This is a genomic window from Filimonas effusa (genome assembly GCF_004118675.1).
GTDB lineage: Bacteria > Bacteroidota > Bacteroidia > Chitinophagales > Chitinophagaceae > Filimonas > Filimonas effusa.
Map to the genome: position 1 here is coordinate 1,959,724 of NZ_SDHZ01000001.1, position 57,671 is coordinate 2,017,394.

General features: G+C 45.2%; 40 protein-coding genes and 1 tRNA gene (2 of these 41 only partly in view). 17 read left to right on the forward strand and 24 right to left on the reverse strand.

Going from position 1 to position 57,671, the window contains the following annotated elements:
- Positions 1-838 carry the start of a glycoside hydrolase family 31 protein gene (locus ESB13_RS07330; protein ID WP_164974123.1) on the reverse strand. The gene continues 1,508 nt to the left of window position 1, outside the view, so 838 of the gene's 2,346 nt are visible here — the first part of the coding sequence; the start codon lies at positions 836-838; its stop codon lies beyond the left edge, outside the window.
- 139 nt (positions 839-977) lie between these two features.
- Positions 978-2,885 (reverse strand): right-handed parallel beta-helix repeat-containing protein, encoded by a 1,908-nt coding sequence (locus ESB13_RS07335; protein WP_164974124.1) that lies wholly within the window; start codon positions 2,883-2,885, stop codon positions 978-980.
- Positions 2,886-3,123: 238 nt separating this feature from the next.
- Here ESB13_RS07335 and ESB13_RS07340 point away from each other — a divergent pair, with 238 nt between their 5' ends.
- The 3 genes from ESB13_RS07340 to ESB13_RS07350 are packed head-to-tail and all read left to right on the forward strand — an operon-like array spanning position 3,124 to position 6,642.
- Positions 3,124-4,044, forward strand: a complete 921-nt coding sequence (locus ESB13_RS07340) for an alpha/beta hydrolase (RefSeq protein ID WP_164974125.1) — start codon at positions 3,124-3,126, stop codon at positions 4,042-4,044.
- 9 nt (positions 4,045-4,053) lie between these two features.
- Entirely contained in the window at positions 4,054-5,544 is a 1,491-nt protein-coding gene (locus ESB13_RS07345) for an alpha-L-fucosidase (RefSeq protein WP_129002359.1), read from the forward strand.
- The gene (locus ESB13_RS07350; protein WP_220399564.1) at positions 5,545-6,642 is read left to right on the forward strand and encodes an alginate lyase family protein; all 1,098 of its coding nucleotides are present in this window, start codon (positions 5,545-5,547) and stop codon (positions 6,640-6,642) included.
- Positions 6,643-6,923: 281 nt separating this feature from the next.
- Here the strand turns inward: ESB13_RS07350 and ESB13_RS07355 are convergent.
- Together ESB13_RS07355 and ESB13_RS07360 are read right to left on the reverse strand one after the other, a co-directional pair.
- Positions 6,924-6,996 (reverse strand) — tRNA-Lys (locus tag ESB13_RS07355).
- Positions 6,997-7,221: 225 nt separating this feature from the next.
- Positions 7,222-8,865: a PepSY-associated TM helix domain-containing protein gene (locus ESB13_RS07360; RefSeq protein WP_129002360.1), complete on the reverse strand. Its 1,644-nt coding sequence runs from the start codon at positions 8,863-8,865 to the stop codon at positions 7,222-7,224.
- A gap of 347 nt (positions 8,866-9,212) precedes the next feature.
- Here ESB13_RS07360 and ESB13_RS07365 point away from each other — a divergent pair, with 347 nt between their 5' ends.
- The 6 genes from ESB13_RS07365 (at position 9,213) to ESB13_RS07390 (ending at position 16,674) form a co-directional block, all read left to right on the forward strand.
- On the forward strand, positions 9,213-10,019 hold the full coding sequence (locus ESB13_RS07365; protein ID WP_129002361.1) for an SDR family oxidoreductase: 807 nt from the start codon (positions 9,213-9,215) through the stop codon (positions 10,017-10,019).
- Between the two features lie 22 nt (positions 10,020-10,041).
- Positions 10,042-10,866 carry an SAM hydrolase/SAM-dependent halogenase family protein gene (locus ESB13_RS07370; protein WP_129002362.1) on the forward strand — a complete coding sequence of 275 codons (825 nt, stop codon included), beginning with the start codon at positions 10,042-10,044 and terminating at the stop codon, positions 10,864-10,866.
- Positions 10,867-10,878: 12 nt separating this feature from the next.
- Positions 10,879-11,652 (forward strand): lysophospholipid acyltransferase family protein, encoded by a 774-nt coding sequence (locus tag ESB13_RS07375; RefSeq protein WP_129002363.1) that lies wholly within the window; start codon positions 10,879-10,881, stop codon positions 11,650-11,652.
- Positions 11,653-11,664: 12 nt separating this feature from the next.
- On the forward strand, positions 11,665-14,184 hold the full coding sequence (gene priA, locus ESB13_RS07380) for a replication restart helicase PriA (RefSeq protein WP_129002364.1): 2,520 nt from the start codon (positions 11,665-11,667) through the stop codon (positions 14,182-14,184).
- Positions 14,185-14,242: 58 nt separating this feature from the next.
- Positions 14,243-15,277 carry a UDP-N-acetylmuramate dehydrogenase gene (murB, locus tag ESB13_RS07385; protein ID WP_129002365.1) on the forward strand — a complete coding sequence of 345 codons (1,035 nt, stop codon included), beginning with the start codon at positions 14,243-14,245 and terminating at the stop codon, positions 15,275-15,277.
- 101 nt (positions 15,278-15,378) lie between these two features.
- On the forward strand, positions 15,379-16,674 hold the full coding sequence (locus ESB13_RS07390; RefSeq protein WP_129002366.1) for an L-cysteine desulfidase family protein: 1,296 nt from the start codon (positions 15,379-15,381) through the stop codon (positions 16,672-16,674).
- 57 nt (positions 16,675-16,731) lie between these two features.
- On the opposite strand, the gene ESB13_RS07395 is transcribed toward ESB13_RS07390, so the two are convergent.
- The 3 genes from ESB13_RS07395 to ESB13_RS07405 form a co-directional block, all read right to left on the reverse strand.
- Complete coding sequence (locus tag ESB13_RS07395; protein ID WP_129002367.1) at positions 16,732-18,276, reverse strand: magnesium chelatase; 1,545 nt, start codon at positions 18,274-18,276, stop codon at positions 16,732-16,734.
- Between the two features lie 45 nt (positions 18,277-18,321).
- Complete coding sequence (locus ESB13_RS07400; protein WP_246022465.1) at positions 18,322-19,341, reverse strand: vWA domain-containing protein; 1,020 nt, start codon at positions 19,339-19,341, stop codon at positions 18,322-18,324.
- Between the two features lie 901 nt (positions 19,342-20,242).
- Positions 20,243-23,530 (reverse strand): glycosyltransferase family 117 protein, encoded by a 3,288-nt coding sequence (locus ESB13_RS07405; RefSeq protein ID WP_129002369.1) that lies wholly within the window; start codon positions 23,528-23,530, stop codon positions 20,243-20,245.
- 48 nt (positions 23,531-23,578) lie between these two features.
- On the opposite strand from ESB13_RS07405, the gene ESB13_RS07410 reads away from it, so the two are divergent.
- The 5 genes from ESB13_RS07410 to ESB13_RS07430 all read left to right on the forward strand — a co-directional run bounded on the left by ESB13_RS07410 (position 23,579) and on the right by ESB13_RS07430 (position 27,470).
- Complete coding sequence (locus ESB13_RS07410) at positions 23,579-23,764, forward strand: hypothetical protein (protein WP_129002370.1); 186 nt, start codon at positions 23,579-23,581, stop codon at positions 23,762-23,764.
- Positions 23,721-24,995: a tRNA (N(6)-L-threonylcarbamoyladenosine(37)-C(2))-methylthiotransferase MtaB gene (gene mtaB, locus ESB13_RS07415; RefSeq protein WP_129002371.1), complete on the forward strand. Its 1,275-nt coding sequence runs from the start codon at positions 23,721-23,723 to the stop codon at positions 24,993-24,995. Before ESB13_RS07410 ends, mtaB begins: the two co-directional genes overlap by 44 nt.
- Positions 24,996-25,271: 276 nt before the next feature.
- Positions 25,272-25,541, forward strand: a complete 270-nt coding sequence (locus ESB13_RS07420) for a hypothetical protein (RefSeq protein ID WP_129002372.1) — start codon at positions 25,272-25,274, stop codon at positions 25,539-25,541.
- A 120-nt stretch (positions 25,542-25,661) separates the two neighbouring features.
- Positions 25,662-26,168 (forward strand): hypothetical protein, encoded by a 507-nt coding sequence (locus tag ESB13_RS07425; RefSeq protein ID WP_129002373.1) that lies wholly within the window; start codon positions 25,662-25,664, stop codon positions 26,166-26,168.
- 555 nt (positions 26,169-26,723) lie between these two features.
- Entirely contained in the window at positions 26,724-27,470 is a 747-nt protein-coding gene (locus ESB13_RS07430; protein ID WP_129002374.1) for a DUF2625 family protein, read from the forward strand.
- Here ESB13_RS07430 and ESB13_RS07435 read toward each other — a convergent pair whose 3' ends face one another.
- The 14 genes from ESB13_RS07435 to ESB13_RS07500 all read right to left on the reverse strand — a co-directional run bounded on the left by ESB13_RS07435 (position 27,471) and on the right by ESB13_RS07500 (position 53,215).
- Positions 27,471-28,067, reverse strand: coding sequence for a hypothetical protein (locus tag ESB13_RS07435; RefSeq protein ID WP_129002375.1), 597 nt, complete (start codon positions 28,065-28,067; stop codon positions 27,471-27,473).
- Positions 28,068-28,092: 25 nt separating this feature from the next.
- Positions 28,093-29,556, reverse strand: coding sequence for a NucA/NucB deoxyribonuclease domain-containing protein (locus ESB13_RS07440; RefSeq protein WP_129002376.1), 1,464 nt, complete (start codon positions 29,554-29,556; stop codon positions 28,093-28,095).
- Positions 29,557-29,761: 205 nt separating this feature from the next.
- On the reverse strand, positions 29,762-30,031 hold the full coding sequence (locus ESB13_RS07445) for a hypothetical protein (protein WP_129002377.1): 270 nt from the start codon (positions 30,029-30,031) through the stop codon (positions 29,762-29,764).
- A gap of 396 nt (positions 30,032-30,427) precedes the next feature.
- Complete coding sequence (locus tag ESB13_RS07450; protein WP_129002378.1) at positions 30,428-30,868, reverse strand: hypothetical protein; 441 nt, start codon at positions 30,866-30,868, stop codon at positions 30,428-30,430.
- A 91-nt stretch (positions 30,869-30,959) separates the two neighbouring features.
- Positions 30,960-31,883, reverse strand: coding sequence for an RHS repeat-associated core domain-containing protein (locus tag ESB13_RS07455; protein ID WP_129002379.1), 924 nt, complete (start codon positions 31,881-31,883; stop codon positions 30,960-30,962).
- On the reverse strand, positions 31,864-32,391 hold the full coding sequence (locus ESB13_RS07460) for a hypothetical protein (RefSeq protein WP_129002380.1): 528 nt from the start codon (positions 32,389-32,391) through the stop codon (positions 31,864-31,866). The genes ESB13_RS07455 and ESB13_RS07460 overlap by 20 nt, the downstream gene beginning before the upstream one ends.
- A complete protein-coding gene (locus ESB13_RS07465; protein ID WP_129002381.1) occupies positions 32,388-34,481 on the reverse strand; it encodes an RHS repeat-associated core domain-containing protein in 2,094 nt (697 codons plus the stop codon). Before ESB13_RS07465 ends, ESB13_RS07460 begins: the two co-directional genes overlap by 4 nt.
- A 163-nt stretch (positions 34,482-34,644) precedes the next feature.
- Positions 34,645-35,028: an Imm44 family immunity protein gene (locus tag ESB13_RS07470; protein ID WP_129002382.1), complete on the reverse strand. Its 384-nt coding sequence runs from the start codon at positions 35,026-35,028 to the stop codon at positions 34,645-34,647.
- A 5-nt stretch (positions 35,029-35,033) separates the two neighbouring features.
- Positions 35,034-39,647: a DUF6443 domain-containing protein gene (locus ESB13_RS07475; protein WP_129002383.1), complete on the reverse strand. Its 4,614-nt coding sequence runs from the start codon at positions 39,645-39,647 to the stop codon at positions 35,034-35,036.
- 23 nt (positions 39,648-39,670) lie between these two features.
- Entirely contained in the window at positions 39,671-42,835 is a 3,165-nt protein-coding gene (locus ESB13_RS07480; protein ID WP_129002384.1) for a hypothetical protein, read from the reverse strand.
- Positions 42,836-43,097: 262 nt separating this feature from the next.
- Positions 43,098-45,992, reverse strand: coding sequence for a sugar-binding domain-containing protein (locus ESB13_RS07485; protein WP_129002385.1), 2,895 nt, complete (start codon positions 45,990-45,992; stop codon positions 43,098-43,100).
- Between the two features lie 19 nt (positions 45,993-46,011).
- Complete coding sequence (locus ESB13_RS07490) at positions 46,012-47,379, reverse strand: sugar porter family MFS transporter (protein WP_129002386.1); 1,368 nt, start codon at positions 47,377-47,379, stop codon at positions 46,012-46,014.
- A 2-nt stretch (positions 47,380-47,381) separates the two neighbouring features.
- The gene (locus ESB13_RS07495; protein ID WP_129002387.1) at positions 47,382-49,820 is read right to left on the reverse strand and encodes a beta-galactosidase; all 2,439 of its coding nucleotides are present in this window, start codon (positions 49,818-49,820) and stop codon (positions 47,382-47,384) included.
- A gap of 41 nt (positions 49,821-49,861) precedes the next feature.
- Entirely contained in the window at positions 49,862-53,215 is a 3,354-nt protein-coding gene (locus tag ESB13_RS07500; protein ID WP_129002388.1) for a DUF5107 domain-containing protein, read from the reverse strand.
- Between the two features lie 111 nt (positions 53,216-53,326).
- On the opposite strand from ESB13_RS07500, the gene ESB13_RS07505 reads away from it, so the two are divergent.
- From ESB13_RS07505 to ESB13_RS07515, 3 genes are all read left to right on the forward strand, one after another.
- A complete protein-coding gene (locus ESB13_RS07505) occupies positions 53,327-54,229 on the forward strand; it encodes a helix-turn-helix domain-containing protein (RefSeq protein WP_129002389.1) in 903 nt (300 codons plus the stop codon).
- Between the two features lie 110 nt (positions 54,230-54,339).
- Positions 54,340-54,762 carry an SRPBCC family protein gene (locus ESB13_RS07510; protein ID WP_129002390.1) on the forward strand — a complete coding sequence of 141 codons (423 nt, stop codon included), beginning with the start codon at positions 54,340-54,342 and terminating at the stop codon, positions 54,760-54,762.
- Positions 54,763-54,770: 8 nt separating this feature from the next.
- Positions 54,771-55,340 (forward strand): dihydrofolate reductase family protein, encoded by a 570-nt coding sequence (locus ESB13_RS07515; RefSeq protein ID WP_129002391.1) that lies wholly within the window; start codon positions 54,771-54,773, stop codon positions 55,338-55,340.
- Positions 55,341-55,459: 119 nt separating this feature from the next.
- Here the strand turns inward: ESB13_RS07515 and ESB13_RS07520 are convergent, their stop codons facing one another.
- The 3 genes from ESB13_RS07520 to rplQ form a co-directional block, all read right to left on the reverse strand.
- Positions 55,460-55,987, reverse strand: a complete 528-nt coding sequence (locus ESB13_RS07520) for a hypothetical protein (protein ID WP_129002392.1) — start codon at positions 55,985-55,987, stop codon at positions 55,460-55,462.
- A 182-nt stretch (positions 55,988-56,169) separates the two neighbouring features.
- On the reverse strand, positions 56,170-57,264 hold the full coding sequence (carA, locus tag ESB13_RS07525) for a glutamine-hydrolyzing carbamoyl-phosphate synthase small subunit (RefSeq protein WP_129002393.1): 1,095 nt from the start codon (positions 57,262-57,264) through the stop codon (positions 56,170-56,172).
- Between the two features lie 153 nt (positions 57,265-57,417).
- A protein-coding gene (gene rplQ, locus ESB13_RS07530; protein WP_129002394.1) for a 50S ribosomal protein L17 crosses the window boundary here: on the reverse strand, positions 57,418-57,671 show its end. 274 nt of this gene lie beyond the right edge of the window; 254 of the gene's 528 nt are visible here — the last part of the coding sequence; its start codon lies off the right edge, out of view; the stop codon is at positions 57,418-57,420.

Below are 57,671 nucleotides of genomic sequence, written 5' to 3' on the forward strand. Positions count from 1 at the left end.
CGTAGGCCCAGCGTGGCAATACGTAGCTTTTGCCGGTGAAGTTGGTGTACTGATTCAGCAAATCCTGCATATTATTACCTGCAAATAAAAAATAGTCGGCCTGTTGCTGATTGGGCTCATAAACATACATTTTATCATTGTTAAACCGGCCTACATCAAAAAAGTGCAGGCGGGTGGTATTGTAAAACAACCCCCAGCCTTTGGTAGACATAATATAAGGTATCGGCGATTCAGAATGCTGATACTGCACCCACATACGGATGGCGTGCCCCCGGTGCTGTATTCCCTCCCTGCTGGCATTACCTAAGCCGTAAAACCGTTCGCCTTTTTTAAGGCTAATACTCAATACTATATTATCATCGTTTTTTACAATGGAGGTAACGGCTTGCTTTGAAGCGCTGTCGCCTATAATACCTGTGCTCATTAGCGTATGGCCAAAGTGTTTTGTCAACGATTCGTCCAGGCCCCGTGAAAGCTCATTCTTTTGCACCGTTGTCCGGATGGTATCGACCAGATTATCGGTTTCGTTTTTACGTTTTAAAAGAACAGAACCATCAGCAAGGACCATTCTAACAATCACACTTGCCGTTTCAATAATCAATTGACCATTATCCGTGTATTTTTGATAAGCAACCGGCGGCCATTGGGTTTTGATCACGCCATACCGCTCCATGAGCGATTCATTGTCTTTTTCGGTTTTACTGACTCTTATCCGGATTAACGACGGGGTATAAACATCAATAGTGACGTAGTTACCATTTTGTAACTTAACACGTTCGGCAGCATAGGTAACCTGCGCAACAAATGCCAGCAAAAACAATGGAACAAATGCTTTCATGTCGGCGAAATCTATTTGATGAATAATATAATGCGCAAAAAAAGCGCTCTTTATTGAAAACCGGCGGTAATCAGTTATGCTAAAAAAAACGGGACGGCTCCCGTTTTGTGGGAGCCGTCCCATTAACCTGAGTCATCTTTTAAGGATTCTTAATCAGCACCGCTGAACCAAACGGAGGAAGGGTAACTTTGGTCAGATATTTGCCCAACCTTATATCAAAACAATTGCTGTTCAGTTCAATAATCTTCATCGCTTTATCCGGGTTATACACCAGCATAAGGCTATCTGCACCTGTAATTAACTGCTCAGCGGAAGCCGTATCATTGCCCGATGCCTTGCGCCATTGACACAAGGTAAAGCTGGCTTTATCGCGGCCTTTCATTACAGCAACATAATCGGGCTTGTTCTGTAACCCACAGTAGTAGTTCCCATCGGCAGCTATCAGTTTATCCGGATTTTCGTTAAATGATTTAAGCACCATCACTTCCTGCGCTGCTGTTTGGGCTACCAGCAGGTTGCCTTTCATATTATTATTGCTCATGGCGCAACCGGCGCAGGTAATATCTTCCTGCTCTGCTACCAGTTGGCTGGTGTTATTGAATACGGTGTTATTCTTTAATACAATACCGCTGGCATTATGAATAAAGATGCCCGCCGAACCGCAATTGGCTACCGTATTATTTACAATTTCCACATTGGCGGTGTTATCATCCATATAAATACCGTTCGCCAGCCGGCCTGCCGGCCAGGAGGTACCAAAGGGCGCGCCCGATCCGTTGAGCACCAGGTTTCCTTCCACCTTTCGTTGTACAAATGCCCGGTTGCCAGCGCCTGTGTACATGTATATGCCGCCGGCGTCGTCTTTAACCAATGCAAAATGGTTAATCAGGTTATTTTTCACCAGCAATGAATCGCCATCCACCCGCAACGGTACATAACCGGTACTGTCAATGGTGTTTCCCATCACCAGGTTGCCTCTTCCCACTACGGTTACGCCATTATAACTATTATTGCCGCTACGGCCCATTCCGGGCAACATGGCGGTGTTCAAAACCCTGTTATCAGTAAATCTTGCGTTGGCGCAAAAAATACCAACGGCGTTATTGTTGGTATAGGCAAACAGGTTGTGACTTATCTCCACATTTACCGCCCCTGCTGCCACCAGTGCATCCATACCCGAAAAACGGATCTCGCAATGATTGATGGTTATGTTTTTACCGCCTGCTATATCCATAGCGCGGTGGGCGGCGCCCTGCAAACACAGGTTGGTTAACGTAATATCAGATTGATCCTTTACCGATATAAGCACCGGCGTTACAGCCACCTGTGCAGCAACTGGCTTTTCCTCTCCGGAATACATGTACAGTTGTTTTTGCTTTGGATCGTAAAACCACTCGCCATAACGATCCAACGCAGCTAAATGGTTTTGGATAAAGTAGCCAAAACCGTCTGACAGTTTTTCTTTTGACGAAGGTACAAAGCTGAGGGTGTTACCCTGTTGTGCGGTGATGACATCATGATCAATGATCCAGCGGGTTACACGCAAAACAACTTCGCCTCCGGTCCAGTCAGGACCGGAGGCGAACCTGTCGTCATGAATTTGCGAATGACCATTATGCGCTTGAAATGTGAGGTAGCCACCATAGGGTGCATCAGCGTTCGGATAACGCCCCATAGCATATGGCCGGTCGTTCATCACTACCATATTAACACCAGATTCACCTGCGGCGCAGGAAGCCTGCCAAACGCCGTTACCCGCATGTTTCCAGTTTTTCAGTTGCGTAAACCCACTGATGACAGGCTTGCTGCCTTTGCCATAAGCGCCAAATACCAGGCCCGAACAGGTAACGGCAATACTGCCTTCAAAAACATCATTACGACACAAAAGCACTGTATCGCCAGGCAGAAGGCCCACCATCATTGCATGCAGCTTATCCAGGCTTTTCCACGGTGTGCGCGGGTTTTGTGCCAGTGCCGGTGAGCGCGTATCATCCCCCGTTTTACTTGAAAAATAGTACGTGCGCGCTGCTGTTTGTGCTGTAAACAAACACAGAATTAACAATAGGCAAATAAAACATTTCATGGCATCACTGATTCATGAATAAAGTTAAAACAGAGTATTGCTCTCAAAATAACAGCATTCGAGAGATAACGTTGTATTGATACACAAAATATCATAACGGGACGGCTCCCGCTGTATGGGAGCGGTCCCGTTATAACAAATGCGATACCTGCATTCACCGCGGGTCACAGGATGCCCTATTTTAGTAATCTATACACGGAGCATGAAATATACACTGATGAGTTTTGCGCTATTAGCAGGCGCCTTAGGATACGCAAAAGCACAAACAGAACTGCCTTTATACCCCAACGGACAAATACCCAACTCCCTGCCGTGCACATTAACTGAGGGGGTGCGGGATATTGGACAGGGTAATCTGTTTACCTATAATACAACACAGCCTGCTATTACCGCCTACCTGCCGGCGCAACCCGCACAAACGCATGCCGCTGTTATCATTCTGCCCGGCGGCGGCTACGCCGGCGTGTCTGTAACAGCCGAGGGCAGCAAAGTGGCCGCAGCGTTTAACCAGCTGGGGATTGCCGCCTTCGTCGTAAAATACCGGATGCCCAGCAGCCAAAGCATGGCCGACAAGCGCACAGGTGCGCTTCAGGATGCACAGCAAGCCCTCAGCATCGTACGTAAAAATGCCGTACACTGGAAAATAGATCCTGATAAAGTGGGCGTAGCAGGCTTTTCTGCAGGCGGGCACCTGGCCGCAATATTATCAACCCGCTACCGCGATCATTATATTCACACAACAGATAGCACCGGCAACCTGCGACCAGATTTTACCATATTAGTTTATCCTGTTATTAGCATGGACGACAGCGTTACGCATGCCGGTTCAAAAAGCAACCTGCTCGGAAAGAACCCGTCTGCTGATGACGTGAAAATGTTTTCGGCCAATGTTCAGGCAGATCCGCAAACACCACCAGCATTGCTCATCCACTCAGGTGACGACACTGTCGTTGACCCCGAAAACAGCATCCTTTATTACCAGGCGCTGCGCAAACACGGCGTAAGCGCGCAACTCATCATCTATCCCAAAGGGGGGCATGGCTACGGGCTGGATAATCCTACCACACCGGACCGATGGATGGATCGCTGCCGCGATTGGATGCTGAGCCGTAAGTTACTATAACAACTATTTATGAAAATTAACATCAAATCAATGTATACAAACAATAGCGTCGTGGCAGCTATCTGTTGCCTGCTATCATTTTGCCGGTTAAGTGCATCGGCTCAAAATAAAACCATGCGGCAGCAATGGCAACATATGCATAGCGCTAAAAAGGAAGCGCTTACAGCGTTTCAGAACGATCGCTTTGGCATGTTCATTCACTGGGGCTTATATGCCATACCAGGCGGTATCTGGAAAGGAAAAAAAATGGAAGAAATGGGCGTACCCAATGTAGCTGAATGGATACAGCTCGTAGCCCGTATTCCAAGGCAGGAATACGCCGATCTTGCAAACAAATTCAATCCCACCCGGTTCAATGCCGATACAATAGTCCTTATGGCTAAACATGCAGGCATGAAATACATTGTGATTACAGCCAAGCACCACGAAGGCTTTGCCATGTATCGCTCTACAGCATCCGGCTTTAACATAGCGGATGCCACTCCCTTTAAGCGCGATGCCGTAACAGAGTTATACCAGGCCTGCAAAAGACACGGACTGGCATTCGGCCTTTACTACTCACATAATATAGACTGGGCCGATGGCGCCGACGCGCAGTACCAGGAAACCAAAGCCATCAATGATAAAAAAGGACTGCCCACCGACTCATTTGGCGCCAACCTTTGGGACCCCGGCAAAAACAGTTTCCAGCAGTACCTGGATAAAAAAGCCATTCCGCAGGTAAAAGAATTACTGGCCAAATACCCGGACCTGAAATGCATCTGGTTTGATATGCCCGGTTTAATGACACCTGCGCAAAGCTTCCGTTTTTATAAAACCGTTTATCAGCAGCAACCCCAAATTATCATCACCCAGCGTATTGGCAACAACATGGGCGATTACGATATTCCAGGCGACAACAAAATTCCAGATCAGGCAGCGGAATTTGCACTACCCTGGGAAACCGTAGGCACACTCAATAACTCATGGGGTTATAAAAGTTATGACAACGACTGGAAATCGCCCGGCGAATTACTGTATTGGCTGGTAGAAATAGTGAGCAAAGGCGGTAATTATATGCTCAATATCGGCCCCGCGGCCGATGGATCTGTTCCCGCGCAGGCAGCAGCCAATTTAAAAGCAGTAGGGCAATGGATGCAGGTAAACAGCGAGGCAATTTACAATACCCGTAGATATTCCATAACCCATGAAGGTCCATCCAACTTACGTATGGATAATACAGAGCAACGCCAGAAAGAGGGATTTACCTTGTCCATTACCCCGGAAGATTTTTGGTTCACCCAAAAAAATAAGACAGTGTACGCCATAGCACTGAAAGCACCGGAGAACAGACAGGTAACAGTGAAAACCCTTTCAATAAAAAACCGTACAATCACACGGGTTGAATTGCTTGGCAACGGCCCGTTACCATTTACGCAGCATGATAACGGCCTGCATTTTATCTTGCCTGAAGGGCCGGATTATACGCATGGCTTCGTCATTAAAACAACAGGGAGGTAAATGATGCATTTCAGATCTAAACATCCCTACATAACAACAGCACTACTGTTAAACGCTATATTCGCTTTGGCTTACCCGCATCCGGGCGGCATGCACCCGCAAAAGCAGATCGATTTTGTTAAAGAACAAATCAAAAGCAACAATAAAAGATACACTGATGCCTTCCATGCATTATTGGTATATGCCGATTCCGCTTTGCTGAAAGAACAACATGCCCTGACCGATTTCAGTATCCCGGGATTTTATGTGAATCCCAACTTGCACCGCAAAAACAAGCAGGGGCTTGAAGCCGATGCGTTTTATGCCTATGCCTGCGCCCTAGCCTGGCAATTAAGCGGCAAGGCAATTTATGCCGACCGCGCGCTTTACTTCCTGAACGCCTGGGGCAGCATCAACCAAACCTACTCTGAAGCAGATGGCCCACTGGTGCTTAGCTATTCGGGCAGCGGCCTGCTGATGGCAGCCGAATTAATGCGTAATTATAACAACTGGAAGCAGGAAGATAAAGACCAGTTTGCCACCTGGGTTAAAAACGTTTATCGCAAAGCCGGCAATGAAATACGTCGCCGGCCTAATAACTGGGCAGACTGGGGCCGGTTTGCTTCGGTACTGGCCAGCTACTATCTGGACGACGAAAAGGACATGGCCATGAACCTGAAACTGATTAAAGCCGACTTATTTGATAAAATTGCCGGAGACGGGCACCTGACAGAGGAAGTAAAACGAGAGAGCAACGGCATTTGGTACACCTATTTTTCGCTGGCGCCCATAACCGCCGCTGCCTGGGTGCTATATAACGCTACCCATGAGAATCTTTTCCAACTGGAGAAAGACGGTAGAAGTATTAAAAAGGCGCTTGATTACTTACTTCTTTACCAGCAGCAGCCCGCCGACTGGCCCTGGTTTAAAAATCCGCGCATTGGGCAAGCCAAAGATCCCAATGGGTTCTGGCCGGCCAACCTGATAGAGGCCATGCTGCCGGTGTATAATAGTGCGGCCTATGATATTTTTTTGGCGCCCCATAGGCCCATTATTTACAATAAACATCACTTTGCCTGGGTTTTTCCAACGTTGATGCCTGTTATGTTCACTCATTAATCATCTTTTCAATACACTCCTGAATATCCACAACCGGGCCGGTTACAGGCAAGAATAAGAGACAGAAACATTCGCCTTCAAAGCAACACTTGTAACAGTGCGAATATTCACGCAAGATTGTTTCGACAAGGCGATAAGTATGTATATAGATACATCATCACGACCTACAAAATGCAGTTGATTATGGCTACAACAAGTTTTCAACTTGATCCAAAAATCAACCTCTTGTCGTAAGAATAGGTAAGCATAAAAAAAGACCACATTGCTGTGATCTTTTTTTGTGATTCCGCTGGGACTCGAACCCAGGGCCCATACATTAAAAGTGTATTGCTCTACCAACTGAGCTACGAAATCATTCCCGCTTACTTTTTCACCTGCTTTTAGGCTGATGTATTTCGTTATTGGGAGTGCAAAAATAGGAGAAAATTGAAACTCACCAAATTTTTTTGCCTTTTTATTTATTCTTCTTTCTTGATCAAGCAGTTAGCTTGCGATAGTTTCTTTTGACCTCCCTCCTATTCCATAGTTTCTGTGGCTTGTTGGTTGTCGTTTATTTACATCGCTGTTTAACGTGCCCTTTTAAAATACTTTCATGCCGGTATTTAATAACAACAAATAGACAGCTACGTATACCAGCAGGAATGCCAATGATATTGCAAAGTATCTTACAACAGACCTGCTTCCTTTTTTAAACGGCGATAGGATCACTACGTTGATCGCATAAACAGGCAGGGCTACAGCAAAGTTCATTATTACAATGAAGGTGGTAAATGTTACTGCAAAGATAGCTGGCTGTATAATGACGCCGGAGAAAAGTCCGTATAAGGCGCCCATTACGAAGCCAATAACAACGAACCATACCGCATACTTAAAGCCTGCTTTGAGGTTGCTATAAAAGCATTGCCAGGCAGCAGAGATTGTACGGCGCCGCTTTTTAAATACAAGTACTTCAGGGTATTCATCGATGTCTTCCAATATGTCGAGACTGGTTTCGGTTGCTGTATCAGTGGGCAGCAGTTGTTGATGACGATTGGCGGCTGATGTTGCAAGATCGTAGTTAGCGCTTGCGGCCTTTTTGCGGCGCTGGCGCTTTTGTTTGCGATAGCGGGGCAACCAGATGATGAAGCCGGTAACAAACAATGCCAGGGGCATTAAACCTGCAAGCAATGCCAATATACGGGTGGGCAAACCTCCGAATGTGCCAAAATGGATGGGGGTAACCCAGCTTAAATAGCCATAACCGGAATTGGGGAAGTCTTTACGACTGTTTAGCAAAACTTTGCCAGTGTACTGATCGAGGATGATCATTTCGCGCCTGCCGCTTTTGGGTAAGCCGGCACCAACGACATCGAGCCTGTAATTGCCGGTGCTATCTTCCGGCAATGCAATGCCCGCCACCCGCAGGTAAGGCATTTGCTTTTTTGCTTCTGCTACTATATCGTGTGGTGTGAGCGGTTTTGCGCCTGTTGTATAAGTAGATTTAGCACCCAGCAGTGCAGCCACGCCCTGCGGAGATCGTCCGTCGAGGATGAAGATCATGGCTATTACCAGGGGGGAGAACGTGATACATATTCCGGTGAGTGATATTAATGCGATCACGGGTGAAGAATAAAAGCCCAGGACGTTGTGCCAGTCGTAGTTCTGGCGTTTGAACCCTGCGCTGAATTTCACTGTGAGCACTGATTTTAGTTGTTTCCATTTCTGCGGGATCCACAGGCGCAGGCCACTGATGGTTAGCATAAGCAGGCAAAGTGTTGACAGGCCTACGATGTATCTTCCAGCTACGGGTACGAGCAGGCTGCGATGGATATCGGTTACTATATGTATGAAAGCGCTTTCATAGATACGTTTGCCTGAGAGCTGTGCGGTATATGGATCGATGAAGAACTCTTCTTTGGTTTTTAAATTAAAAAAGCGGTAAGCCAGATTGGGATCGCCTTTGGTATCGGATAACATGACGTAATTGAACTTTAGCTGCGGATATTTCTGCCTGACAACAGGTACGATATCCGCCAGCTCTATGCGTTGCTGCTGCTCCATTACGTGGAACTTGCCGGGATTGAGGGCATGGTCTATTTCGTCCTGGAAGACGAGGATGCTGCCGGTAAGTCCTGTTACGACCACAATAAGTCCGGCTACGATCCCAAGGTAAACGTGCCATTTGCCAAACCATCGTTGCTGGTGCCGCGCCCATTGCAATTTTATACGCTGAAAAAATTTCATATCAAATCTATCATTATTATATTCAAAGCAGCTGACAGGATAGGCGTATTCCCGGAAGGGATGCTTTTTCCGGGAGCCGGCTATTAGTTTTGTTAAAAAAGCAGAGACAGGCTGGTTTACCCGGGATGAACGTTGTAGTCATTTACCAGGGGGCAGTCAGCCGGAATTTGCAGCAAGTTCGTCTTTAGATGGCCTCCTGGTTTACGGAAAGAGGAATGTTCATTTGTAAAAAGCGTAATTTTTCCGGCTTTAAAACGGGGATAGGGAAAAATAGTGCTGTCCTTTTTTTCTCTACTGTTTTTACGGTCGGGGGAAGTGTTTACTTTTGCCGTAATAAGCTGACAATTATGTACTCATTAAAGAATAAGGTAGCGGTAGTTACAGGAGGATCTGAAGGTATAGGAAGGGCATTGGTGGATGTATTGTTACAATACGGCGCCAGGGTGGCTACCTGCGGCCGGAATTATGACAAGCTCTATGAGCTGCAAAAACGCCATTCGGGCAAGCCCCTGATGATTCATACTGCAGATGTTAGTAATGAGCAGGACTGTCAGCATTTCATCAGCCAGGTGATAAAAACCTACGGCACTATCGATGTATTGATCAACAATGCGGGTATTTCTATGAGGGCGCAGGTAATGGATACCGAGCTGGAAACCCTCCGCCGGGTAATGGATATCAATTTCTGGGGAACGGTTTGCTGTACCAAGTTCGCCCTCCCTTATATTATAAAAAACAAAGGTACCATTGTAGGCATGTCTTCTGTGGCGGGTTACCGTGGCTTACCGGGCCGCAGTGGTTACTCGGCTTCTAAATTTGCTGTGAATGGCTGGCTGGAATCGCTGAGGACCGAGTTGCTCGACAGTGGGGTAAATGTAATGTGGGTATGCCCCGGCTTCACGACTTCGAACATACGGAACGCAGCGCTCAACAAAGACGCGCTTCCTACCGGTGAATCGAAAATGGATGAAGGCAAACTTATGACGGCAGAAGAATGCGCCACTTATATCATGAAGGCCATTGAAAAACGCAAAAGGACTATGGTATTAACCAGCACTGGTAAACAAACGGTGTTCATCAACCGCTTTTTCCCGTCGCTCGCCGACAAGCTGGTAAGAAAATTCTATTACAAAAACGGCAATCTGGTAAAATAACGGCTGCCTACGGCTTTTCCTGATGCCCATAGTAACACTTACAACGGATATAGGCCAGAATGACTACATTATTGGCGCCATTAAGGGGCAGTTATTAACTGCTAACCCGGCATTCAATATTGTGGATATTACTCATAGCCTCTCTCCTTTCAATTATTTACAGGCGGCTTATATCTGCAGTAATGCTTACAAATACTATCCGGCAGGTACGTTTCACGTGCTGCTGATCAATTTATTCGACGCACCGCCGCGGCGCCTGCTGCTGGCTGAACATAATAAACAGTGGATTGCCTGTCCCGATAACGGCATTCTTACCCTGGTCACCGGCAGTAAACCTGCTTCAATGGTATCGGTTCCTATTCCACAAACCGACAGCCTGGGTGTATTGCAATGTACGCAGCCGCTGGTGAATGCACTGGCACCTTTAAGCCAGGGGCGTCCGCTGGAGCAGGTTGGAGAAACAGGGGTTACCATCGATGAAAGGTATCCGCTCAGGGCCACGTATGGGAATAACTGGATGGAAGGCCAGATCATTTTCATCGATAATTTCGAAAATGTGGTGGTGAATATCACCAGGGATGAATTTGAGGCCCAGCGTAATGGCCGTTCTTTTAAGATTGTGTTCACCCGCAATGAAATGATAGATACGCTGGCTCAGAACTATTCTTCGGTAGCCCCCGGTGAAAAGATGGCCTGGTTCAATTCGGCGGGTTATCTTGAAATAGCCATCAACAAAGGAAATATGGCCGGGTTATTTGGTTTACAGGGCTTCTCTGAAACTTCGCAGCAGGCAGCCGCTTTACACAATAAATGGTTTTACCAGACTGTTCGCATTTTCTTCGAATAAATAAAACGACTTATGCGCCGATTCCTTCATTATTGCTATAACATTTGGGCACTCCTGTGGTTTGTGCTGCTTATGTTCATAGTATTACCGCTGGTATTACTGTCGGCGTTGGGTGGAAAGGTAAAAGGAGGGAATCTTATTTACAAGCTCTGCCATGCCTGGGCCGCTACATGGTATTTTCTTATTGGCATAAAACACCGGGAAGTTTATGAGGCGCCATTGGACAGACAACGTCAGTATTTGTTTATAGCGAACCATATTTCTTATATGGATATTCCCTGTATTGTGCGCAGTATACATCAGCCGGTGCGGGTATTGGGCAAATATGAGATGGTACGCTATCCTGTTTTTGGCATTATTTACCGGATGGCTGCTATACTGGTAGACCGCCGCGATGCCGCCCACCGTGCGCAGAGTGTTCGTACGCTTAAGGCCGCTATACATAAAGGCATTTCGGTATTTATATTTCCTGAAGGTACATTTAACGAAACGCCCGATCCGCTGAAATCGTTCTACGATGGCGCTTTCCGTATTGCCATAGAAACCCAGACGCCGTTACAGCCGGTGTTATTTGTAGATACGCTTGACCGGATGCATTATAAAGGGGTGCTGACGCTTACTCCGGGCCTTTGCCGCACTGTATTTCTTGACGCCATAGCGGTGAAAGGGTATACCATGGCCCAGCTTCCCGAGCTGAAACAAAAGGCGTATGCCATAATGGAAGCCGGTTTGCGCCGTTACCGTACTTATACTACGGTGGCTGCAAAAGAAACAAGCGTATCTTAGCAGCTTAGAAACATGAATTCGAACCAGCACATACAATTTCCGGAAGAAGTTTCTTCCCAGCCTGTATTGTATGCCGAAGTGGTGATACCGCTGGCGCTGCCTAAGAACTATACCTGGGCTGTTCCGGCGCATTATCAGCAGGCAGTACAACCCGGCGTGCGTGTAGAGGTGATACTTGGAAAGAATAAAAAATATGCGGGACTGGTGAAAAGGGTTTTTCCTGAAAAACCTGAAGCTTTTGATCCCAAGCCAATACTGAATGTGCTGGATGACGAGCCGTTGCTTTTCCCACAGCAGCTGGAGTTCTGGCAATGGATGGCCAACTACTATATGTGTTCGGAGGGCGAGGTAATGCAGGCCGCCATTCCTGCCAACCTGAAGCTTTCCAGCGAAACCATCCTGCTTTGGAACGATGAACATGATGAAGATTTCTCGGACCTGGATGACGAAGAGTTTGTTGTAGCCGAAGCTTTACATATCAAAAAAGAACTCAGGCTTACCGAAGTGCAGCAGGTGCTGGATTCCAGCCATGTATATCCTGTTATCAAACGGCTTATCGAAAAGCAGGTATGCCATGTGTGGGAAGAGCTGAAAGAAAAGTACAAGGAGAAAAAAGAAACTTATGTACTGCTGCATCACAGTTACCGCCAGGAAGAAGCGCTGGCAGCGTTGCTGAACAACTGGGGCACGACCAAAGATGCCAAAACGCCCAAGGCCCCCAAACAAATGGAGTTGCTGCTGGCTTATCTTCACCTGGAAAGAAGCCAGGGCGAAGTGCCACAGCCGGAGTTGCTAAAAAAATCCGGCGCCTCGGCAGCACAGTTAAAAGCGCTGATAGATAAGGGCATCCTGAAAACAGAACGACGGGCTGTGGACCGTATCGCCGCGTTACCTAAAGACATACAAATAGACTTTACCCTCTCTCCTGCCCAGCAGGCAGCTGCAGATGCTGTTGCAGCTGGGTTTTCTGAAAAACAGGTATGCCTGTTACATGGCGTTACCTCGAGCGGTAAAACACAGGTGTACATTAAACTCATGGAAGCCTGCATACAGCAAGGACAGCAGGTATTGTTCATGCTCCCGGAGATTGCGCTAACGGCACAGATCATACGCAGGCTTCAAAAACATTTTGGCGGACATATCGCCATTTATCATTCGCGCTTTAATCCGAATGAGCGTGTTGAGATCTGGAGCAAGGTGAAGAGCGGGGAAATAAAAATAGTGCTGGGCGCCCGTTCTGCGGTGTTCCTGCCTTTCCGTCAACTGGGGCTGATCATTGCCGATGAAGAGCATGACGCTTCTTATAAACAACAGGACCCTGCTCCGCGTTATCATGCGCGCGATGCAGCTATTTATTACGCTTCCCTGTTCCAGGCGAAGGTATTGCTGGGATCGGCCACTCCTTCTATAGAAAGTTACTATAATGCCCAGCAGGGTAAATACACGCTGGTTGAATTAAATGAGCGCTATGGCAATGCCGAGATGCCGCAGATTGAAATAGTAGATGTAAAGCGGGTGGTGACGCAGGACCGTTCGAAAGTAATTGTTACACCAGACCTGCAGGCGGCCATCCAGGCTTCACTGGATGAGAAGAAACAGGTGATCCTGTTTCAGAACCGCCGTGGTTACTCGCCTTACCTGCTGTGTAATGTATGTGGCTGGATCCCTCAATGTGAGCATTGCGATGTTACGCTTACGTATCATAAAGCCAAAAACAAAATGGCCTGTCATTACTGCGGCACTACTTACCCCGTGGTACATACCTGCGCCGCCTGTGGCAGTCACCAGTTTCACCAGAAGAACTTTGGAACGGAAAAGATTGAAGAGATGGTAGCCGAAGCTTTTCCTGAAGCGCGGACTGCGCGTATGGACTATGACAGTGTAAAAGGGAAACATGATCATGATAACCTGATCAAACTATTTGAACAGCAGAAAATAGATATACTGGTAGGCACCCAGATGGTGGTAAAAGGGCTGGACTTTGAGCATGTGAACCTGGTGGGGATCCTGGATGCGGATGGCATTTTGAACTTTGCCGATTTCAGGGTCAATGAAAGAGCTTATCAGCTGATGGAGCAGGTTAGCGGCCGCGCGGGCCGCCGTTCGGGGCTGGGACGGGTAATGATACAGGTAAGCAATACTCATCACCCGGTGTTACAGTTTGTACAGCAACACAACTACAGGCAACTGTTCCAGGCAGAAATAGCCAACAGGCAAATGTTTGCCTACCCTCCTTTCACACGCATTATACAGCTCACTTTTAAACATAAAGAAACCCTGATAGCTGAAGAAGCAGCCATTCAAATGGTCAATGGCTTAAAAGCCAGTTTTGGCGCTTTTATCAACGGCCCTGCCGAGCCGGTCGTTAACCGTGTCAGGAACCAATATCTCTGGGAAATATTGCTGAAACTGCCTAAGAATAACCAGCTGATCCAGCAGTGCAAGCAGCAGATAGCCCAGCAGATAGTGATCATACAATCGAATAAAAGATACAGAAGTGTTGGTATTGTACCGGATATTGACCCGGTGTAGGGATAGAACGGCAGATCATGGTTTGGAAGGATTGGCAGTAGTTTAAACTTAAAAAATTATGGTGCAGGAAAATATATCATTACTTGGGTATAACACGTTTGGGATTGATGTGCAGGCTAAACATTTTGCACGTTTTTCGAGCCTGGCGGAATTGCAGGAACTATTGGAATACAGGAATGCCAGAGCGGGCGCTACTGTTGTTCCTTTGCCGATGCTTATTCTTGGCGGTGGAAGTAATATGTTGTTTACCTATAACTATAACGGATGGGTATTTAAGAATGAACTGAAAGGCATTGACCTTGTAAAGGAAGACGCTGAATTCTATTACGTGAAAGTAGCCGGTGGCGAAAACTGGCACCGGTTTGTTTTATATTGTATCGGGCATGGTTATGCAGGGCTTGAAAACCTCAGCCTCATACCTGGCTGCGCAGGAGCTTCGCCCATGCAGAATATAGGTGCTTACGGCGTTGAGGTCAAAGATGTTTTTGAATCGTTGGAAGCATTGGACATTGAAAGCAATACCGTTGTTGGCTTTGGACTGAAGGATTGCGCATTTGGTTACCGTGAGAGCGTTTTTAAACATCAATATAAGAACAGATTTATTATACTGAACGTTACTTACCGGCTTCGCAAACAGCCTGTTTTCAATATTTCTTATGGCGCTATTGAACAGGAATTGGCGCAGATGGGTATAGAAACACTTTCTATTAAAGCCATATCAGATGCGGTGATCCGCATCAGGAGCAGTAAACTTCCCGATCCGGCACAGATAGGCAATGCGGGGAGTTTCTTCAAAAATCCGACGATACCGTTTGCTTTATTCGAGGTATTGCAAAAGGAATACCCGGCGTTGCCGCATTATGCAGTAGCTGATCCTGCGCTCGTGAAAGTTCCTGCAGGCTGGTTGATAGAACAATGCGGCTGGAAAGGTTTCCGCGATGGTGACGCAGGGTGTCACGCCAAACAGGCGCTGGTGCTTGTGAACTATGGCAAAGCCTCCGGTGCGGCCATTTACCAGCTTTCTGAAAAGATCATAGATAGCGTGCTGCAACGGTTTGGCATTACGCTGGAGAGGGAAGTGAATATCATATAACAGACACCTCTCCCTTAAATTGCGCTACAGGTAATTTTCGAAGAAAAGTACCACAATCACGCTGGTGATATTATCTACCTTAGGCTCCTGAAAAAAGTTGAATGAAAGAACGTTCGGGACCTGACCTGCTTATGCTGCTTGAAAGCGAGTTACAACCATCACAAGGCTGTACCGAGCCCGCAGCCATTGCATTTACTGCCGCCCTTGCCCGGAAACAGGCTCCGGAAGAGGCAATAAGAGATGTACAAATTTATGCCAGCAGGAATGTTATTAAAAATGCCTATTCGGTTGCCATAGGTGGTACGGGGAAAAAGGGCATAGAAGCGGCAGCAGCATTGGGCCTTTGCATTGCTCATCCGGAGGCAAAGCTGCAAATACTTTCCTATGCCTGCGAAGAACATATATCGGCGGCAGAAAAGCTTGCCGGGTCGGGTATGATTAAAGTACACCTGGCTGATACTCCTGAGCTGCTATATATAGAAGTACATCTGCAAACGGAGCATTCTTTTATTAAGGTTATTGTTAGCGGCCATCATACCAACGTTACCAGCATAGAAGCCAATGGTATTACTTTATTTTCCAATTCAGAGCGTGACAGCAAGGGGGAATCAATAGACAATCCTGTTGCGGTGAGCCTGGAAGCTATCTGGCAATATATCAGCGAAGCGGATATAAATGATCTGCGCATTATAAAAGAAGCGATCCGTTTAAACAGTTCGCTTGCAGCAGAGGGCTCGAATAAAGCATTTGGATTAAACGTAGGAAAGCTGTCGTCTCAATGTAATGCTGTTGAAGATAGCGGCAACAATTATATCAACTATACAATATCCTTAACTGCAAGCGCCTGTGATGCCCGGATGGGCGGAAGTGTTCTTAGCGCCATGAGCAATTCGGGGAGCGGGAACCAAGGGATTACATCAACAGTACCGGTGGTGGCGGTGGGAGAACTACTTGGCAAAAATGAAGATGAAATAATAAGGGCGGTAGGATTAAGCAATCTTGTTACCATTTATATTAAATCGCAGTTCGGGCGCCTGTCTGCTTTTTGCGGCGTAACGGTAGCTTCCATAGGAGCTGCATGTGGTATCGCCCGTTTGCAAGGCGGCACACTTGAAACATTGAAAGCCATTATCCAGAACATGATAGGAACCTCTACGGGCATGCTTTGCGACGGCGCAAAAGCAGGCTGCGCTTTAAAGGTTGCAAGTTGTACTTATGCCGCCATACAAGCTACCAACCTGGCTCTACGGGGAGTTGAAATACAGGCGACCGACGGCATCATTGAAAGCAAGGTAGAAGACAGCATCAGAAACTTTTGTACGCTTGCAAAGGAAGCCGGCTCAAAAGCAGATGAACTTATTCTAAGTATGATGTTACAGAAAACACTTGTTCACTGAACCAGGCATTTATTATGCCACCTGGCTTTGCATATTTGTTGTTAACCGAAGACGATCTTAGTTAAGATCGTCTTCGGTTAGTTCGTCTTCTTCGCCAAAATTCATCTGGCCCAGGTTCATCATGCTGCCTATAAGGTCTTTGAACTCGATGCGGCCTTCTATGACTCTTTTACTGATCATGGAATGAGCGGCCAGTCCATGCAGCACAAACTCCATTAACAGGGCCGTTTCCTTTTCATTGGCATGGGGGAAATACTTTTTAACGAAAGCATATAATCCATCTACCTGGTATAAGCCTGCGATCTTGTCCGCGTCTTTGATATCAACCAGGAGATCGACATGATTACCGCCGTCGAACCAGCGGGTGATGGTTCTATAGGGATTTTCTTCTGCTTTTTCTTCCTGTGAGCGCTTGCCGGTATTGCGTTTTTTCTTCGCCTTTTCCGGATCGGGGAAATAGGTAATGAATTGAGAGCGGATGGCCTTATCAACCAGGTTTACGGCTACCTGGTAAGGGCCTTCCTGTTCACCTTCGTACACCAGTTCTATTTTACCGGTGATGGCGGGAATGATGCCTACCAGGTCGCTGATCCATACCTGCGTTGTTTTTTCGCCGTGGATGATGGCGCGGCGCTCGGCGCTGCTTACGGCATTTTCGAATGCAGCAATGGTTAAACGGGCGCTCACGCCACTTTTCTTGTCAACGTATTCGTTGCTGCGCGCTTCAAATGCCACCTGTTCTATCAGTCGTTTTACCAGGTCGCTTACAGTTACCATTTGCTGTTGTTGGGGCAGGATGCTGGCTTCCTGTTCGGTAATGGCAAGCGCTGTTTCTATCGTTTTAGGATAGTGTGTCAAGATCTGACTTTCGATACGGTCTTTCAGCGGTGTAACAATGCTGCCCCTGTTGGTATAGTCTTCGGGGTTGGCGGTAAATACAAACATGATATCGAGCGGCATCCGCAGTTTAAAACCGCGGATCTGGATATCGCCTTCCTGGAGTATGTTGAACAAACCTACCTGGATCCTGGCCTGCAGATCGGGCAGCTCGTTGATCACGAAGATGCCCCTGTTGCTGCGGGGAATGATGCCATAATGAATTACACCTTCGTCGGCAAATGATAACCTTAGGTTGGCGGCTTTAATAGGATCTACATCTCCTATCAGGTCGGCCACGCTTACATCGGGTGTAGCAAGTTTTTCGCCATAGCGTTCGCTCCTGTGCCACCATGTGATAGGCGTTTCATCGCCATGCTGTGCAATCATACCTCTTCCGTAACTGCTTAATGGCGCCAGGGGATCGTCGTTCACTTCACTTCCTGAGATTACGGGAACATATTCGTCGAGTAAATCGACCATCAGGCGTGCCATACGGGTTTTAGCCTGACCTCTTAAGCCCAGGAACAGGATATTATGACGGCTCAGTAAAGCCCTTTCCGTATCAGGGATAACGGTATCTTCATAGCCCATTACACCGGTAAAAGGGTTCTCGCGGTTGCGTATTTTTTCTATGAGATTTTTCCTGATTTCGTCTTTAATAGATAAAGGCGTATAACCACTCTTCTTCAATTGTCCCAGCGTCGTAATCTTCTCTATGTTCATTAAAAAGTTTTTCTGTTAAATAAAATCCGCAAGCAATCCTCTCCACTAATACACCGTTTTTCTCTTACCGCTTTCGAAATCTTTAAACAGAAATGCGCCGAGTTTATCGAGTGTGGCAAAGAATGCCTTACCGTTATTGGTTTCTGTAAACTCCTGTACAAAGCTCTGTAAATAGGGGTCGGAAGCTATCATAAAGGTGGTAATAGGTATTTTCAGCTTTTTGCACTGGGCGGCCAGGTTAATACAGCGGTTGGTGATCTTCCTGTCGAGGCCGAAGCTATTCTTATAGTAGCGGCCGCCTATTTTGAGGCAGGTAGGTTTGCCATCGGTGATCATGAAGATCTGTTTGTTGGCATTTTTACGCCTTCGCAGGATGTCCATGGCAAGTTCAAGTCCCGCTACCGTATTGGTATGGTACGGACCCACCTGCAGGTAAGGAAGGTCTTTTATTTCCACCGGCCAGGCGTCGTTACCAAAGACCACGATATCGAGGGTATCTTTGGGATACTTGGTGGTGATAAGTTCGCTCAGCGCCATGGCCACCTTTTTGGCGGGGGTGATACGGTCTTCGCCGTAGAGGATCATGGAGTGGGAGATATCGATCATGAGCACTGTGGAGGTTTGTGCTTTAAAATCGGTTTCCCGGATTTCAAGATCATCTTCGTGGAGGCGAAAACTATCTACGCCATGGTTGATCTGGGCGTTACGGATGCTCTCGGTAAAATCGATCTGCTCCAGCATATCGCCAAAGCGGAAAGGACGAAGATCCGGACTGGCTTCGTCGCCGGCACCGTGTTTAAACGTTTGGTGATTACCTTGTTTTGTTTTTTTGAGTTTTCCGAAGATCTCTTCCAGGCTGCGTTTGCGGATGCCCTGCTCCGATTTGGAGGTGATTGACAGGTTACCGGAGCCATCATCTTCTTTAATATAACCATTGGCTTTGAGGTCGTCGATAAAGTCGCCCATGCCATAGTCGTTATCGGTGAGCTGATATTGTTTGTCAAGCTCATTCATCCATTGAAGCGCCTCGCCGGCATCGCCATTGGTATATGTCAGCAATTGCATGAATACATCCAGCAACTGTTCAAACCGCGACTTTCCATTCCCACGAGGGTCAAATTTTAAAAATCTATGCCCTAACATACCTGTAAACTACAAAAAGAAATGGAAATATCCGCGATTTAAAGCCCGGAGGGCATTGTTAAGCTTTTGTAATAGCCGGATTAAAGGCAGGCTTTGCTAAGGTTTTGTAGCGGCCAAATCAAGTGCAGGCTTTGCTAAGGTTTTGTAGCGGCCAAATCAAGTGCAGGCTTTGCTAAGGTTTTGTAGCGGCCGAATCAAGTGCAGGCTTTGCTAAGGTTTTGCAGCGGCCGAATGAAGTGCAGGCTTTACTACGCTTTTGTAATAGCCGATCAATCGCTGGCTTTGCTACGCTTTTATAGTGGCTGAATTAGCGCAGGCTTTGCTAAATTCTTTCGAATGCGGACATTTTGGCGCTTTTTTTACCATGCTTCAAAGAAGCTCTCAGGAAGCTTTTAGGATGCTTTAAGGATGCTTTGAAGTTGGCTGCTAATACTTTTAGCATCAGCTGTAAATGGGACAAGCTGGCAGCGATGCCGGGATTGAAAAGAGAGGATTTTGATAAAAGAGCGTACTGACAGGCTGTCGTACCACGTTACTGGCTGGTATTCATTGCCTTAATGCCAAGAGAACGGCTCATAAATAAATTATCTGCTGAAAATCGTTTAAATGCTTGTAGTGCTTCGTCCAGGGACCCGAAATGAAAGAGAGGGTGGCGTATAAAATAAAAATAGCCGCTGAGAATTGCTTAAACGGGAAACCTTCTCCACCAGGTACCCGTGTAAAAAGAGGCCGTATCGCACTTATGATACGGCCTCTCTTTTATCCGGACTATTCGATAGTTTATGTAGCTATCTCAGTTCTTAGGTCTGGTTTTCTGCCTGTTTTATTCAGGCAGGGATTGCAGCACGGAGTCATTAGCGATTGGCGCCTCCAAAGATGCTGCGGGCTTTTTACCGTTGTAGATCTGTTCCATCTGGTCGAGATCACGGAGGTAATTCTGCACATTGCTCTTATCGTATTCTGTATTTTCTGCTTTGATGCCGGTAAGGCCGTTGTAATAACGCAGCTGCTGTTGCAGGTCGGTTTTTACGGATTTCAGCACCTTGGCAGCCAATTCTTTATGATCGGCACGGTAACAGGCTTCCAGGAAGATCATCGACAAACGGTTGTGCTCGTTTGCTCTTGAGGCCATGCCATAATCGAAGTTGCCGGACAAAATCATTTTGTCTACTTTATCCAGTACTTCACGGGCCTCCGGTTTCCTGTTTTTAGCAGAAAGATCGAGCGCCAGTTCTGAATAAGCGCGGCGGATGGTATTCAGGTGCCTGCGGTTTTCTTCGTCGAAGTATACACCCGGTACGTTGGCATTGCCGAAACGGAACTTATTCAGGAGTTTATCCTTCATATAGTCCGTGTTCACGAAGCTGTTCATAACAGGCACAAGGCGGTAAGTTAAACCATCTTTACGCAGGTATTGATCGAAACCTAAGCCGGTGCTTTGTGTAGAGGTAAAGTAAATAGGACGCTTCCATTTATTGGCGGCGATCACGTTCAGTAACGCAATATCGTTTTTCATTAACCCGCCTTTAGGAATGTCGAAACGCAGTTCGTTTACAACGCTGTCGTTTGCGTTTACGGTTTTGTTGGATCGTACCAGGTTCAGGTCAACCGGAACGGATACTTTTCTAACCGGGAATGTATTGAACATTTCTCCGCCGCCCCTGTCTACCATTTTATTGGGATCGTCGCTGCCAACATAATTCTTCATCATGTCGTACAGGTCGTAATAACGGTTTTCAGGAATATTGGGCTTGGGCTGGTAGATCACGTAATCGCGTTTACGTCCTTCGATCTGGTCGGCAGTGAAGATGACGTCGATCGCATCACTCTGGTTTACCTTATAACGTAGTTCGTTAATATACCAGTCGATCCCCAGCAGGCTGGTGTTGATCACCCTGATATCGGGGCGTACGCCTTCCACTTCCTGGGCATACCATAACGGATAGGTATCGTTATCACCGAAAGTGAAGAGGATAGCGTTTGGCGCACAGCTTTCGAGGTAATCTTTCGCCAGATCGGGTGCCAGCAGTTTTTTGCTGCGGTCGTGGTCGTCCCACTCCTGTTGCGCCATGATGGCCGGTACAGCCAGCAGGCATACTACAGTGGCGAGTCCTGCGGCAGTAGTCTGATTTTTTACGCCTTTAGTGATCCATTCCTGCACTTTCAGCACACCAAGACCAATCCAGATGGCAAAGGCATAGAAGGAACCTACGTAAGCATAGTCACGTTCCCTGGGCTGGTAGCCAGCCTGGTTCAGGTAAATTACAATTGCAAAACCGGTGAGGAAGAACAGCAGGAAGGTAACCACTGCATCGTCACCTCTTCTTCTGAAGTGGAAGAATAAACCTATCAATCCCAGGATCAGCGGTAAAGCAAACAGTTTATTATGGGCTTTATTATTCTTGAGGCTGTCGGGCATGAGGCTTTGGTTGCCATACATCATGTTATCGATGAAGCCGATACCTGTGATCCAGTTGCCATCGCGGGGGTTACCGGCGAATACGCCCTGGAGGTCGTTTTGTTTTCCGCTGAAGTTCCAGAGGAAGTAACGCAGGTACATGAAGTAGTTCTGGTACCCGATGAAGAATGCTATGTTATCGCCAAAATCGGGGGCGCGCTCGTAGCCTTCCCTGGTTTTGCCTATGTGCATGAAGTAGGCATAATAATCGGCATGTCCCTGGTCATTGCTGGCATCCCACATACGGGGGAAGACCATTTTATCTTCCTGGGCGTATACATAGTGACCATCTTTACCCAGCGTAATGTATTTGTCTTTTCCTTTCTGATACTTGGTAGCACCTTCGGCGTAAGCAATAGGCTGCGCTGTAAATTTCTGACCGTATAACAGCGGGAAATCGCCATATTGTTCCCTGCCCAGGTAACCTACAAGGCTCATTGGGTTATCTACGTTATACATATCTACAGAAGGGTTCGCATTACTGCGGATCATGGTAGTTACGTAAGTGCTGTAACCTAACAGGATGAAGGTAAAGCACCATAGCGCCAGGCGCAGGTAAGACCAGTCTTTTTTAGCGGCATAACGCAGGCCCAGCCAAACGCATGCAGCCACCAGTACAAAGAAGAAGATGAACCCTGAGAAGAAAGGTAATCCGAGTGAGTTCACAAAGAAGATATCGAAGTAACCGGCCGCTTTAACGGAGTATTGGATAACGGCCACCTGTACCACGCCTGTTAATACACAGCCGAGGATAAAGAAGATATAGGCACCGCCGTAATAGGCTTTTTTCCTGGAATTGATGCTTTCCACCGCATAAAGCAGGGCAATGGCAACCGCAGCGCCAAGGATCATGAGTCCTGCTACCGTATGGTCAGCGGCAATTTCATTACCTCTGGCCCCTGCAGAACCTGCTTCGCCGTTGGCGGAAATGATCGCCATGACAAATGCAGCGGCGCCGCCAAAGATGGTAAGCCATATAAAGTATTTGCGAAGAGAAGTGTAGTTGAACAAGTGTTTCCGGCGGAAGTAATAGATCATTACCAGGGCGGGAATATTGAGGATACTCAACAGGTGAACGCCAATAGAAAGGCCTACCATGAAGAAGATAAACACGATCCAGCGGTCTGCACCGGGTTCATCGGCCTGGTCTTCCCATTTCAGCATCGCCCAGAATACAATAGCGGTAAAGAAAGAAGACATTGCATACACCTCCCCTTCTACAGCACTATACCAGAATGAATCGGAGAAAGTGTAAGCAAGCGCACCTACTGCACCGGCTCCCATGATAGAAATTAACTGGGAAGTAGTGAGCTGGTTGCCCTGGGTTAATTTTGCGACCACAATTTTGCGGGCAAAATGGGTGATAGACCAGAACAGGAAGAGAATTGTAAAACCACTCGCCAATGCGTTCATTACGTTAACACCTTTGGCAGCTGTATTAGGATTATCTCCAAACAATACAATAAAGATCCTGCCTAATAAAACGAAAAGCGGCGCTCCCGGAGGGTGGGGAATCTGAACTTTAAAGCAACTGCTCACAAATTCACCACAATCCCATAAGCTCCCAGCAGCCTCTGCAGTGAGGATATAAACCATGCAAGCGATAAAACATACGACCCAACCTGTAATGTTGTTGACCCTTTTAAAATTCATACTGGTTTTTTGTTATTTCTAAAAGACTGGCAAACCTAACGTAAACTGATGAAATTTCTGTTGTTGTTAACGTCTTTTTATGGCCGGGCGGCACTCCTGTGGTATTTCGCATTTGCTGCCGGCGGCAAGCGCCGGGAGCAAAAAATGTCATGTACGTTTGAAAATGGGATTCTGTTTATCTTTGCGGCTTATGGAAAAGAGGCGTTCAGTGGCATTTCACACCCTGGGGTGTAAACTTAACTTTTCGGAGACATCTACCCTATCGCGTATGCTGGAGGTGGATGGATTTGAGAAAAGGGAATTTGAGGAGCTGGCAGATGTGTATGTGATCAATACCTGCTCGGTAACGGATAATGCCGACAAAGAATGCCGGCAGCTGGTTCGTCGCATTCAGCGTAAAGCCCCTGAAAGCATGGTGGTTATCACCGGCTGTTATGCCCAGCTGAAACCAAAGGAAATTTCCGAGATCCCCGGTGTAGACCTGGTGCTGGGCGCCGCAGAGAAATTCAACATCGGCCGTCACCTGAGGGAACTGACCAAGGGCGACGCCACTAAAATAAGCAGCTGCGATATTGAAGATGTAACGGGCTTCACGGCCTCGTACTCGCTGAACGACAGAACCCGGACCTTCCTGAAGGTGCAGGACGGCTGCGATTATACCTGTACTTTCTGCACCATCCCCATGGCACGCGGCAAAAGCAGGAGCGACAGTATTGAAAATGTATTGCGTAATGCCCGCGAGCTGGCAGCCGCCGGCGCCAAGGAGATTGTATTAACGGGCATCAACCTCGGCGACTTTGGCAAAGGGCCTGACGGCAATAAGAAAAGTGAGGAAAGCTTTTTCGATCTAATTCAGTCGCTCGATGAAATTGAAGGCATCGAACGTTACCGCATTTCTTCCATAGAGCCTAACCTGCTTACCAACGAAATCATCAGTTTCGTAGCTAACAGCAAGCGTTTCATGCCCCATTTTCATATTCCGCTGCAAAGCGGCAGTAATGAGATACTGGGGATGATGCGCCGGAGATATAAGAGAGAACTGTATGCCGAAAGGGTGGAACGCATCAAGGAACTGATGCCCCATTGCGCTATTGGCGTTGACGTGATCGTTGGCTTCCCCGGAGAAACGGATGCCTTATTTAAAGAAACTTTCGATTTCCTGCATAGCCTGGATATTTCGTACCTGCACGTATTCACCTATTCTGAACGTGCCAATACCAGGGCACTTGAGATTCAGCCTGTTGTACCCATGAACGTACGGCATGAGCGCAATAAGACCCTCCGTAACCTCTCGTACATGAAAATGCAATATTTCACGCAACAGCATGCTGCTCAAACCCGTAAGGTGCTTTTTGAAGGGCATGAAAAGGCGGGAATGATGGAGGGGTATACCGATAATTATATCCGGATCACCACGCCGCACCGCCCGGAATGGGCCAACCAGGTGGTGGAATGGACCGTTTAGCGCTCAAATCACTGATTTACAGCCGGTTTTAGAGAGAGGTTTTGGCAACCCGTAACGTACTGGTTTTCAATATACTAAATCTTTTTAGAGGATTCACGGAACAATAACAGGCCGCCTTGGGCGGAAGCTGGGAAATTCCCTTATTTTTGCCTCATCCTATTAAATTCTTACTTACTAACTCCATCTTTTACTAGCCCATTTTTATCCGGTTTAAAAGGCCGGAGCTTCTAACTAAGCCATTTGGATTATTGTGAAACAAGAGAAAAAGGAGTGATTATGTTTTCGTATGCTTTGTTGGAGCCAGGATGTTATTACCTGGTTCAGGAGAAAGAAAATGAGCCTGTAGTTATGATTCATGTTTCTGTGGTATCGGATTACTGCATGTATGTGCACCGTTATGGCGAAACTGAAACAATGGAATGGAAGAAAAAGACAGATTCCATTCATGACATTTTAGAACTACTCAGCGACAATGTGGTGAGAGAATGGCAGGAGGTGTACAACAGCTCGGAAGGGACTTATGATTATGAGGAAGGGGAAGAATAAGCCATTTATAACCTCCGGTATTTTAACCGGTCAGTAGCTTTATCCAGTGAAAGACAAGCTACTGACCGGCATTTTTAATTAATAGAATATATTCTTTCTATCTTGCCTTTTATTTTATCTATGAAATTATTTCACTCAAGCCTACCTGTAACCCTGGCAGTGCTGCTGCCGGCATTTTTTACCAATACTATGATTGCAAATGGGCAGGATGTTCGCACTATGACCTATGTTGCAACCGCTGCATTTCATCATGCAGAAAATGTAGTAGACTGGGCGCCTCTTACTACTCAGAAGCAGCCTGTAAAAATCACGTTAAGTAAAGACAAGGAGAAAATTAAAGTACAATTCCCGGGAGGCGTATCAGATAACTACAAAAAGCTATCTCTTTCAGCGCCAGAGGCGAAATATTACAAAAACGCAGTTGATGCCTTTTCGTTATTAGGAGTGTACACCCAGGAAACCGGTGACTTCAAGGGATATTACTTTCCTGTATACCAGGATAGCACAGGAAGTCTTTTATTTTTAACGATCGATGCACCGAATGATCTCTGGGGATTGGTTTATTTTTCCGGCCGAAATAATCATCCTTTTAAGAAATACACACGCAAGAAGGATTTTGTAAATTGATAGGAAGAGGACGGATTTTTCCTCAGACAACCAGGAATCTTGTAGTTCACAACCACCAGATCATTTTATCTCTACATTTACAGTATCCAATTTGTTATTATAATTATTAAAGCCTGTATCCCTCAATACCATTTGTAAAATGGTATTGAGGGATACCCCGAAGTTTGGCCGATAAAATATAAAACACTTGCCATTAGTCGGACCTTTCCTTCCCGAAAGAAGTAATAGGTTATTGGTCATTCTTCAGATCCCAGCCAGCTATATATTCAACAAGCTTAGGTCTTCCCAGACATCTACATAATTACCATCTTCAGCAATTAGTTCAGGTAGGCTTTCGGTTTAGTGCCGCCAGTAGCCGCGTAATCGGCACTTATTACTTTTAAAACTGCATCTAATATCCCAACAGTACCGACTGTTCAGATAAAATCTTATTTTCACCCATAGTTATGTTTTATGCAACAATTTATTAACATGGGGTACGTTGGTAACTGCCGCTTTCATTCTCGTTAAATTTAATCGAGCAACAACACTCTTAAACCTTACTATATTTATATAATGAAAAAAATTGTTTCAATTCTATTTTTATTTGTCTTTTTCATATGCGATATCACCACTAAGGCACAAACTAACATGAAGCCACTTAGCCAACTGTTAATTAACAAAAGCGACACCTGGAGCCTGATAAAAAAGCAAATCCAAAAAGCAAAAAATCCAGTAACTATTTTGCCTAAAAATGCAGAAAATGCAGACAGGACCTTGTATCAAGCTCAGGTAACTATTAATTCACCAATGGGAGCCGTCATTTACGAAACCGGAGGAATTTTGATTGATAGTGGCTGGATTCGGATATTGGGTTCAGGAAGTAGATATCTAAATAGAAATGTAATGAAATGGAATAAAGGAAAGTCTTTTTCCAAATGGGGAGAGCGCCCTTCTTTTATTTTAATTGCAGATGATGTGTTAGGGGGCTTTTATGCAATTAATGGTGGCGGAATTGATACTATTGGCATAGGAGAGGTCTTTTATTTTTCTCCTGATGACGCAAGATGGAGTAATCTACAATTATCTTATTCTGGTTTTTTAAACTTTTGTTTTCAGGGTAATCTAGCAGAATATTATAAAAACCTTCGGTGGGTTTCGTGGAAAAAGGATATTAAAAAAATGAATGGAGATTCAGGTTTTATTACATTCCCTTTTTTATGGAGTAAAGAAGGGAGAAACATAAATAAAACCACTAAGAAAATTGTACCAATCAATTATTTATGGGATTTATATTTCAAGGGAGAAACAACTAACAATTAGTTAGTTGCCTCTCCAAAATTCAGACTTAGGATTCAACTCCATTGCAATTTCTTTTTCTATCTCATAAACAACTTCCAAGGTATTATCACTTGAATTAAAATAATACCCCCTCCTTTTGTAAACCTCCAAAGTTGTCAAAAAAAGACCATATAAAGAATCATAAATCGACACAGGCTTGTCGTTTAAAAGGATAGAGGGCGAATAAAGGAAAAGTTGACCATATGTTTTTTTCTTTTCATCAAGATGAATCAAAATATAATCACCACCGCCACTTGTAAATAAGGGAAAAAACTCTTTCTTAAAAGACTTTTGAACTTTTGCCTCCAATGCATACATACTGATAGCAAGTTCTAATGGCATCATAATGCCACTTGTAAATAATTCTACCTCTCCTGTCTTTTTCTTAAATAGATCTATAACTCCATTCTTCCACTCATACAATTGCATTATATCAGTTCGAACAGGAAATCTCATATTATTAAATGAATCAGTAATTTTTGCAGCAGATACACCTTTCTGCAAATGAACCATTATAGGACATTCTAATTTACTCAAAAAAGATTCTAATTCTTGCAGTACCTCTTTTATTTCATCCATTCTTGCGCTCTATTTTAGATTAAAGTTAAGGAATAGGCACCAAATTCCTAGGAGGAAACAATCTACTTCCTTCAGAAATAATTATATAAACCGTAAGTGCCACACCTGTTAACCCAACTGTTTTACCAATCCTATCCCGCAAACTTTGATTTGCTGCAGGAGCTGGAGATGGAGCAGGGCTCGGAGAAGTTTCCGGCTCCGGACTGTTAGGTATAGGAACCATTTCAAATTGATCTCCTGTTTCCATTTTATTAAGAACTACCAATGCACCTAACAAGCCTCCATGTTTTTTATTTTCACTTGATGGAACATAATTAACATCAGCACCTTTTCCACCTTCTTTGGTTGAAGCATATGGGTATTCATCTCGGTCATATCCAGGCCTCGGAGGAGTATTCTTTAATGCTTCTCTGCGACGTCGTCTTGCATTTTGTCTATTAGAATCATAAGTAATGACCATAGGCTTACCATTAGCTAAAGATGCCATTAGATTTTTGTAAATATTGGGAAACAGTTTTTCAGGGATCGGAACTGGAACAACTTTAGGCTTATTTGCGGTTGAGTCTTTATCACCAAGAGGGTCACTATTCAGAATAGGATTATTGCTCATCGCAGAATAAGGGCTCTCAGAATGACTCGGCTTGGGGTCTATTTGCCACCATCTACCTAACTGGGGATCGTGAGTTCTGAAAAAAGCTTCACCGATGTTTACATCAAAAGAATTTTCATATTCAATCCCATTATATTTCCTTTTGTTCTGCAACTTCCCAGCCGCCCTGGAAGATATCCCCGCCATTGTCAAGCCGAACGGATAATAATGCGTCTCTTCGCACAGAGGCCCTCGTATATGCGTCACCTGCAGGTTATCAAACACCACATCCGTGCCACGCGTCTCATTGGATACAAAAATATACAAATACCCGTTGCGTGTCATCAGTCGCTCAGATACTCCTACTGGTGTTTGCTTGCCTTCGTCCCCCACACCACTCACTCCCGAGTTATTACCATCGTCACTGATCACAGCATTCAGCTGCTCATCGAACAAAACGTAATTCAGGTAAGCTTTGGGCTTGCCCGCACCATTATTGGGATAGTCTGCATCAGCCTTCTGCACCAGGAAGCTCGTCAGTCCGTTTTTCAGGTTGCCATCTTCCAGCAATTGCGCCGCACTATGACTGCCTCCCCCGGCGCCAGAGATGCCACCCGCAAGCGTAGACAACAGTTCACCAACAGGTAAACTGGAAACATCACCCGAAGAAGGACTACGTTCATACCAGCTATCGGCTGCGATATTCACCTTATCGCCAGCCATTACTTTTAATAAAATGGAGGTACCCGTTTTATTACTATTACCATTTAAGCTTTCTACATAACTATTCCCATCCGCATAAGGATAATGTACACTACCCGCAGTAACACGGCTGCCAGTAGTTAGTATATCATAGTAACGTTTCTCACCATCAAGTGTTCCATTCTCAAGCGTAGCCACAGGATAAGCATCCGTCTGGTGCTCATCTGTTAGCGTCAGCCGTACATTACCCAGATGGTCCTTTACAACATAATCATAGTAGTAAACACAGGCAACACTACCCTCGGTATCACGCTTCGGACATGACCAGACAGATAAGCCGTATACGTATGCTTCCCCTTATAAAGGCAATCAGCCTCCCTATTGTATTAATCCCCCCCAGCACCTACTGACAACTGCCTCCGCATTTACAATCAATAAACTTCTTCGGCACTCCCATTAGATTAGCCACAATAGCTACAAATTCATCCCTTATAATCTTCCATTGCTCCTTCGAATAAAGACATCCGGCTTTTAATCTAAAGATATATTTTTGTTGCAGTAAAGCTAGGTTCCAGCCTTTTCCAAAAACGCTTTCATCCTGACTTGTTTTAACGCCTTCCAATTCCTGAAATTTAGCAGCAGAATATTCATTAGAAGAATATTCAAACATCATTATAGTAAACCTCTACCTGGTGTCTTTACTAATCTTTTTCTTAGAGGCGAAATATAATACATCAACTCCTTTTAGTGCCTTGCTCGTAAAGTTAGGTTCAAACCTATCTTTTATCATATCTCCTGCCTTCAAAAAATCGTTCCTAACTAAATCATATTTAATAGTATACTTTTTAATACATTCTTTTCTAAAATTTTTGTTTATGGAATCCTGAGCGGATACAATCGCTGCCGTAAACAATAAAGTTAAAAATCATCATCACGACAAAAAAGCATTGATATTTCATAGCTATTTCTAAATGCTTCAGTTTTGGGGGAGCAGGTCATTCCCCGCCGCCTTGGAACTTATCCCCGCCATTGTCAAAGGGATAAGTATACAGTATCACAACATCAAGCTTCATTCAAATCTGATCTCATCTCTAATACAATCAGCCAAGCTATTTGTTCCCAATCCAATCGGCTTCACCAATTCAAGCAAGCGTATCTTAACTAAATATTCACCTCGCCAAAAAAAAATTCTAGATTCATACTCGGCATGCTCTTCATCCTGTTTGTTCATATACTTTAAAAAACCTACTTGAACAGAGTCTACATCACTAATAAGCTCTTTTAAAATCTTAGCCTTTTTACCAAACTCAATTTCCTTCTTTTGAAAATAAAAGAGCCCTGCCATTTCGGGTTTAGCCTCAGGCTGATTTATGTAGCTCTTTATGGAACAATCAACATACAATGCACTATCCCCCGTCAACAGTCTATATTGTAAAACATTCTCGCCCCCCATATAGTTGTATCTATTAAAACATAAGATGGCAACTTGACAATACATTGTACCGGCCACAAGTTCAAAATTTGAAAAGCAGAAGTATCACACCGCTTACTAACACACTCTGTTAATAATATCGCTAAAATTATTATTGGCATTTTCTTGGTCATTCTATGGGAAGTTTTGGATTAGGATTAGCATTACCAAATCGATGCATATACATTGCTTGAATTGACAAATTATAAGTATTATAGGTACCTTTCCCAGCTGGCTGTGTGTTAATTGGAGAATTAATATACGTGTCCAAGGTTTCGGTCGACCTCGGTGCCGAAATTCTTCCAACAATTGTTCCTCCAGAAGTCATAACATTCGGGGTTCCTGGTACGTACAAATTTTTAACGCTTTTCCCATTTACGTCAAATCCGTTATTCTCACCAGCATGATTCATATTTGAAAGATGGCCTGCACCATGATTAATTAGAAATGCGGCAGCATCGGTAAAAACAGCCTTACTCCCCTTCGCAAATGTCTTCGTTGCTTCAGCGCCTACAGCGATAATATTATCATTACTTCCTCCGGTAGCCTCTTCTCTCGGATTCTGACTTTGTTCAGGATTAACATGACCGTCTACACCATTTGAACCAAAACCACTCACTTCTTTTCCAAATTCAGGATTAAAACTTTTGATCTTTTCAATTACATTATTTCGGTTACCCACGACTGCAACAGCGTCAGTTTTATCCAACTTATCATATGCATCAGAATTGAAATTACCTTTAAATACCTTTACTGACGTTTTCAAACCCATTGCCTTGAAATTAGCAGAAGCTTTGTTTGCAATAGCCCTTAACTCTTTACGTGTTACTCCCTCTGCAGGATCTACACTATGCCAACATCCCAACTGCGGATCTAGCCCTCTAGCACCATAATCATATAATTCTAATCCACTCCCATCACTAAACTCCCCGCTCTGCAACTCCTTACTATTATATTTCAACCTATTCTGTAATTTCCCCGCAGCCCTCGAACTTATCCCCTTCATCGTCAAGCCAAACGGATAGCCACAAAACTTAATTACTGGAAGAATCATCAGCTGGTAGTTTGAGCTTTATACTGTCCGGAATCTTACCTGGCAGCGCAATAAAGGGATAGGCTCCTTCAACTTTATATGTGTTCATTACACCAAAGCTATCCTTGACAGCCCAAATTACATTGTCACCACCATTTGCATATTCTTTAAGAACGACCGTATCGTTGTTACATCCGTTCTGAAAATAATGCTCTATACCCGAGTAAACTTTAAACTCAATGCCAGACACCTGTACTTTTTGAATAGGACTTTGATTATTCAATTGATCTTCCTGTCTTGTAAGCGGATAATTTCCCGCATACACAATTAAATCATACTGGTGCGGAGAACCTTTGTCAATATACAACCCGTATTCAGGATAGGCTTTTCCAGTAACCTTCACAAAAGAATCTAACAAGGCTTTGATATTAGGCCGCGGCTCCAAAAAACAACTTGCAGACTTTTTCACAGTATTCTTGCAAGAGAAAACCAATATCAACAAAACCAAATAAGGTAATTTATATTTCATTTTTTAAGTAATTGTATAAAATTATTATTCTGCTTCGCAAACTGTCTTAGGTTCACCGAGTTAGGCATATGTTGTATACTCTGAGCATTATAAGATGGAAAATGCTTAGAAAAAGAAACAACTTGATAGTTAAAGTCTGCTGCTTTTCGAGATGGATTTGAGGCTGCTATAATAAAACTAATTGGATCTGCTTTAGTCCCTTGCATTTGTATAACAAAAACCGGCTTATTAGGAGTTGAATAAGCAGCAAACCCAAGATCTCCATAACCATCCGCTGTATAAGTACTTGGCCCACTACCTTTAGGGTGAGTGTGAACTGTTGCAGTTGTACTATACTCTTTTCCAGACGCATCAACAACATTTCCATTCTTGGTACTGTAGCCATAATCAGCAAGATCAACAGTAGATTGGTTATTCTTATAGTCGGGTAAAACCAGAGTTCCCTTATCAGTCAAAACAGCCATAGATTCATTGCCCGTTTGCTTGGTACGATCAACGATCCGTGTGTAGGCACTCGATTCATTTGCATACATTATACTTCCATCCTTCCTGTAATCTTCAATAACGCCTCCTTTCTTATCCTTGATTTGATATGTCACTCCTACATAGGTTTGATCTGCCGACAGCTTAGAATCTTTCGTCACCTTAGGATCGTATTGATATTTGCCTTCTTTATCAGTATACCAATCCATTCCCGTTGGATCTGTTAGTGCAATAGGGTTATTGGCACAATAGTTATATGTCGTCCAACCATCGTAATTAAAGGAATGAGGGTCAATCTGATTCATTCTTCCAATCTGTACATCATAGATCCTCGCTTCAAAATCGTACCAATCCAGCCCTGATCTGTCTGAAAATTCCTTGCTTTGCTCTTCTTTCCCCCCGAACAAATATTTATTGTCTAATGTGTTCGCAGCCCTCGAACTTATCCCCGCCATCGTCAACCCAAACGGATAATAATGCGTCTCTTCGCACAGAGGCCCCCGTATATGCGTCACCTGCAGGTTATCAAACACCACATCCGTGCCACGCGTCTCATTGGATACAAAAATATACAAATACCCGTTGCGTGTCATCAGTCGCTCAGATACTCCTACTGGTGTTTGCTTGCCTTCGTCCCCCATACCACTTACTCCCGAGTTATTACCATCGTCACTGATCACAGCATTCAGCTGCTCATCGAACAAAACGTAATTCAGGTAAGCCTTGGGCTTGCCCGCACCATTATTGGCATAGTCTGCATCAGCCTTCTGCACCAGGAAGCTCGTCAGTCCGTTTTTCAGGTTGCCATCTTCCAGCAATTGCGCCGCGCTATGACTGCCTCCCCCGGCACCTGAGATGCCACCCGCAAGCGTAGACAACAGTTCACCAACGGGTAAACTGGAAACATCACCCGAAGAAGGACTGCGCTCATACCAGCTATCGGCTGCGATATTCACCTTATCGCCCGCCATTACTTTTAATAAAATGGAGGTACCCGTTTTATTACTATTACCATTTAAGCTTTCTACATAACTATTCCCTTCCGCATAAGGATAATGAACGCTGCCGGCCGTGACACGGCTGCCGGCTGGTATATCATAATAGCGCTTCTCGTTCTCAAGTGTACCATTTTCAAGCGTTGCAACAGGATAAGCATCCGCCTGGTGTTCATCCGTAAGCGTAAGCCGGACATTGCCCAGGTGATCTTTTACATAATAATCATAATAATAAACACCGGTGGCACTTCCCCTGGTATCACGCTGCGGACGGATGCGGCCTTCCTCCTGCCCCAGGAACTGCAATACATTGTTCTCATAAACATGGCCCGACAAATAAGTGGTATAGGTATGTTTATTCTTATAGTTATTGCCTGCCAATGGCAACTCTTCTACACGCTTTTCCAGCTTATTTCCGGCAGCATCATAAATATAGGTTATGGTGCCTTTAATGTCGCCCGACGCATCTTTTACCGTTATCAGCCATGGGAGGTTCAGGTGGTTATACACAATGGCACCCGCAGGATCTTCGCCAATACGTTTGTTCTTATCTTTTATAAGATTGCCATTCACATCATAGGAATAGTCTTCCCATTCCGTATTCCTATCCACAAAATCGCCGAGTTTATGATCCGTATCAACTTGGTCGTGGACGGCTTTTAAACTCGACAACTCTCTATTCCTTTAGCCATTAATGCTTAATGAGAAATCAATTTTATCTGTGGAAAACTCATACCAAACACTATTGTTTATCTAGAAGAAAATATATCTTGGCTCATATATAGGTTTTTAATAACTCCTCCAAATCACTTTCAAACTGAAGCAACAAAAAACCTTTTATTTTTCTTCTTTTTAAAAAGGGAATAATCTGACGAAAGCTTTCAAAAAAATGCATCTCCTTAGTAGCGTTATCAGCCGATAGCATTAAATCATAATCCAACATTATATCAATATAAAAAATATTATTTTTTGTATCAAAGCGAACTCTTTGCTTTAATTCCAGCTTCTTTGGTCGACAGACAATAATAAAACATATTTCCTTAATTGAATATCCATAATCTTTCGTTTTAAAAAAAGAAACTATATCATCACTATATTCAAACAAAATAGTGTCCGCCTTGGTATTCCAATCTATCTCTCCTCCAAATTTAATTACCATAAAAATTATTTTAGCTCTTTATTTCCTGGTGGCAAATCATTATGCATGTGAATGTAATTTAATAGCTTCATTTTTTCTACGAATAAAACCTGATCCTGGGTTCCAAAAAACTCGGGACTGTAATATAAACCTTGCCCTGTACTTCTCAAATATATTTGAGAGTACCGTTGCTTTGGATCAACAGTCGTTCCAATCTTCCAAACATCTCCTTTGCTCAAATAAATATTACTAGTTGGAATAGGTATTCCCCACGTATATACAGGATATTGCCCATTAGCGGCAGCGCGTAATGTATATTGTTGATGTGCACTTACAGGAGCATCAACCAATGGGCCTGTTACTGGTATGGAGATAGGCCCTGTTCCAGGGATAGCAAATGGATCAGGACGAGATCTTGCCAAATTATACAAATCTATATCAGTAAGTGGGGGGCCGATGGGTGGAAGGGGGCCTTTAGGATGTAAAGCAGCATCTAACGAAAGAAGGAATAAGGTCCCTAATATAGCAGGCCCTGCCGCTGCCGGGCTTATCTGTGGTAATGACATTGGTCCCCAATTCAGTGGAACAGGTGCAGCAGGTGCAAATACCAGTGCAGGAGTAACATTAAAAGTATTCCTCCCTGGCTCCAAAACTATAGGAGGCAGTATATTAGGCTGATTACTACTTGGAAAGCCTACAGTAGAATTAGGTTTGGCAGTAGAATCATTCCCGGCCATACCAGAAGGATCGCTATACAAAATCGGGTTATTCCCGACAAAGCAGTACGGAGAGCCAAATTCAAAATAATGAGCCAAAATATCTACTTGATGAAAACGGCCTATTGTCGCATCGTAAGTTCTAAAACTGGTTTCATACCATTCAAGTCCCAAATCACTATTAAATTCAGAGGCACCATTAAACCTAAACCTATTCTGCAACTTCCCAGCCGCCCTAGAAGATATCCCTGCCATCGTCAACCCAAACGGATAATAATGCGTCTCTTCGCACAGAGGCCCCCGTATATGCGTCACCTGCAGGTTATCAAACACCACATCCGTGCCACGCGTCTCATTGGATACAAAAATATACAAATACCCGTTGCGTGTCATCAGTCGCTCAGATACTCCTACTGGTGTTTGCCTGCCTTCGTCCCCCACACCACTCACTCCCGAGTTATTACCATCGTCACTGATCACAGCATTCAGCTGCTCATCGAACAAAACGTAATTCAGGTAAGCCTTGGGCTTGCCCGCACCATTATTGGCATAGTCTGCATCAACCTTCTGCACCAGGAAGCTCGTCAGTCCGTTTTTCAGGTTGCCATCTTCCAGTAATTGCGCCGCACTATGACTGCCTCCCCCGGCGCCAGAGATGCCACCCGCAAGCGTAGACAATAGTTCACCAACAGGTAAACTGGAAACATCTCCCGAAGAAGGACTACGCTCATACCAGCTATCGGCTGCGATATTCACCTTATCGCCAGCCATTACTTTTAATAAAATGGAGGTACCCGTTTTATTACTATTACCATTTAAGCTTTCTACATAACTATTCCCTTCCGCATAAGGATAGTGAACGCTGCCGGCCGTGACACGGCTGGCGGCTGGTATATCATAATAGCGCTTCTCGTCCTCAAGTGTACCATTTTCAAGCGTTGCAACAGGATAAGCATCCGCCTGGTGTTCATCCGTAAGCGTAAGCCGGACATTACCCAGGTGATCTTTTACATAATAATCATAATAGTAAACACCGGTGGCACTTCCCTTGGTATCACGCTGCGGACGGATGCGGCCTTCCTCCTGCCCCAGGAACTGCAATACATTGTTCTCATAAACATGGCCCGACAAATAAGTGGTATAGGTATGTTTATTCTTATAGTTATTGCCTGCCAATGGCAACTCTTCTACACGCTTTTCCAGCTTATTTCCGGCAGCATCATAAATATAGGTTATGGTGCCTTTAATGTCGCCCGACGCATCTTTTACCGTTATCAGCCATGGGAGGTTCAGGTGGTTGTACACAATAGTGCCCGCAGGGTCCTCGCCAATACGTTTGTTCTTATCTTTTATAAGGTTGCCATTCACATCATAAGCATAGTCATCCAATCCGGTATTCCTATCCACAAAATCGCCGAGCTTATGATCTGTATCAACCTGGTCGCCCACGGCCTTTAACTTGTTACTGTAATCAAAATAATGGTACTGCAGGTTATCGATCCAATCACTGCCGCCACCAGGGATATAACCTTTCTGCTGCATTTGCAGAATATTGCCATTGGCGTCATAGGCTGTGCCATTGTCGGTTCCATTGGCGCCCATATTCACGCTAAAATCGAGGCCGGCCGTATTATTCCAGCCATCTCCCGCCAACTGTTTAAAATCGGCCAAAAGCAGCCGGTTGGCCGCATCATAAGTATAGCCGTAACTGCGTTCTACACCAGCGCCCCTGCTTTGCCAGCGCATGCCGGCGATATTACCGTTGTATTGATTGTGCTCGTAGCCCCAGTCGTAACTCAGGTCCATTCCAAACCAACGATCGGCTATAGCAACAGAAGCTGTCACACCGCGGTTATAACCTGTCCAGTTCAGGCCTTTCAACCAGCCACGGATATTATAGGTAAATTCCTGTGTTTCCAGGTAGCCGCTGGCGCCGGAAAGGTTGTCTTCAGCAGCACGCTGCCCCAGTTCTTTTTTTCTTAGCTGTCCCAATGCATCGTATTCATGATGCGCCATAATGCGGCGGGTAGCGGCATTATCATCGAGTGTTTTGCGCACTTCTACCAGTCTGCCGCCATGATCGTAGTCCATTTCAGTATAAACACGACTGCTGGTATAGCCGCTGGGATTGTTATGTACGGCATAACTGCTGATTACCTTGCCTGTAAAATCGTAACGATTGGTAGTGATGTCCAGCCCGCCTTTGTAGTTATCTGCCTGCAACTGCACTACCCTTCCCCTGCTGTCGTAAAAGGAGGCTGTCTCCAGCCAGGCGCCCAATTCGAGGTTATAGGCGTTTTCAAGTACGCGGACGCGTGTGCCGGTTACCATGCCTTTTACCTGTTCATTGGTGCTGCCCGGAAGTGGCTCGCCCCAGGCGTTACTGCCAATGCCCAGTTTGCTGTCATTGGAGGCATTGTAGCGCTTGGATGTCCAGTTATAATTATCGTAATAGGTAAAAGTTAAAGGAATATAACCTGCAGCGTCTAAAGGCAATGGTTCAACAGGGTTCATGTTCAATTCCTGGGTACTGGTGAAAGCTATTCCATCAGGCCCGATGATCTCCGTTTCAAACTCCTTGCTGCCTTCCAGTTCGCCTTCGAAGATCACGGCGCTGGTGGCTTTATACAAAGGGCGTCCATCATGAACGTTTACATACAATATATCAGGGGTGCCAGCAGTACGGCTGCTATAGGTACTGGTAGCTACGGCAGCTGCATTATTACCCAGGCTATTCACATAATCCTGCAATGCAGAACGGTTGCTGTTACAGCTGAGTATGCCTGTCTGTACCGGGTGGTTCAGGTTATCATAAATGGTAGCCAGCCATTGTTTCAGAGGCTTTGCCCGCATATTACCATCCTGCGTAAACACAAGCCGGTCGCGGACATCATACACCATATGTACCCAATCGGCGCCAGGCACTTTCTTTGCTATCAGCCGAAGCCGGCCATCATATGCATATCTAAAACATAGTTCATTAACCGCGGTACTATTGCCAGCGGGGTTCCAGCCACTATTCCTAAATGCATCCACTGCCAGCGGCGGCATTACAAAACGCAACTGGTTCAGATCATCATATATATAATAGGTGCATAACCAGCCGTAATGATCGCTTATGCCGGGAGCGCCGGCAGCTATCTCTACTTTCTTCAGCACCACCTGCCCTTCTTTGTCTTTGTATTCCACTACGCGTTTACCCTGCTCGTCTGTGGCAACGGTGCGGAAAAGCTCGCCACTGCCATAATAGCCTTGAAAAACAGGTAAAGCTGTCTCATCCAAACCTATCGTGAAAATGGCGACCTCATTAGCGCCTGCTGTTTCATAGGCAGTAGCAATACCACGCTGGCTACCGGCCCAGCTGTTTCCCGGTGCAAAGGTTTTAAGCACGCGGTTCAAAGGAGAGGCTTCATAATCTGTTTGGCCATAATAGACTTGTTCTCCGGGATATTGATCCTGCATGGATGATTGCTGCTGCGCAAAGGGATTGATTTTAAATGCACCATTGTTTTCAGCAGCATAAGGCAGGTATTTATATGCTTCACGGCCAAAAGCATCATACACAACAGGTGACACCAGGTCTAACCCTGCAGGGCTTACGCCACGGGCCACTGTTTGCAATGGCCGGCCAAGACCATCGGCATATTGGGTGGTTTGCTGAACATGAGCAGCATCGCCGGCAACGACAGCCTGTTCTGTTGTCATAGGGACCAATGGTTGCCAGCTGCGTATATAATTAACTGGTATGCCTGTAGCATAAGCCGAAGGCGGCGTTACTATGGTAATGGCAGGGCCTGGTAAGCTATTAGCACCAGGACGATTGGCTGTCTGAGACAAGGCATGAAACGCCATGCCGGCACACAAGAAAATACATACAGCCAGAAACCTGCATAAAAAACGGATGGGTTGGGTTAAGTCGGGCATATTTAAAGGTTTAGCGGGATAATTTAATCAGTGCAATCTTCAACCTGGCCAGCCAGGTTATAACATATTTTTTTTATGATATTACCTTCCTGGTCGCGAACTAATTTCAGGCGGTTAAGGCTATCATACTCATAATACGAAATACGCCCCTTGCTATCCGTTTGCGAAGTCATTCCTACCTGCGGCAGATGTGTGTAAGTTTGCATCTGCGCGTTTTCCGGCAAAAGCCGTATTTCATCGATCAGTAATGAATTCCCGCCTGCAGCAATTCTTACAACCTGGCTTCCATTCAAAGCAACCCTGTAGCTGCATAAGTACCACCCGTTAGGCATCAATACCCTGCTACTATTCACAATAGTGCCAGCCTCTACTGCAGGCACATTACCTCCTTTCATCCAAAACGAAAAATCATAAGTTCCAGCGGGCATCTGCTTATTAACCAGAAAGTAAGCACTGCCGGAAAGGCTCATACAGCGTTTTCCTGTAACAGCTTCGGAAGACCAGCTACTGCCACTGCCAATAAATTCACCGTCATCGGTTTCAAAGCTTGTCGCAAAAACCTGTTCATAATGCGCATTGGTTGCAACAGCTATAGCATACTTGCCACCGTAACCCCAAATGTAAGACGTAGGCACATCAGCTTCTTTTGCCGCTTCCTTTATATTGCCATCCGTGGTATATGAAGTATAATCAAGCCGCTTTTCATAATCATTATCCAGCGTTTTTGTTTCCAGCGATCTGGGTACAATTATGTCGGCAGCTGGCGCCCATGCATTGCCATTCCAAAAACCATAATTGGTTTTGGAACTCGACAAATGAATACCCGCTTTTGAAATAGATTTTTCAATAACAGGATTCCATATATGCCGGCTTACCATTGTAGCATAGGGCTCTACCCCAGGAAAATCTGCCGGATATTTCATTGTGGTTATTACCTGCTCTTTCTTACTGTTTTCAACCGTACCGGATGTAGGTTGCAAATGATCCAGATTAGCATAAGAATAGGTTTTGATTGTAGTCCCTCCATCCAATTCTTCATATGTTTTTGTAAGGAGGTCAACATCTTCATGCATCCTGGCATCTTCATAATAGAAATTGACGCCGTATTGATAAATATTCCCAAATAAATATTCTTCAAAAATAAACGCATCGATATCACTAACATTATAAGGAATGTAAGTAGTTGGGGCGATCAGAAATAATCCGGAATTAAATTCATTCTGCCTGAATGTTGTATATACATTAGAAGTCCGGGCAGTAAGAGCGTAAGTCCCATTATCATTTTTATACCTGCTTTTACTTTGTAAGAGCGGCTGCTCCGTTCCCCTGTCATGCAAATAATAATCCCTTGCAGAATACGGATGGGGAGGTGTTATATAGCTATCACTTAATGATCTTGGCAATGAATAAGAGTATTCATTTTTACCGGTATTATTTGCCTGGTCGCCAAGATACTCTGTTACATCGAGGTAAACTACTGGCAGGCTATTAAATACCGAAAGGGGGGATGTAGGATTTCCGTAGTAGGTATCACGGTAGCGCTCAAATGCTTCAGAATTATAAGGCGTATCCCATTGTGCTGTTCTGGCGGCAAACAAATACCGTTGCGGCATCCAGAACATCTCACGGTTAATTTCTTTAGCTATTCCCCCTGCCCCATAATCGTAAGTCTTTTTAAAAGCGAGTGTATTGTCGGAGTGATAACTTCTTATTTGTTTTATGCGAAAACCTCCTACATTTTTATTGGAGTAATTTTCCCAGCCACTTTCCTGGCTATAGTTATAAATATTAGTAGCCGACTGATTGGGCTCAAATTCAAAAATCGTTTTACCTCCTGTTGGGTATTTGATTTCCTCCAACATACAGGCCTTGGCATAATAGTGATCCGGCTCCCTGAATGAACTGCCAATACCGCGCCGGATAGCCGGTAAAAAAACTTCGGGTATCGGGCCATTGCCAATCCGTCCCGTATAATACCCCCAATAATCTTCCTGGAAACTTGCATTATAGATCGTTGAATAAGGCGGCAGTTCCATTGAATTGTACTTGAACTGATAGTCTTCACTCTTTAAAGTACCCGACTGTCCAAAGATCTTGATTCCTGAAAGTTTCAGTCTTAAATTATTGGCGCCGCTGCTCCCAAAATAACCATGCTCAAATTCAATACGTTTCACTCGCTTATTTAAAATCCTGTCTGTAATTTCAATTGAAACAAGTCTCGTTTTTGATAAATCCTGCCGGTCGTCCAGGTAATTAAAATTGTATTGGGCTTCAGATGTGGTAATGGTCGAAATGTTCATCAGCTTGGTTGGTATGGCATAACTCCCTGGCTGACGAATATCTTTGAAAGTTTCATTGGGTTTACATTGTGAAATCCAACTCCTGCCTTCGACCTGCCCGGTTCCATCACAAATAAACTCAATCCAAGGGCCATATTCCATCGCTAAAGTATACCCACGGTAGTTCATGGCGCTGTTTCCACGTGTATAGGAAATCGTCACGGTGTCTTTTAGATCACTGCTGATTATCTTTGTAAGATATATGGTAGAAGCAATGCCCTCAAAGCCAGCATCTTCAGAAAAGGGAAGGTCAAAGATAAATATGGTGCCGTCTACATCTGTTATTCTAAAACCGGTACTCACTTGTTCTATTTTACAGTTGCTGTAAGGCAATTGCCTGATCTCTCCGGTAACATAATCCTTTCTGAAAACACCGCTTTTACCATTACCAAGATTAAAAAAATAACGCTCAGGATTTAAATTCTGCGTTTTAAGAATCCTCAGGAAGTCGGCCATCAGCAGACCGGGATTTTGAACCGCATAGTTGTCAAGGTAGGCTTTGGTAGGCCCCCCTGTCGTTGCCATGCCATTAGGCGCAATAAAGAACGAAATACATCCAATTGAGCTTAGCGTCCATCCAAGCCCCGTTGGCGTAGCTACATCCTGCACCTTTATGCCCCCGGCATGGTAGGATAAACTAACGGGTATATCTATCTTCTGCGACTTTATATTAAATAGTGGTATCGAAATATTCGGAACGCCGGTACTATAATCAACAGGCATTTCTCCATACCTTGCCAAAGCCGCCGCATCAGGGGTCATTGCTGCGACCTTAGGCATCTCAATTGTTGACTGACAAAAAATAACAGGAGAAACAAATAGAAAGAGAATAAGGTTGAGGAATTTCATAGTCTTTTAAGGTTTGTAGGTTGCAATAAAGCGGGTAAGAACAGTGCTAAAGCATATCAGCAACAAGGAGGAGATGTATTAAAAATAGAACTATGGCTGTCACCAAAACCATTCCGAGCCAGCATAAGAGCTCTGAATGGCCAGTAAAATGTATAAAGAGACATGACAAGTTTTTTAAGTTAATCGGGCAAAGCCTCAATTAAAAGGTTTACGGGCATAATTATAGTAAATTTTATTCATACAACCATCCTGCCTGTTATATTTACTTATGCCCTCCAGGTTTCAACTCGTCGGGAGTATCATTGGTAAAACTATCCCATGTCTCCCTCGAAGGTGTATTAAACAAGGCCCTGCAGGCAGCTAAATGAACCTCCTCCCTGGGATTAAATGCATTCGATGCCATATAACGCTTTAAACTGTATAACAGTTGCCTGGCAGCAGGCCTGTTCGCCAGATCAGAGAACAAATCAGCACTGCATATCATCAACTTACCTTTACCAACTTTTGCTTCCATCAGGAGCCCAAGCTTCCGGTTCATGAACCAGGTGTCTATTGGCTGCACAAGCGGGCGAAAGCCGGCAGGAAAATCTTCAAGATGCATCACCTGTGCATTATTTACTATCTCCCACCATTGCAGGTCGCTGTGATAACTCGTTGGAAAATCTTTAAATGCTGCACTCGCAGTATCTATCCATATACCTAATGTATGTGGCGGCCGCATTTTAAACCAGGAAGTATTCCAGAACACCGGCGTAAAGTATTGTACGATCTCTTTGCCTTTAACCACTCTGCCTGCCGCATTCATAAATACGGTACCACCTTTCTTCAAAACTGCTTCAGCTTTGGCATCTAATGTATCGGTATAATAAATCTTCGCAGAAGGCTCCTCCACTGACTTCGGGTATACCCAGAAATCCCATTCATTGGCAATAGCTGTATTTTCAATAAACGCTTCAAGACGTAACCTCGAAGCTTTCTGAACCAGGTTTAGTGAAATGTAGCCTCCACCTAAAGCCGTATTGCCTGTATCGGCAATTTCATTTTGGGTCACAGTACCCGCACCAAACACTTTCTTATTTTCATCAACAATACGCCAGCTGATAACAATATTTTTTAAAGGGGCAGCACCATGATGACAGATCTCCAGGTTAACATTAAACACTTCATCATTGGTATAAGTAAACTTAGGCATCCTGCTTAACAGAACAGTGGTATCACAGAAACGTCTCCATTCCTTCGCATGGATATAACCTTTCTCCTTCCACATCGCATTCAGCACGCCCACCAGGGCAGTACCCTGACCTGGAAAGTCCTGCAGGCCCAATAATTGAAAACCAGCACTGTTACGGGTTCTGAGCGACTTTTCTATTTCGTTCTTATAACACAGCGCCTGCAACTTACCCGAAGCCATTAAAAAATCTCTGGCCCACGGCCCCATTCCATGACGCTCCAGGTCGGCTTTAAACAACTCTAAATTCCTGGCCCGGGTAACGCCGATATAAGAAGGTATTTCGCTGAAGTCGGGAAAAGCGCACCATTGTCCCATTTCATGCGTGATATAAGGTATTTTAAAAGTATCGATCTTTTCATGGTAATCCGTTAGTGTCTCGGGCCTGGTTTTATTCCAGTTCAACCCCCTGGGACCGGATTTAATCATAAAGTCGCCGCCGGGATACAGCGGCCAGCTCATAGCCACGGAAGCGCCTGTATATAAATGCCGGCTGTCTTTTGCTTTCCAGTATTCAACAAACTGCTGCAGGTATTTTACCTGGTTGCGCCCTGCCGGTTCATTTCCTGCCGCAAACAAACAAAACGAAGGATGATTGCCATAAGCCTTCATGATACGCCCTGTTTCTTCATATAAATACTGATCTATAAAACGATTATCGCCCAACGAAGTGCCATGATTAGGCCAGGTGGGACCTTCTACCTGGAGATAAAAGCCGGCTTCGTCAGCAGCTTCAAATGCCGCTTCCGGAGGACACCAGGAATGAAAGCGGAAATGGTTTAATCCCCACTCTTTGGCTACCGCATAAACCTTTCGCCAGCCCGCCACATCCATGGGAGGATATCCTGTTAGCGGAAATTCACAATTATTAAGATCGCCACGCAAATGCAATTTCTTCCCGTTGATCTCAATAGCACGTGCGCCTGCTGTCAACTGCCGCATGCCAAAGCTGGTTTCACGGTAGTCTGTTGCGCCCTTATACTGCAACGCTAAAGACAGTTGATATAATGCCGGAGAAAACTCATCCCACAGTAACATATCTTCTCCTAACAGCAGTTCTGTTACCACTGCCGCCGTATCACCCGGCCGTACAGCGAAACTTACAGCTACAGGTGCCGGAACATGCGTTTTGGCACTGTTTACGCTTTTGGCATTTAACAAAACCCTTCCTTCAGCCGGCGTACTTTCATTATTAACGATTGTAATAACCACTTTGGCTTTCTTTGAACTGATATCAGGAAACACCTGTACTTCATTCATATGTACCACGGGCCTGGACTGTAATAATATTTTGCCAACAATGCCATTCCAGTTGCCCTGTGTATGATCACTGACACTATGCGAATCCGGCCCCACATTTCTGTCTTTGATGCTGTTGTCTACACGAATGGTCAGCGTATGCGCACCTGCGTTTAAGTTATCGGGCAATGTAAACAAATGAGGCGCCACCAGGGAATTGCAGCTGCCCACCATCGTAGCATCAACCCATACCGTAGTTTGTATATGACTTCGCTCCAGTTGCAGCGATATGTTTTTACCTGCCCAGTCCTTAGGAATTGTAAACTTACATTGATACCAGGCCGCTCCTACATAATGTTTAACAGGTGTAAGCCAGAAGGGGATCTTGATGTTTCCGGGCACACGCCAGGGAGCCATGGAAGTACGGAAATAGAAAGAGCTGTCATAAATGGTTCCTGTCCATTTCGTGTGCAAACCAACATCATCACCAAGACCTGCCTGGCTCATAGAACCAGGTAGCGTTATCGAGTCCCGAAGTTGTTTTAAATACCATTGCTGCTTTATGCCCACATCATCCCTATCCATCTCAAAATTCCATCTCCCGGCCAATGAAAGCTCCTGGCAAATGGCAGCCAAATGCAGGAACAGCAGCGCAACCGTGATACACCATTTAAAATTACTCTTACTCATATGCAAACAATTTTAAGTATCAATGACCTATCATCATCGTCTCCAGGTCTTCCAGCGTTTTGCCTTTTGTTTCCTTCACTTTCAACCTTACAAATACAAAACCTGCGGCACAAATACCTGCGTAAATGTAAAATGCCTTTTCCTGTATCTTTTCAAACAACGGCGGAAAAGTGAATACAAGTATAAAATAAGCAAGCCACAGGCAAACAGTAGCAACCGAAGTAGCTTCTCCTCTCACTTTAGTTGGAAAGATCTCCGCTATCAATACCCAGGTAACAGGCGCCAGCGACATCGCATACAACCCGATGGCGCCCAGTAAGAAAAATGAGACCGCCGTTGATTTTAAAGCAAGCAGTTGCACTATAACAACATAACAGATGGCCAAACCGGCGGAACCAATCAGCATCAGGGGCCTCCGGCCCAGTTTATCCACCAGCAACATCGCCACTATGGTAAACAACAAATTCACGCTACCGATAAATACAATCTGGAGCAGCTGATCATCCTGTGATGCTCCAATACTTTCAAATATTTTCGCGGAATAGTTGAATACGGTATTGATGCCGCACAATTGTTGAAAAGCGGCAAGCCCTATGCCTACGATCACTGTAGGCAGCACTGCTTTCGAAAACACCTCGCGAAAGCTGGCTTTCGATACATTTTCCAGTGAACGGCTGATATCACGCAACGACGATGCAGCGTAAGCTTCGCTGCCAAGTTTACACACAACCGCTTCCGCTTTGCTGTGCTTTCCCTTTTTCACTAACCAGCGCGGACTTTCCGGTAACCATAGGGCGCCGATAAAAAATAAAGCGGAAGGAACCATACCAAGACCAAACATCCATCGCCAGGCATCGCTGCCTATGTTCCGCAATTGATAATTCACAATATTCGTAACAAGAATACCTATTACAATCGTCAACTGGTTAATGGCAACAAGTCTGCCCCTTAATGGGGCCGGCGATATTTCGGCTATATACATGGGCGATAACACCGAAGCCATACCCACGCCAATACCTGCACAGAAACGCGAACAAACAAATATATTACGCGAAAAAGAAAACGCCATCGCCAGTGATGAAGCAGCAAATACAACAGCAGCAACAAGAAGCCCCGAACGGCGTCCATACCTGTCACTCATCCAACCGGCTGCCAGGCAGCCGGCAATAGCGCCAAGTGCAAGCGACCCGGTGGCAAATCCCTCCCAGTAAGCATTCAATCCAAACTGCTTTTCCAGAAAAGGTAAAGCCCCGGATATCACAGCAAAGTCAAATCCAAATAAATAACCACCCAGGGCCGAAATAAATGCAATGCCCAACAGGTATCCCTTCCTGAATCCCTGGTCCTGCTTCGGCGCTGATACCGCTCCATCTGTATGATTCGCCATGATTAAAATTTAAGCGTGGTTTTATATTGTATCGTTGTATGAATATTGTTCACTTTCAGAAAACGTTTAGCCGCCCCGAATTCAGGAATGGCGCCGGGTACAGGCTCCAGGTCTACCAGGTAACTTGCATTTTCCTGCATAGGACGGAGATACAATACCATTTCGCCCGACGAGCGTCCTAATAAATTACGCATACCAATTTGCCAGGGCAGGCCATTATAAAAGTTATCGGCAACAAGTTCACCACCCACAAACCCCATCCCGGTGTCGCCGGTATAGTCAACATCCACCAATACATCATTCACACCTTCTGGCATCGCAGCAGGAAAACCAATCGCCCATTTTTTACTACTCAGTTCTTTGATAGTAAGTGGAAAACGCTGCGATGGGAGGTTCACGCGGTAAGAAGTAAAAACGCCGTCATCCGCCGCTTTCTCCAGTTTGCCTGTTGTGATACCAGGTAATGCAGCTATACGTGGATAAATATGAAAACCGCATACAGGCAAAGAGTCGATTAAGAGATCAAGCTGGTTACCTTCCTGTAATACCACAGCATCGGAGAAGAACAAATGACGCTTCTCCCCTATAGTAACAACATACGATTGTAAAGCAAGACTTTTATCTATCACCAGTATATTCCTGTCGCCATGTGCAGAAGCAATGGTAAAAGCAGCAACCCGCTCCCTGCAGTTTACAAGTGTGCTGCCAGCGGCTTTATTTACGGTAACTGCTTTCTTATTCTTCACCTGTATATTACCGGCGAAAGAAAACGCTCCCCTTGCACTATCCTGCGTGAAGAAAACATAGTAGGGAACAGCAGCCTTTGTATCTCCTGCAAGCAACTGGGCCGTTGCATAGTTTAAACGAACACCGCCCATATCAAAGTTAAAAGGCAGGATCATATTTTCACCGCTTTTCATATCCAGGCCTCCTGACTCAGGAATAACAATGTGCTTATCCCTGGCTTTAATATCGATCCTGAAATTTCTTTGGTCGGCCATGGTCGTATCATCCTGGAAATTATTCAGGAACACAAAACCTGCATTATCTTTTACCCGCACGGCATAGCGCAGATCGCTTATGTTTTCCGGCTTCAGCTGTCCCGCATTATCAGGCAATACCGTATGCATGGGCGCCAGGAGATGTCCAAAATCTCTCAGGAAAAAATGAATGAGTTTCAGCCGGTGAAATCCTTCACGCACCTGCCCATATTCACCGATAGGCGCCTGAAAATCGTAAGATATTTTGGGCAATGCATAAGCTTCATCACTTAAGAAACCCAACTCCCCGCGTGGCGTTGATCCGCCATGGTACATATAATACCCTACACCATTGGCGCCGCTGCCAAGACAACGATTGATCATAGCATCAAAACTCTTGTGTACCGCTACCGGACGGCGCGAATAAACAGATGCAATGCCACTGCCAAGCTCTGCAGCAAAAACAGGATAACTGGCAGGGTTATAACGCACAGGCGCATAGTCGGGAACACGCCTCATGTCTTTATAAAGAAAAAACGGGGAATAATCCCGTTTAGGTGTCCAGAACGGGTACGCATAGGCAGCAGTTACCGGAATAGATTCACCTGGTATGATGGCCGCATTTCCCCAGCCCGTTGCCGTATAAAAAGGAACTACCATACCCGCCTTTACAGCAAGTGCCTTCAATACCCGCATATGGTCATTTCCCAATTCCGCAAATGGATTCTTTTCCCTTGATATGCCCACTCCTTCCTGTGTCACAGCCATATCGCGGTCTGCGACTGTCATTTCCCTGGGTTGCCCCAGGTAAGTAAGCCCCCAGGGCGCAGCAGAATGCTGATACTCGTTCTCTATCTGTATGCCAACAACAGGTCCGCCATCCTTGAAATAAAGCCCGCTTAATTGTTTCCCTATCTCCTTGTAAAACCGCTCTACATAAGCCAGGTAAGCAGCATCATTGGAACGTACATTACAGGGCCTGCCTAAAAGCCAATCCGGCATGCCGCCATTGCGAACTTCACCATGACAAAAAGGCCCTATCCGTACAATTACGGGCATATTGTTTTGCCGGCAAAGCGTGATGAATTTCCGCAGGTTCCTGTCTCCATCCCACCTGAATACGCCTTCTTTTTCTTCATGAAAATTCCAGAACACATAAGTTGCGATCATGGATACACCGCCAGCTTTGATCTTCCTGATCGACTCATCCCAGTATTGTTCCGCATAACGCGAAAAATGAAACTCCCCGGTCACGGGTACTACAGGCGCACCATTCATTTCAAGGAAGGCGCTGTTTACACGTATCACCGCACCATCCGGCCCCTCCCCACCCATTCGCAAACTTCCTGTGTCCATCCCGGACGCCTGAACACTGGCATCAATTGTAAATACACGTTGCCCCGTTACTTTCCAACAGCAAATAACATATAGCAGTACCAAAGGCAAGCATCTTATATTCATATTCGAATCGTTGACATTTTAAACTTCACGGCTATACATCTTCATTTGTCTGTCACTACCGGTAGCGCCATCATCTCATACTGCTTTATTACAGCCAGGTGCGTTATGGCACCCTGGTGGCTGTTATCGGCACGCAACACAGCTTCAAACAAACCGGAAGCCTTTTCTACTCCTTCACCACCCATACCCAGGTGTCCCAATCCCATCATATACAAACAGTGAATCCGGTTTCGCTCATCGAGATCAGCATCAAAAACAAGAAGATCTGGTAATGATACAGCGAAATAGTCAATAGAAATATGATCTTCAATATGTTCTTCTCCAAATGCAATAAGCCGTTCGAATATCTCTCTTGCTTTTTCTTCCTCTCCGAGTTTCAGCCATGCCAGTCCCTGGTAAAAGATCTTGTCGGGCTGAGGATCATTATAAAACACTGCCTGCACAGGTTTGCTGATACCTTCCGTTGCCTGCCGGTAATAAGAAACAGCTTTCTTATGATCCGGTATCTTTTCCAATGCCAGTCCTTTCAGGAACGCGATATCATTTTCCTGGCAGCCATACAATTTGCCTTCGCCTAAATTCTCCGGGTAATTTTCGGCCGCTTCAAGCAGGCGTAGGGCATCCTCAGGCAAGCCGCCCGCAATAGCCTCCCTGGCAAGCGCCAGGTGGCAAATAAGATGCTGGTTCACTACCTTTCCCTCTCCTCCTTCCCAGGGATGAAATGTAAAATCTTCCAGTAATGTCTTTGCCTTGCTGAACCCGCCCGTAATATTATATAAAGTGATCCGTTCCAGGTACAGATCATCACGTTGTATAACAAGATCAGGATAGCTTTCCAGCAACTGCAGCCTTTCCAGGGCGCCCACATTCATCTTCCGGTGTAACTGGTCTAATTCCATTAATACACGCGCATCGGAAGTATCGAGCTGAAAGGCATACCGGAGCGTTGTCAGCGCTTTATGGGCATCCTGCCGTTTGTTATAATAGGCAAGCGCCAGGTTGCGGAATACGGTAGGAAATTGATCATCGATGGCTGCCGACTGCTCCCAGCAACTGATGGCCTCATCATATTGACGTTTGTCGTACCAGAAATTACCAACAAAATAAAGCGCCTTTGCATCCGTGGGATTTACTTTTAGTGCTGCCTCAAGAATACAAAGCTCTTCCAGCCGGTTAGGAAAAATAAAATCCGGTGGCCGGGAAGCCCCTTCCCTAAAGCAGGCCAGTGCAGTTTTACGGTCACCTGCCAGCAACGCAAACCAGCCCATATAATAAGGAAGCAATGTATAATTATTCATTTCGTGGCAGATCTCAAGGAATTTACCCGCATCACGGTAAAGCCCCGCATGAGCATAGTCCAGTGCATATTCAAGATAGTTATGCTCCCAGTTCCTGCTAATGTGTTTCAGGTGATGCAAAGCCGCTCTCGCAGCATCATTATCAGGGAGCAGCAGGTATTGCTCAAAAAGACAGCCGAAATTAAACGGGTCGATACCAAGGCTTTCTTCCGCAAAAGCAAGCGCAGCCTCGGCCCTCCCAAGTTTTCTCAGTATGAAACACCTGGCATGCCTGGCCGAATGACTGTTATAATTACGAAGAAGGGACTTCTCGATAAAAACCAGCGCCGCCTCAAAATCGCCCTTTTTACAGGCAAGCCGCGCAAGGTTGAAAAATCCTGCATGCTGCCATGCATCATTCCACACACATTTATAGAAAGCATCAAACGCTTCCTCATTCTTTCCCTGGAAAACCAGCGACCAGCCCAGGTTATAATAAGCCTCCGAATCGTAAGGATTCGGGTTACGCCGGGTAAGCGTAGCAATCGCCTGCCTGAAATAGCCTTCCGCCTTTTCAAACCGGCCGGCTTTCAGGTTCCGGAGCCCCAGTGCATTGTTATTCCTTACATCGCCGGGATGACGCCTCAATGCCTCTTCATAATATCTTTCAGGCGCAAAGGTCGCATGGCGGTATTGCTCCAGGTGTAAACCTGTTAAATAAAGCTCTTCGTTGTCCGCTATTGCTTCGGGCTGCCTGGCAGCCTGTGCGGCATCAGGAATCTCCTTCTGCTCTGCCTTTACCTCCCGGTAACTTACTAGTTCCTTCTTAGTATCCAGATCCGTTACTACCAGGTAGATCTTCCCGGTAGCAGCAACACCGTCAAGCGAAACCACCTTGCAATATGGCTGCTCAGGTGAGGTAGCAGTTACTACCTCGAATACAGGAACGCCGGCCATGAAAAGCACGATCTTAACGCGCTTGTACGCTGCCGTCGTATACAGCCTGATGTCGGCATTGGCGCCATTCAGCTCAATATTGACAATCGCCTCTTTCGTTGCATTTTTTACATTCCCCACTTCCCTGTACGGCATGAAATATTGCACGAACGTCTTTTCCTCGTAAGGATGCAACCAGGAAAAATCCGGCTGGTTATCGGTGAACACGCCCGTCATTAACTCTATATAGGGACCATCCTCATCGGTAAGATTTCTGTCCCATGCCTGCCCGAATGCACCATTGCCCCAGGTCCACTGCTTCTTTCCCGTAGCTACATGATGATCTGCCACATGTAATAACCCGCCCTGTACATCGTGCTCATACCCTCCGATAAAATCATATTCAGATCGTATAGCCATATACGAGGTTGGCACAGGTATATTCTTATAACGGGAAATATCAGTCCCCGGCGCATAGTTCACCTTATAGTATTCTCCCTTTGCAATGGGAAAAGAAGAGACATCACGCTTGCCATGATCGAAAACCGCGTACACATCAGGCGGAAAAACAGATTGATAATGATCATTTACTTTCACCGCCGGGTTCGCCCACCACAAAAACGTTTGCGCAAACGGCGTACGATTATAAAGCCTTCCTTCTATCTCTATATAAGCTTTGTCAGGATAAAGTCTGAAACCTGCTCTCCCCTTCGTCCGGAACATACGTTCTACCTCATTCACCCAAACGGTTTTACTGCCATCGGCATGTTCTTCAATCGTGAAATCTACAGGCTCGAATGTAGAAGGACGGTGATGCTGGGGCCAGTTGAATTCAATACCACCCGATATCCACGGACCGGTTAAGCCAACCAAAGCAGGCTTTATGACACGGTTATAGTACACAAAATGCCTGTCCTTCACTTTGTCATAAGCCATCTGTATCCTGCCTCCCAGCTCCGGCAGTATCATTACCTTAATGTACTTGTTCTCCAGGAAAACCGCATGATACTTCTTATCGATCTTCTCATCATAGATCTTCTCAATTACCGCATGCGGATAAACAACGCCACTGCTTCCCTGGTAAACCCTTCTTTCAAGAAACATCGGATTCTTTTCAGGAGTTCCCACGGGATATGTAGGAATAATAACCTCCTCCTCCCAAACCATTACTTTATTCTGCATACAGCAAGCAATATTTTATCAGTCAAAATAAATGGTTTTACAAAGCCCAGGCAATAGAGTAATTTTAGGATTAGATGGATTATTTTTCGGTTGCAGCATATTATGATACCAATGAAGATCTTCAGAAAAAAAGATGGCTTCCAGGGACAAAAAGCCATCGTCATCCCTAAGTCGGTATATACCGCAAAATGCACTAAAGATCCAATGATCAGTAACCTGTTCATCACGAACATAGGTTATTACCCCAATGCGCATTATCACTTCAGAAGCAGGCCCAGGGGAACAGACCAGCATATACTTATTTTCTGTCATGAGGGAAAAGGTTATGTAACCATAGAAAGCACTGAATACACGATTAACCCCGGCGAGTTTATCATCATCCCCATGAAAGCAAGCCACACCTATACAGCAGATAAAAGCCATCCATGGACAATTTACTGGGTTCACTTTAAAGGGAATGCCGCACAGGAAATAGTAAACAGGTTTCAAAAGAACAGCGCCGGCAAGATGTTCCTGCAGTCACCCGGAAAGTGCATCGATCTATTCAACGACATCTACAGCCAGCTCGAAAGAGGATATGGCAAAGACACATTGGCTTACGTGAATATGAGCTTCTGGCATTTTATAGCTGCCATGCTGTTCAATGAAGCGGTGGACGTAAAAGAAACAAAGGACAAGGGCGCCATTGAAAAAGCAATAGACTTTCTCTCCAAAAATGTTGACAAGCCTGTTACACTCGAAGAAATAGCAGCACAGGCCAGCCTGTCGCCGGCCCACTTTTCCGCTACTTTTAAGAAAAGAACGGGCTTTTCGCCCATCGAATATTTTACACAGCTGAAGATCCAGAAAGCCTGCCAGTATCTCCTGTTCACAGAGTTAAGAATTAAAGAAATAGCACAGGAGCTGGGTATAGAAGACCCCTATTATTTTTCTAGGCTTTTCACAAAAGTGATAGGCAGTTCACCAAATCAATACAGGGCAAACAGGCGTAACGATAAACCAATAGGCGGTTAAATAAATTTGTCGTGATCACCCCGCTATTTGTCGGTTTTACCCGGTTGTTTTCCCTGTATTTCCCTGAGATTTGTACCACACACAAAGCAATCATTCTAAAGTACCATCAAATGGAAAACAAAGCACCCGTTATCACCGTACAAACTATTGTCAACGTACCAGTCGCCAAAGCCTGGGAATACTGGTCTGAACCGGAGCATATCACCAAATGGAACAGCGCTTCCGAAGATTGGCATACGCCCAGGGCGGAAAACGACCTGCGTACAGGCGGCAAGTTCTCTTCGCGTATGGAAGCGAAAGACGGCAGCATGGGCTTCGATTTCGGAGGTGTTTACGACCTCGTAAAAGACCAGGAATACATCGGGTATCATATGGCCGACGGCCGACAGGTACAGATCTTCTTTACCGCAGAAGGCAACCAAACCAAAATCGTGGAAAGCTTCGATCCCGAATCTCAAAACCCCATAGAAATGCAGCAGGCAGGATGGCAGGCCATCATGGATAATTTCAAAACATACGTTGAATCAAACTAAAAACCGTTATGGCAAAGATTATATTATTCATGCACGCGTCACTCGACAGTTTTGCTGCCGGCCCAAAGGGTGAAATGGATTGGATTCATGTAGACGAGGAGATCTTCGACTTTGGCGCAGAAAGGATCACCAAAACCAATACGGCTTTATACGGCAGGGTCACTTTTCAGATGATGGAAAGCTACTGGCCAACAGCAGCAGAACAGCCCGGGGCAAGCAAACACGACAGGGAGCACGCTGCCTGGTACAAAAGCACGCACAAAGTTGTCTTGTCCAATACACTCAACCAGGCGGCATTCACTAATACTACTGTGATCGGAAACAACGACGTCGATGCCATTCGCGAATTAAAAAAAAATACAACAGGCGAAATACTGCTCTTTGGAAGCCCTTCAACAGCACACGCACTCCTGGCAGAAAGCCTTATCGATGAGTCCTGGCTTTTTGTAAACCCCGTAGTGTTAGGTGAAGGCATTCCTGTATTCAAAAACAGGAAACAAAAACAGCCGCTGAAACTCCTGCAAACACATGTATTCAGCTCAGGTGTGGTTTGCCTTCGCCACGAACTAAAGTATTAAAACAAATATTCCAGGCATGCACATTAAAAAGCCGCTTTCATCGCCCGTTAGGCAAAATGAAAGCGGCCGAAAAATAATATATCGCTACAGGTGTTGTTTCAACAACACCTGGCTATCGCCTAGTATTTATAAGCAATACCTGATTTCATGGACTGAACGCCACCAAAACCACGGCTTCCGCTACCAGCCATACCTGCGTCTTTATCAGAAGTTATGAGAACAAAAGGGCAACCTTGTTCAGCAGCCTCCTTTTTCAGTTTTTCCTGTGCTTTCTTATCGCCACCAGCAGCAGTTCTGTAGTTGATCATAGATGTTTTTCCCCTTACTTCACCCACTTTATTCAGGCCTGTTACTGCAGATTTGTCTTCCAGGATAACAACATTCTCCCAATCATCTTTTGAAGAAACAATGATTTTTTTGGTAACTTCTTCTACACGGCCACTTTTACCATATACAATTTGTTTTACAGCGTACTTGCTAATCGTTTGCTCCGCATCTTCATTCACGTATTTGTAAATAATAGTGAACTCATTTACCTTAACAACGGTACATTCTACAGTTTTACCATTGTGAAGCGAGATTTTGTCAGACTGTGCAGAAACTAGGGTTGTTACAAAAAAACATAAAGCAGCGAATAATGACTTCATAATTGTTTATTTGGGTTTAAAATTGGGTGCAATTATAAGGTAATTGTATCATTTATTTATTATTTAGGGAATGGCCTGCAAACTTTTATTGAATTAAGTTTACACGCCGGCAGGGGGAAAATATAAATGCCCGTATCAAAAGATACAGGCACTTATAAGTATTATAGCGAACCGTTTCCGGCTTACTTCATCAACGCAATAAAATCATCGAAAAGATACCTGCTGTCAAATGGTCCAGGTGTGCTTTCCGGGTGGTATTGTACGCTGAATGCAGGCTTATTTTTGATACGGATACCTTCAATGGACTCGTCATTCAGGTTCACGTGCGTGATCTCCACATTCGGATGTTTACGCACCGCTTCCGGATCAACACCAAACCCATGATTTTGCGTAGTGATCTCCGATCTCCCTGTCTGCAGATTTTTCACCGGGTGGTTCAATCCCCTGTGACCATGGTGCATTTTAAAGGTAGGAATATCGTTAGCCAATGCCAGCAGCTGATGGCCAAGACAAATACCAAACAATGGCTTCTCTTCAGCCAGAATCGCCTTCAGCGTCTCTACAGCATAAGGCATCGCAGAAGGATCACCAGGTCCGTTGGAAATGAAATATCCGTTAGGATTGAATTCTTTCAAACGTGCCAATGGCGTTTTAGCCGGGTGAACACGAATATGTGCTCCTCTGTCGGTCAAACAGGTAAGAATATTCCTTTTCACACCAAAGTCCAGTACCGCAACTTTCAATGGCGACGCAGGATCACCAAGCTCATATTCCTCGGTAGTACTTACTTCGCTGGCCAGCTCCAGACCGTCCATATCGGGCACTTTAGCCAGTTCTGCTTTCAGTTGGTCTATATCCAGTATTTCGGAAGAAATAATACAGTTCATAGCCCCTTTGGTACGGATATGGGCAACCAGCGCGCGGGTGTCTACATCTTCGATAGAAACGATATTGTTCTCTTTCAGGTAGGCATCCAGTGAATCGGTAGCCTGGTAACGGGAGTAACGCTCTTCGAGATTGCGGCCAATAAGTCCTCTTATTTTAACACTTTTACTTTCTACATCAGTAATGTTCACACCGTAGTTGCCGGTATGTACATTGTTCATAATAAGTACCTGCCCTGAGTAGCTGGGATCGGTGAACACCTCCTGGTAACCGGTCATACCGGTATTGAAGCAGATCTCCCCGGTAGTAGTGCCAGTAGCTCCAAAGGCTTTACCGTGAAAAACATGTCCGTCAGCTAACAGTAATATTGCAGGTTTTTGTGTCTGGGGCATCTTCGTATCAGTAATTTTTTGCAAAAAAAGTATATAAAAATGAAATAAACCTCTAAAATTACCCACACCTTTCCTAACAAGGGTACGGTGGCAAGAAAAAAGGCAAAACCGGTAAACGATTTTGCCTTTTTCAATGTCAAAAGAGCTTCATTATTATTCAGCAGCTTTTTCTTCAGTGTTCGACTCTTCGGCAGGTGCCACTTCTGGCGCAGCTTCTTCAGATGCAGCAGCTTTCTTACGGCTACCACCGGCACGACGCGTTTTCTTAGCAGGCTCAGCAGCTTTTACTACATTGTTACCGTAGATTTCGTTGAAGTCTACCAGTTCAATCAATGCAGTTTCAGCATTGTCACCTACACGAATACCTAACTTGATGATACGTGTGTATCCACCGGGACGGCCGGCCA

Bases quoted from the DNA above. Each gene is read 5' to 3' on its own strand.
- ESB13_RS07340 (WP_164974125.1), top strand. From the start codon at position 3,124: ATGAAATATACACTGATGAGTTTTGCGCTATTAGCAGGCGCCTTAGGA.
- ESB13_RS07345 (WP_129002359.1), top strand. From the start codon at position 4,054: ATGAAAATTAACATCAAATCAATGTATACAAACAATAGCGTCGTGGCA.
- ESB13_RS07350 (WP_220399564.1), top strand. From the start codon at position 5,545: ATGATGCATTTCAGATCTAAACATCCCTACATAACAACAGCACTACTG.
- ESB13_RS07360 (WP_129002360.1), bottom strand. From the start codon at position 8,865: ATGAAATTTTTTCAGCGTATAAAATTGCAATGGGCGCGGCACCAGCAA.
- ESB13_RS07365 (WP_129002361.1), top strand. From the start codon at position 9,213: ATGTACTCATTAAAGAATAAGGTAGCGGTAGTTACAGGAGGATCTGAA.
- ESB13_RS07370 (WP_129002362.1), top strand. From the start codon at position 10,042: ATGCCCATAGTAACACTTACAACGGATATAGGCCAGAATGACTACATT.
- ESB13_RS07375 (WP_129002363.1), top strand. From the start codon at position 10,879: ATGCGCCGATTCCTTCATTATTGCTATAACATTTGGGCACTCCTGTGG.
- priA (WP_129002364.1), top strand. From the start codon at position 11,665: ATGAATTCGAACCAGCACATACAATTTCCGGAAGAAGTTTCTTCCCAG.
- murB (WP_129002365.1), top strand. From the start codon at position 14,243: ATGGTGCAGGAAAATATATCATTACTTGGGTATAACACGTTTGGGATT.
- ESB13_RS07390 (WP_129002366.1), top strand. From the start codon at position 15,379: ATGAAAGAACGTTCGGGACCTGACCTGCTTATGCTGCTTGAAAGCGAG.
- ESB13_RS07395 (WP_129002367.1), bottom strand. From the start codon at position 18,276: ATGAACATAGAGAAGATTACGACGCTGGGACAATTGAAGAAGAGTGGT.
- ESB13_RS07400 (WP_246022465.1), bottom strand. From the start codon at position 19,341: ATGCAATTGCTGACATATACCAATGGCGATGCCGGCGAGGCGCTTCAA.
- ESB13_RS07405 (WP_129002369.1), bottom strand. From the start codon at position 23,530: ATGAATTTTAAAAGGGTCAACAACATTACAGGTTGGGTCGTATGTTTT.
- ESB13_RS07410 (WP_129002370.1), top strand. From the start codon at position 23,579: ATGAAATTTCTGTTGTTGTTAACGTCTTTTTATGGCCGGGCGGCACTC.
- mtaB (WP_129002371.1), top strand. From the start codon at position 23,721: ATGGAAAAGAGGCGTTCAGTGGCATTTCACACCCTGGGGTGTAAACTT.
- ESB13_RS07420 (WP_129002372.1), top strand. From the start codon at position 25,272: ATGTTTTCGTATGCTTTGTTGGAGCCAGGATGTTATTACCTGGTTCAG.
- ESB13_RS07425 (WP_129002373.1), top strand. From the start codon at position 25,662: ATGAAATTATTTCACTCAAGCCTACCTGTAACCCTGGCAGTGCTGCTG.
- ESB13_RS07430 (WP_129002374.1), top strand. From the start codon at position 26,724: ATGAAAAAAATTGTTTCAATTCTATTTTTATTTGTCTTTTTCATATGC.
- ESB13_RS07435 (WP_129002375.1), bottom strand. From the start codon at position 28,067: ATGGATGAAATAAAAGAGGTACTGCAAGAATTAGAATCTTTTTTGAGT.
- ESB13_RS07445 (WP_129002377.1), bottom strand. From the start codon at position 30,031: ATGATGTTTGAATATTCTTCTAATGAATATTCTGCTGCTAAATTTCAG.
- ESB13_RS07455 (WP_129002379.1), bottom strand. From the start codon at position 31,883: ATGATTCTTCCAGTAATTAAGTTTTGTGGCTATCCGTTTGGCTTGACG.
- ESB13_RS07460 (WP_129002380.1), bottom strand. From the start codon at position 32,391: ATGAAATATAAATTACCTTATTTGGTTTTGTTGATATTGGTTTTCTCT.
- ESB13_RS07470 (WP_129002382.1), bottom strand. From the start codon at position 35,028: ATGGTAATTAAATTTGGAGGAGAGATAGATTGGAATACCAAGGCGGAC.
- ESB13_RS07475 (WP_129002383.1), bottom strand. From the start codon at position 39,647: ATGCCCGACTTAACCCAACCCATCCGTTTTTTATGCAGGTTTCTGGCT.
- ESB13_RS07480 (WP_129002384.1), bottom strand. From the start codon at position 42,835: ATGAAATTCCTCAACCTTATTCTCTTTCTATTTGTTTCTCCTGTTATT.
- ESB13_RS07485 (WP_129002385.1), bottom strand. From the start codon at position 45,992: ATGAGTAAGAGTAATTTTAAATGGTGTATCACGGTTGCGCTGCTGTTC.
- ESB13_RS07490 (WP_129002386.1), bottom strand. From the start codon at position 47,379: ATGGCGAATCATACAGATGGAGCGGTATCAGCGCCGAAGCAGGACCAG.
- ESB13_RS07495 (WP_129002387.1), bottom strand. From the start codon at position 49,820: ATGAATATAAGATGCTTGCCTTTGGTACTGCTATATGTTATTTGCTGT.
- ESB13_RS07500 (WP_129002388.1), bottom strand. From the start codon at position 53,215: ATGCAGAATAAAGTAATGGTTTGGGAGGAGGAGGTTATTATTCCTACA.
- ESB13_RS07505 (WP_129002389.1), top strand. From the start codon at position 53,327: ATGAAGATCTTCAGAAAAAAAGATGGCTTCCAGGGACAAAAAGCCATC.
- ESB13_RS07510 (WP_129002390.1), top strand. From the start codon at position 54,340: ATGGAAAACAAAGCACCCGTTATCACCGTACAAACTATTGTCAACGTA.
- ESB13_RS07515 (WP_129002391.1), top strand. From the start codon at position 54,771: ATGGCAAAGATTATATTATTCATGCACGCGTCACTCGACAGTTTTGCT.
- ESB13_RS07520 (WP_129002392.1), bottom strand. From the start codon at position 55,987: ATGAAGTCATTATTCGCTGCTTTATGTTTTTTTGTAACAACCCTAGTT.
- carA (WP_129002393.1), bottom strand. From the start codon at position 57,264: ATGCCCCAGACACAAAAACCTGCAATATTACTGTTAGCTGACGGACAT.